This window comes from Pseudonocardia sp. NPDC049154 (genome assembly GCF_040648315.1).
Classification (GTDB): domain Bacteria; phylum Actinomycetota; class Actinomycetes; order Mycobacteriales; family Pseudonocardiaceae; genus Pseudonocardia.
Window position 1 is genome coordinate 1 of sequence record NZ_JBEZDN010000029.1, and the last position, 55,066, is coordinate 55,066.

At 72.4% G+C, this 55,066-nt stretch carries 56 protein-coding genes (1 of these 56 cut by a window edge); 22 read left to right on the plus strand and 34 right to left on the minus strand.

Annotated elements, in window-relative coordinates:
* Positions 1–33: 33 nt before the first annotated feature.
* On the plus strand, positions 34–234 hold the full coding sequence (locus AB0B41_RS16475) for a hypothetical protein (RefSeq protein WP_358203763.1): 201 nt from the start codon (positions 34–36) through the stop codon (positions 232–234).
* Here the strand turns inward: AB0B41_RS16475 and AB0B41_RS16480 are convergent.
* Positions 183–761 (minus strand): 2,4'-dihydroxyacetophenone dioxygenase family protein, encoded by a 579-nt coding sequence (locus AB0B41_RS16480; RefSeq protein WP_358203765.1) that lies wholly within the window; start codon positions 759–761, stop codon positions 183–185. The two genes, AB0B41_RS16475 and AB0B41_RS16480, sit on opposite strands and share 52 nt — an antisense overlap.
* 158 nt (positions 762–919) lie before the next feature.
* Here AB0B41_RS16480 and AB0B41_RS16485 point away from each other — a divergent pair, with 158 nt between their 5' ends.
* From AB0B41_RS16485 to AB0B41_RS16495, 3 genes are read left to right on the plus strand one after another with little or no spacing between them, the layout of a single operon-like run.
* Positions 920–2,194, plus strand: coding sequence for an MFS transporter (locus AB0B41_RS16485; protein WP_358203767.1), 1,275 nt, complete (start codon positions 920–922; stop codon positions 2,192–2,194).
* 35 nt (positions 2,195–2,229) lie between these two features.
* Positions 2,230–2,712 carry a pyridoxamine 5'-phosphate oxidase family protein gene (locus tag AB0B41_RS16490; protein WP_358203768.1) on the plus strand — a complete coding sequence of 161 codons (483 nt, stop codon included), beginning with the start codon at positions 2,230–2,232 and terminating at the stop codon, positions 2,710–2,712.
* Positions 2,709–3,575, plus strand: a complete 867-nt coding sequence (locus AB0B41_RS16495) for an acyl-CoA thioesterase domain-containing protein (protein WP_358203770.1) — start codon at positions 2,709–2,711, stop codon at positions 3,573–3,575. Before AB0B41_RS16490 ends, AB0B41_RS16495 begins: the two co-directional genes overlap by 4 nt.
* Before the next feature lie 40 nt (positions 3,576–3,615).
* Here AB0B41_RS16495 and AB0B41_RS16500 read toward each other — a convergent pair whose 3' ends face one another.
* The 3 genes from AB0B41_RS16500 to AB0B41_RS16510 all read right to left on the minus strand — a co-directional run bounded on the left by AB0B41_RS16500 (position 3,616) and on the right by AB0B41_RS16510 (position 6,705).
* On the minus strand, positions 3,616–5,196 hold the full coding sequence (locus tag AB0B41_RS16500) for an ABC transporter substrate-binding protein (protein ID WP_358203773.1): 1,581 nt from the start codon (positions 5,194–5,196) through the stop codon (positions 3,616–3,618).
* Positions 5,197–5,260: 64 nt separating this feature from the next.
* Positions 5,261–6,409, minus strand: coding sequence for a CaiB/BaiF CoA-transferase family protein (locus AB0B41_RS16505; RefSeq protein WP_358203775.1), 1,149 nt, complete (start codon positions 6,407–6,409; stop codon positions 5,261–5,263).
* Between the two features lie 11 nt (positions 6,410–6,420).
* Positions 6,421–6,705, minus strand: a complete 285-nt coding sequence (locus tag AB0B41_RS16510; protein WP_358203777.1) for an antibiotic biosynthesis monooxygenase — start codon at positions 6,703–6,705, stop codon at positions 6,421–6,423.
* 134 nt (positions 6,706–6,839) lie between these two features.
* Here AB0B41_RS16510 and AB0B41_RS16515 point away from each other — a divergent pair, with 134 nt between their 5' ends.
* The 5 genes from AB0B41_RS16515 to AB0B41_RS16535 all read left to right on the plus strand — a co-directional run bounded on the left by AB0B41_RS16515 (position 6,840) and on the right by AB0B41_RS16535 (position 12,201).
* Complete coding sequence (locus AB0B41_RS16515) at positions 6,840–7,892, plus strand: phosphotransferase family protein (RefSeq protein ID WP_358203780.1); 1,053 nt, start codon at positions 6,840–6,842, stop codon at positions 7,890–7,892.
* Complete coding sequence (locus AB0B41_RS16520; RefSeq protein WP_358203782.1) at positions 7,889–8,524, plus strand: TetR family transcriptional regulator; 636 nt, start codon at positions 7,889–7,891, stop codon at positions 8,522–8,524. The genes AB0B41_RS16515 and AB0B41_RS16520 overlap by 4 nt, the downstream gene beginning before the upstream one ends.
* Positions 8,524–9,285, plus strand: a complete 762-nt coding sequence (locus AB0B41_RS16525; RefSeq protein WP_358203784.1) for a glucose 1-dehydrogenase — start codon at positions 8,524–8,526, stop codon at positions 9,283–9,285. Before AB0B41_RS16520 ends, AB0B41_RS16525 begins: the two co-directional genes overlap by 1 nt.
* Positions 9,286–9,295: 10 nt before the next feature.
* The gene (locus AB0B41_RS16530; protein ID WP_358203786.1) at positions 9,296–10,534 is read left to right on the plus strand and encodes an acyl-CoA dehydrogenase family protein; all 1,239 of its coding nucleotides are present in this window, start codon (positions 9,296–9,298) and stop codon (positions 10,532–10,534) included.
* Between the two features lie 95 nt (positions 10,535–10,629).
* A complete protein-coding gene (locus AB0B41_RS16535; protein WP_358203789.1) occupies positions 10,630–12,201 on the plus strand; it encodes an AMP-binding protein in 1,572 nt (523 codons plus the stop codon).
* Positions 12,202–12,214: 13 nt separating this feature from the next.
* Here the strand turns inward: AB0B41_RS16535 and AB0B41_RS16540 are convergent, their stop codons facing one another.
* Positions 12,215–12,955: a GntR family transcriptional regulator gene (locus AB0B41_RS16540; protein ID WP_358203791.1), complete on the minus strand. Its 741-nt coding sequence runs from the start codon at positions 12,953–12,955 to the stop codon at positions 12,215–12,217.
* Between the two features lie 137 nt (positions 12,956–13,092).
* On the opposite strand from AB0B41_RS16540, the gene AB0B41_RS16545 reads away from it, so the two are divergent.
* From AB0B41_RS16545 to AB0B41_RS16575, 7 genes are all read left to right on the plus strand, one after another.
* A complete protein-coding gene (locus AB0B41_RS16545) occupies positions 13,093–14,727 on the plus strand; it encodes an AMP-binding protein (RefSeq protein ID WP_358203793.1) in 1,635 nt (544 codons plus the stop codon).
* A 90-nt stretch (positions 14,728–14,817) separates the two neighbouring features.
* A complete protein-coding gene (locus AB0B41_RS16550) occupies positions 14,818–15,615 on the plus strand; it encodes an SDR family NAD(P)-dependent oxidoreductase (protein WP_358203796.1) in 798 nt (265 codons plus the stop codon).
* A gap of 122 nt (positions 15,616–15,737) precedes the next feature.
* Positions 15,738–17,027: a MaoC family dehydratase N-terminal domain-containing protein gene (locus AB0B41_RS16555; protein ID WP_358203798.1), complete on the plus strand. Its 1,290-nt coding sequence runs from the start codon at positions 15,738–15,740 to the stop codon at positions 17,025–17,027.
* A complete protein-coding gene (locus AB0B41_RS16560; RefSeq protein WP_358203800.1) occupies positions 17,024–17,497 on the plus strand; it encodes a MaoC family dehydratase N-terminal domain-containing protein in 474 nt (157 codons plus the stop codon). The genes AB0B41_RS16555 and AB0B41_RS16560 overlap by 4 nt, the downstream gene beginning before the upstream one ends.
* The gene (locus tag AB0B41_RS16565; RefSeq protein WP_358203803.1) at positions 17,498–17,920 is read left to right on the plus strand and encodes a MaoC/PaaZ C-terminal domain-containing protein; all 423 of its coding nucleotides are present in this window, start codon (positions 17,498–17,500) and stop codon (positions 17,918–17,920) included. It abuts the gene before it with no gap.
* 21 nt (positions 17,921–17,941) lie between these two features.
* Positions 17,942–19,141 (plus strand): acyl-CoA dehydrogenase family protein, encoded by a 1,200-nt coding sequence (locus AB0B41_RS16570; protein WP_358203805.1) that lies wholly within the window; start codon positions 17,942–17,944, stop codon positions 19,139–19,141.
* A gap of 13 nt (positions 19,142–19,154) precedes the next feature.
* On the plus strand, positions 19,155–20,264 hold the full coding sequence (locus AB0B41_RS16575) for an acyl-CoA dehydrogenase family protein (RefSeq protein ID WP_358203808.1): 1,110 nt from the start codon (positions 19,155–19,157) through the stop codon (positions 20,262–20,264).
* On the opposite strand, the gene AB0B41_RS16580 is transcribed toward AB0B41_RS16575, so the two are convergent.
* From AB0B41_RS16580 to AB0B41_RS16615, 8 genes are read right to left on the minus strand one after another with little or no spacing between them, the layout of a single operon-like run.
* Positions 20,261–21,847, minus strand: a complete 1,587-nt coding sequence (locus tag AB0B41_RS16580) for an AMP-binding protein (protein WP_358203810.1) — start codon at positions 21,845–21,847, stop codon at positions 20,261–20,263. The genes AB0B41_RS16575 and AB0B41_RS16580 overlap by 4 nt on opposite strands.
* The gene (locus tag AB0B41_RS16585) at positions 21,847–22,869 is read right to left on the minus strand and encodes an aldo/keto reductase (RefSeq protein WP_358203812.1); all 1,023 of its coding nucleotides are present in this window, start codon (positions 22,867–22,869) and stop codon (positions 21,847–21,849) included. The genes AB0B41_RS16580 and AB0B41_RS16585 overlap by 1 nt, the downstream gene beginning before the upstream one ends.
* A gap of 34 nt (positions 22,870–22,903) precedes the next feature.
* Entirely contained in the window at positions 22,904–23,140 is a 237-nt protein-coding gene (locus AB0B41_RS16590) for a hypothetical protein (RefSeq protein WP_358203814.1), read from the minus strand.
* The gene (locus AB0B41_RS16595; protein ID WP_358203816.1) at positions 23,137–24,330 is read right to left on the minus strand and encodes an acyl-CoA dehydrogenase family protein; all 1,194 of its coding nucleotides are present in this window, start codon (positions 24,328–24,330) and stop codon (positions 23,137–23,139) included. Before AB0B41_RS16595 ends, AB0B41_RS16590 begins: the two co-directional genes overlap by 4 nt.
* Complete coding sequence (locus AB0B41_RS16600) at positions 24,327–25,451, minus strand: acyl-CoA dehydrogenase family protein (RefSeq protein WP_358203818.1); 1,125 nt, start codon at positions 25,449–25,451, stop codon at positions 24,327–24,329. The genes AB0B41_RS16595 and AB0B41_RS16600 overlap by 4 nt, the downstream gene beginning before the upstream one ends.
* 60 nt (positions 25,452–25,511) lie before the next feature.
* Complete coding sequence (locus AB0B41_RS16605; protein WP_358203820.1) at positions 25,512–26,402, minus strand: SDR family oxidoreductase; 891 nt, start codon at positions 26,400–26,402, stop codon at positions 25,512–25,514.
* A gap of 17 nt (positions 26,403–26,419) precedes the next feature.
* Entirely contained in the window at positions 26,420–27,532 is a 1,113-nt protein-coding gene (locus AB0B41_RS16610; protein ID WP_358203822.1) for an acyl-CoA dehydrogenase family protein, read from the minus strand.
* The gene (locus AB0B41_RS16615) at positions 27,529–28,752 is read right to left on the minus strand and encodes an acyl-CoA dehydrogenase family protein (protein WP_358203824.1); all 1,224 of its coding nucleotides are present in this window, start codon (positions 28,750–28,752) and stop codon (positions 27,529–27,531) included. The genes AB0B41_RS16610 and AB0B41_RS16615 overlap by 4 nt, the downstream gene beginning before the upstream one ends.
* Before the next feature lie 195 nt (positions 28,753–28,947).
* On the opposite strand from AB0B41_RS16615, the gene AB0B41_RS16620 reads away from it, so the two are divergent.
* Together AB0B41_RS16620 and AB0B41_RS16625 are read left to right on the plus strand one after the other, a co-directional pair.
* Positions 28,948–30,087 carry an acyl-CoA dehydrogenase family protein gene (locus AB0B41_RS16620; protein WP_358203826.1) on the plus strand — a complete coding sequence of 380 codons (1,140 nt, stop codon included), beginning with the start codon at positions 28,948–28,950 and terminating at the stop codon, positions 30,085–30,087.
* 13 nt (positions 30,088–30,100) lie between these two features.
* Complete coding sequence (locus tag AB0B41_RS16625) at positions 30,101–31,015, plus strand: acyl-CoA dehydrogenase (protein WP_358203827.1); 915 nt, start codon at positions 30,101–30,103, stop codon at positions 31,013–31,015.
* A 14-nt stretch (positions 31,016–31,029) separates the two neighbouring features.
* On the opposite strand, the gene AB0B41_RS16630 is transcribed toward AB0B41_RS16625, so the two are convergent.
* The 6 genes from AB0B41_RS16630 to AB0B41_RS16655 all read right to left on the minus strand — a co-directional run bounded on the left by AB0B41_RS16630 (position 31,030) and on the right by AB0B41_RS16655 (position 36,871).
* Complete coding sequence (locus AB0B41_RS16630; RefSeq protein ID WP_358203829.1) at positions 31,030–31,797, minus strand: enoyl-CoA hydratase-related protein; 768 nt, start codon at positions 31,795–31,797, stop codon at positions 31,030–31,032.
* 60 nt (positions 31,798–31,857) lie between these two features.
* Complete coding sequence (locus AB0B41_RS16635) at positions 31,858–32,661, minus strand: enoyl-CoA hydratase/isomerase family protein (RefSeq protein ID WP_358203831.1); 804 nt, start codon at positions 32,659–32,661, stop codon at positions 31,858–31,860.
* Positions 32,662–33,054: 393 nt separating this feature from the next.
* A complete protein-coding gene (locus tag AB0B41_RS16640) occupies positions 33,055–33,822 on the minus strand; it encodes an SDR family NAD(P)-dependent oxidoreductase (RefSeq protein WP_358203834.1) in 768 nt (255 codons plus the stop codon).
* The gene (locus AB0B41_RS16645) at positions 33,819–34,223 is read right to left on the minus strand and encodes a nuclear transport factor 2 family protein (protein WP_358203835.1); all 405 of its coding nucleotides are present in this window, start codon (positions 34,221–34,223) and stop codon (positions 33,819–33,821) included. The genes AB0B41_RS16640 and AB0B41_RS16645 overlap by 4 nt, the downstream gene beginning before the upstream one ends.
* A gap of 6 nt (positions 34,224–34,229) precedes the next feature.
* Complete coding sequence (locus AB0B41_RS16650; RefSeq protein WP_358203837.1) at positions 34,230–35,201, minus strand: LLM class flavin-dependent oxidoreductase; 972 nt, start codon at positions 35,199–35,201, stop codon at positions 34,230–34,232.
* A gap of 23 nt (positions 35,202–35,224) precedes the next feature.
* Positions 35,225–36,871, minus strand: coding sequence for a class I adenylate-forming enzyme family protein (locus AB0B41_RS16655; protein WP_358203839.1), 1,647 nt, complete (start codon positions 36,869–36,871; stop codon positions 35,225–35,227).
* Positions 36,872–36,964: 93 nt separating this feature from the next.
* Between AB0B41_RS16655 and AB0B41_RS16660 the strand changes: the two genes are divergently transcribed.
* Both AB0B41_RS16660 and AB0B41_RS16665 read left to right on the plus strand, forming a co-directional pair.
* On the plus strand, positions 36,965–37,546 hold the full coding sequence (locus AB0B41_RS16660; protein ID WP_358203841.1) for a nuclear transport factor 2 family protein: 582 nt from the start codon (positions 36,965–36,967) through the stop codon (positions 37,544–37,546).
* A complete protein-coding gene (locus tag AB0B41_RS16665) occupies positions 37,543–38,475 on the plus strand; it encodes an SDR family NAD(P)-dependent oxidoreductase (protein WP_358203843.1) in 933 nt (310 codons plus the stop codon). Before AB0B41_RS16660 ends, AB0B41_RS16665 begins: the two co-directional genes overlap by 4 nt.
* Before the next feature lie 311 nt (positions 38,476–38,786).
* Here AB0B41_RS16665 and AB0B41_RS16670 read toward each other — a convergent pair whose 3' ends face one another.
* From AB0B41_RS16670 to AB0B41_RS16700, 7 genes are all read right to left on the minus strand, one after another.
* Complete coding sequence (locus tag AB0B41_RS16670; protein ID WP_358203845.1) at positions 38,787–39,986, minus strand: thiolase family protein; 1,200 nt, start codon at positions 39,984–39,986, stop codon at positions 38,787–38,789.
* Between the two features lie 9 nt (positions 39,987–39,995).
* A complete protein-coding gene (locus AB0B41_RS16675; protein WP_358203847.1) occupies positions 39,996–40,391 on the minus strand; it encodes an OB-fold domain-containing protein in 396 nt (131 codons plus the stop codon).
* An 85-nt stretch (positions 40,392–40,476) separates the two neighbouring features.
* Positions 40,477–41,631, minus strand: coding sequence for an acyl-CoA dehydrogenase family protein (locus tag AB0B41_RS16680; protein ID WP_358203849.1), 1,155 nt, complete (start codon positions 41,629–41,631; stop codon positions 40,477–40,479).
* Positions 41,632–41,658: 27 nt separating this feature from the next.
* A complete protein-coding gene (locus AB0B41_RS16685) occupies positions 41,659–42,429 on the minus strand; it encodes an SDR family NAD(P)-dependent oxidoreductase (RefSeq protein ID WP_358203851.1) in 771 nt (256 codons plus the stop codon).
* Between the two features lie 10 nt (positions 42,430–42,439).
* The gene (locus AB0B41_RS16690; RefSeq protein ID WP_358203853.1) at positions 42,440–43,588 is read right to left on the minus strand and encodes an acyl-CoA dehydrogenase family protein; all 1,149 of its coding nucleotides are present in this window, start codon (positions 43,586–43,588) and stop codon (positions 42,440–42,442) included.
* Between the two features lie 36 nt (positions 43,589–43,624).
* Entirely contained in the window at positions 43,625–43,933 is a 309-nt protein-coding gene (locus AB0B41_RS16695; protein ID WP_358203855.1) for a hypothetical protein, read from the minus strand.
* 128 nt (positions 43,934–44,061) lie between these two features.
* Positions 44,062–45,507, minus strand: coding sequence for an FCD domain-containing protein (locus tag AB0B41_RS16700; protein ID WP_358203857.1), 1,446 nt, complete (start codon positions 45,505–45,507; stop codon positions 44,062–44,064).
* A gap of 166 nt (positions 45,508–45,673) precedes the next feature.
* On the opposite strand from AB0B41_RS16700, the gene AB0B41_RS16705 reads away from it, so the two are divergent.
* Positions 45,674–46,576 carry an alpha/beta fold hydrolase gene (locus tag AB0B41_RS16705; protein WP_358203859.1) on the plus strand — a complete coding sequence of 301 codons (903 nt, stop codon included), beginning with the start codon at positions 45,674–45,676 and terminating at the stop codon, positions 46,574–46,576.
* Between the two features lie 6 nt (positions 46,577–46,582).
* Here the strand turns inward: AB0B41_RS16705 and AB0B41_RS16710 are convergent, their stop codons facing one another.
* The 5 genes from AB0B41_RS16710 to AB0B41_RS16730 all read right to left on the minus strand — a co-directional run bounded on the left by AB0B41_RS16710 (position 46,583) and on the right by AB0B41_RS16730 (position 51,110).
* Positions 46,583–47,365, minus strand: a complete 783-nt coding sequence (locus AB0B41_RS16710) for an enoyl-CoA hydratase-related protein (RefSeq protein WP_358203862.1) — start codon at positions 47,363–47,365, stop codon at positions 46,583–46,585.
* A gap of 22 nt (positions 47,366–47,387) precedes the next feature.
* Positions 47,388–47,927 carry a VOC family protein gene (locus AB0B41_RS16715; protein ID WP_358203863.1) on the minus strand — a complete coding sequence of 180 codons (540 nt, stop codon included), beginning with the start codon at positions 47,925–47,927 and terminating at the stop codon, positions 47,388–47,390.
* Positions 47,924–49,048, minus strand: a complete 1,125-nt coding sequence (locus AB0B41_RS16720; protein ID WP_358203865.1) for an acyl-CoA dehydrogenase family protein — start codon at positions 49,046–49,048, stop codon at positions 47,924–47,926. Before AB0B41_RS16720 ends, AB0B41_RS16715 begins: the two co-directional genes overlap by 4 nt.
* Positions 49,045–50,271 carry an acyl-CoA dehydrogenase family protein gene (locus AB0B41_RS16725; RefSeq protein ID WP_358203867.1) on the minus strand — a complete coding sequence of 409 codons (1,227 nt, stop codon included), beginning with the start codon at positions 50,269–50,271 and terminating at the stop codon, positions 49,045–49,047. The genes AB0B41_RS16720 and AB0B41_RS16725 overlap by 4 nt, the downstream gene beginning before the upstream one ends.
* A gap of 95 nt (positions 50,272–50,366) precedes the next feature.
* Positions 50,367–51,110 (minus strand): hypothetical protein, encoded by a 744-nt coding sequence (locus AB0B41_RS16730; RefSeq protein WP_358203869.1) that lies wholly within the window; start codon positions 51,108–51,110, stop codon positions 50,367–50,369.
* A 220-nt stretch (positions 51,111–51,330) separates the two neighbouring features.
* On the opposite strand from AB0B41_RS16730, the gene AB0B41_RS16735 reads away from it, so the two are divergent.
* Positions 51,331–52,488, plus strand: a complete 1,158-nt coding sequence (locus tag AB0B41_RS16735; RefSeq protein WP_358203872.1) for an amidohydrolase family protein — start codon at positions 51,331–51,333, stop codon at positions 52,486–52,488.
* A 52-nt stretch (positions 52,489–52,540) separates the two neighbouring features.
* On the opposite strand, the gene AB0B41_RS16740 is transcribed toward AB0B41_RS16735, so the two are convergent.
* The 3 genes in view from AB0B41_RS16740 to AB0B41_RS16750 are tightly spaced (at most 41 nt apart) and all read right to left on the minus strand, a layout consistent with a single transcriptional unit that may run on beyond the window.
* Entirely contained in the window at positions 52,541–53,359 is an 819-nt protein-coding gene (locus tag AB0B41_RS16740; RefSeq protein ID WP_358203874.1) for an MBL fold metallo-hydrolase, read from the minus strand.
* On the minus strand, positions 53,356–54,690 hold the full coding sequence (locus AB0B41_RS16745) for an LLM class flavin-dependent oxidoreductase (protein ID WP_358203876.1): 1,335 nt from the start codon (positions 54,688–54,690) through the stop codon (positions 53,356–53,358). The genes AB0B41_RS16740 and AB0B41_RS16745 overlap by 4 nt, the downstream gene beginning before the upstream one ends.
* Positions 54,691–54,731: 41 nt before the next feature.
* Positions 54,732–55,066, minus strand: partial view of an SDR family oxidoreductase gene (locus AB0B41_RS16750; RefSeq protein ID WP_358203878.1) — the final stretch only. It continues 379 nt past the right edge of the window; only the last 335 of its 714 coding nucleotides appear in the window; its start codon lies off the right edge, out of view — the gene reads right to left on this strand; it ends in the stop codon at positions 54,732–54,734.

A 55,066-nucleotide genomic window follows, 5' to 3' on the forward strand; every position in this document is an offset into this window, starting at 1 on the left:
CCTCGAGTTCCTGGAGCGGCACCGGGGTGCGGCATGCCCGACGCCGAGAAGTCGCAGCTCGCCTGGCTGACCATCCGGATCACGCAGTTCCCCCGGCTGCGCTCGCTGGCCGCCGAGCTCGCCGCCTACGACGGCGCCGCCGAACTGGACGAGGGACTCGCCATCCTGCTCGCCGTGACGCGTCAGCGCAGGAAGGTGTCGGCGTACTCCGCCCCGAGCCCGACGGCGGCGTAGTGCCTGCGGGCCAGGTCCAGCTTGGTGAACACGTCCTCGTAGCCGGTGGCGTTACCGTCCGGGTCGACGTAGACGAGCGATCCGGTCACGTGGAAGAGCGTGACCATCTCCTCGACCCCGTCCGGCACGACGAGGGTGTGCACCTCGCCCGGCGGCTCGAACGCGTACCCGCCCTCCACCGCGACCCAGTCGTGCTCCAGGTAGTGCCAGCGGCCGCGCAGCACCGTGGCGTGCACGGGTCCCGCGTGCCGGTGCCGGGACAGCACCCCGGATCGCCGCACGCGCAGCAGGTTCACGTAGTAGCCCTGGCTGACCCCGAACAACAGCGGCCGGAAGGACACGTCCGAGGACTGCGGGACCCAGACGCGCTCGTCGGTCGGGAACAGCTCGGTGTGCACCAGGTCGGGCAACGAGCCGTACGGCTGGGCCAGCCGGTAGGGCGACTTGGCGACCTCCGGCGCCTCCGCAGCGGGCCTGCCCGGTTCTGGTGGCCCCGCGACACTCGTCGCGACGGTTGTAGTGGTCATGTGTCGCCTCCGTCTCACGCTTGAAGAGAGACACAGAGTATACTTTTGAAGCCGTGTGACTGAGGCTTCCCAAGGGAGGGGACCCGATGACCAACGACCCGACACCGACGCGAGACGCTCCCGATGCCGCCCGGCGCGCCGTGGGGAGGCGGGCCGCCATGGCGGGGTACTTCGGGACGCTCGTCGAGTACTACGACTTCACCGTCTACGCCTTCCTCGTCGTCATCATCGGTCCCCTGTTCTTCCCGTCGGACACCGCGGCGGGCTCCGTGCTCGCGACCCTGGCGGTGTTCGCGGTCGGCTACGTCGCCCGCCCCCTCGGCGGCATCCTGATCGGGCGGCTGGGCGACCGGCGCGGTCGGCGCAGCGCGCTGCTGCTCACCGTGCTGGGCATGGGCCTGGCCACCTTCCTGATGGGTCTGCTCCCCACCTACTCGCAGGTGGGGGTCCTGGCTCCGTTGCTGCTGATCCTCGTGCGCCTGCTGCAGGGCGTCTCGGCGGGCGGCGAGGCGATCGGGGCGGTCACGCTGGCCGCCGAGAGCGCATGGCCCGGGCGCCGGGGGCTGCTCAGCTCGCTCACCCCGTTCGGCGCGGGCACCGGCATCGCGCTCGCTCCGGCGATCGTCGGGCTGGTCACCGCCCTGACCAGCCCGGAGCAGCTCGCGTCGTGGGGCTGGCGGATCCCGCTGCTGCTGTCGCTGCCCATGACCCTGGTGTGCCTGTGGTTCCGCCTGCGGCTGGAGGACTCCCCGGAGTTCCGCTCGCTCGTCGAGCGCGCCGAGCGCGTCGCCTCCCCGGTGCGCGAGGTGCTGTCCAAGCACTGGCCGGCGATCATCCGGGTCACCCTGGTCGCGGTGGCCAGCAACTGCGTGGGCTACGTGCTGACCAGCTACGTCAACGTCTACCTGATCAACTGGGTCGGCATCGACAAGGGCGCGGTGTTCTGGCTCTCGGCCATCGCGCTGGCGCTCGCGCTGCCCACGTTCGTCGTCTCCGGCCTGCTGATCGACCGGCTCGGCACCCGCAGGGTGTTCCTGTCCGGCATGGCGGCCTGCTGCGTCCTGGCCGTGCCCGCGATGCTCGTCATGGGCTCAGCGGGCAGCCTCGTCGTGGTGACCCTCGCGTACTGGGTCGTCCTGATCGCCAACAACCTGGCCCTGCCGCCCGCCTACTCGATCTACGTCGAGTCCTTCCCGACCGCGGTGCGCTACACCGGAGCGGCGTTGTCGTTCAACATCGGCACGATCATCGGCGGCGGCCTGACCCCCTGGGGATCGGCCCAGCTCGCCACGGCGACGGGCAGCGGGCTGGCGCCCGCGGTCATCATCGTGGTCGCGGCGGCGATCGGTCTCGTCGTGACGCTGACGGCGCCGCGGTACGGCACGGATCACTTCGCGCAGGCACCGGCCGACCCGACGCCGTCCGCCACCTGACCGGGATCCGACCGGGACCCGAGGGAAGGAACCGCATGACCGAACCCACTACCCGCCCCAGCGTCCGGATGACCGAGGCGGAGATCTGGTCCTTCCTCACGGAGGGACACACCGGCATCCTCACCACGCTCCGGGCGGACGGCATGCCCGTCGCCATGCCGGTCTGGTACGCCGTGGTGGACCGGGCGGTGGTCGTGATGACCCGCGGTCGCAAGCTCGAGCGGTTGCGGCGCGACCCGCGAGCCTCGTTCCTGGTGGAGGCGGGGGAGCGCTGGGCCGAGCTGCGCGCGGTCCACTTGACCGGGCGCGCCGAGGTCCTCGACGCGGCGGCCGCCGCCGCGCTGGGCCCGGCCGTGGACGCCGAGCTGGACCGCAAGTACGCGGCGTTCCGCACGGACCGCGCAGCCATGCCGGACGCCACCCGCGGGGCCTACGAGCAGGCCGAACGGGGCATGGTGCGGCTGACCCCGGACCAGCGCGTCCTGCACTGGGACAACCGGAAGCTGGGCCTCGCGTGACCCGCGCGGAGGTCCCGGCCTGGGCGGCGGCGGATCCGGCCGACGAGGTGTTCGGCGTGCGACCGCTCGGCGACGACCTCTACTTCGCAGACCGATGGATCGACCCACGCCGGCCCGAGACGGGCAAGACGCAGGGCCGGCTGTTCGGTGGCGAGGTCGCGGCGCGCTGTCTGGCCGCGGCCCAGCACACCGTGCCCACCGGGCAGGCAGTCCACTCCCTGCACGGGTTCTTCCTGCGTGAGGGCACGATCGACCTCCCGGTGCGGATGCGGGTGGACCGGCCGCGGGAAGGACGCTCGTTCTCCACGCGCACCGTGGTGGCCGAGCAGGCGGGCAACACGATCTTCACCCTGACCGCGTCCTTCCACCGGGCGGAGGAAGGGCCGGACGACGGCGAGCCCTTCCCCGCCGGGATCGAGGCCCCGGAGACCGCCGTGCACCGACCGACCCCGTTCGACGGCTACCCGCCGCGGCGCGGGTTCGAGATCGTCGACCTGCTGCCCTTCACCCGACAGCCCGGGTGGGTGCAGCGGCGGACGTGGGTCCGCTCGCGCACCGTCCTGCCGGACGCCGCCACCGCCCACACCCGGGTCCTGACCCACGTCAGCGACCTGACCACGGCCTACGCTGCGGTCCTGCGCGCCGACCTGGACCCCTCCCCCGACATCACGATGGTCGCCTCCCTGGAGCACACGGTCTTCTTCCATCGCCCGTTCCGCGCGGACGACTGGCTGCTGATCCAGCTGGGCAGCCCGTCCACGCACGGCTCGCGCGGGCTGGTCTCGGGGACGGTGCACAGCCGGGACGGCAGGCACGTCGCCTCCGTCGTCCAGGAGGCCCTCCTCCGGCGTCGCCGGGCGTAGGTCCCCGAGGGTCGGGCGCGCCGGACCCTCGGGGAATCGGCTACTGCGCGGCGCCGACGCCGAGGTAGCGGGCGTCGAAGTTCCCCGCCCAGGTCCACGGCATCGCGTCCACCCCGGTGACCTTCTTCGACGACAGCCAGATCTGCTGGTCACCGGTCAGGTTGACCAGCGACGCCTGCTCGGCGACGGTCGTCCAGATCTGCCGATAGATGTCCCCGCGCTGCTCCTGGCTCAGCATCGGGTCGTCGGCCTTCGCCGCGAGCGGCGCGATCTGGTCCCGCACCGCCTCGCCGCCCTTCAACCCACCGAGATAGGTGATCGCGAGCTGCTGCTGCGGGTCGGCGACCGCGTTCAGCGAGTTCAGCGCGGTTTCGAAGCGGCCCTCCCGGAAGCCGGCGTCCGCCTCGCCGCCTGGCACCGGCTGCAGGGTGACCGTGATGCCCGCCTCGGCGAGCTGGCTCTGCAGCACCTGCGCGATGGGTTCGAAGGACGGCGAGCCCGCGGTGTAGGCGAGCTGGAAGCTCAGCCCGGTCGCACCCGCCTCGGCAAGCAGCCGCTTGGCGAGCTCGGGATCGTGGCCCATCCGGTCCTCCAGCCCGGGCGCGTTCGCCCAGTGCCCCGGCGGATAGGGCTGCACGAGCGGGGTCGCGTTGCCGGCCAGCAGCTGGGTGGAGATCGCCTGCCGGTCGACGGCATGGCTGATCGCCTGGCGAACCCGCACGTCTGCGAACTTGGGGTCACCGGGCCGGAAGTAGAGCGCCCGCCCGACCAGCGTCTGGACCTTCGTGGCCTGCGCCTGGCCCGCGTCGGCGATCTTCTGGGCGGCGGGCACGTCCGCCCCGGTCACGTGCGCGACGTCTATCTGACCCGAGCGCAGCGCGTTCATCCGGGTGGAGGCGGCGGCCACGTAGGAGATCTCGATCCGCTTCGGGGACGCGGCCCGTGGGTCCCAGTACGTCCCGGGGGCCCGCTCGAACGTCACCATCTCGTTCGGCCGGTACCCCGTGACCAGGTACGGACCGGAGCCGGCGTCCCCGGGCGCGCTGCCGAGGTCCCGTCCGTCCGCCAGCGCCTTCGGGCTGATCATCTCCCCCGCGTTCGACGCCAGCACCACCGGCAGGCTCGCTCCCGTCCCGGGGGCGAGCCGGAGCCGCACGGTCGCCGGGTCGACGACGTCCACGCCCTGCACCTGCGTGAGCACCGCCGCGACGGTGCTGCCCGGCAAGGTCTTGTAGCGCTCGAGGTTCGCCTTCACCGCGGCGGCGTCGAACGGGGTGCCGTCGTGGAAGGTCGCCCCCCGGCGGAGTTTCAGCTCCAGGTACGACCCGTCCGGTGCGGGCTGCCAGGACTCGGCCAACATCGGTTTGGGGACGAAGTCGTTGCCGAGCTCGGTCAGCCGGTCGTAGAGCAGGAACGTCGAGGGCTGCGAGCTGGTCAGCCCCTGCTTGGCGGGATCGAGCGACTGGGTCGGGCCCGCGTAGGCGATCCGCAGGGTCGCCTCGCGATCGGGTGTCGCCGTGTCCGCCGCGCCGCCGCCCGACCCCGACGAGCAGCCGGCGAGGAGGAGCACGGACGTGGTCAGGAGAGCGGCGACGGCGGACAGGGGGCGCAATCGGGACATCGTCGTCCTTCCGGGCCTGCGCGCACGCCGGGGCGGCGCACGCGAGCCCGCTCATTAAGTATGCTCAGATGCCCGCTGTCAACGGCGCCTCCGCTACCGCGCCCGCGGCCAGCAGTTCCTCGGCCTCCGCAGCGGAAAGCCCGAGTTCCGCCAGCACCGCTCGGGAGTCCGCCCCGACCGCGGGAGCGGGCGGCGGCAGCTCGGACGGCGTCCCGACGAAGCGCGGAGCCGGGGCCACCTCGATCCGCCCGTTCCGCTCGACGAACGTCCCCCGGGCGGCGTTATGCGGATGCTGCGGCGCCTCGCGCATCGAGAGCACCGGTGCGACGCAGGCGTCCGAACCCTCGAACACCCCCTCCCACTCCGCGCGGGTGCGGCCGGCGAACGTCTCGGCGAGCAGCGTGCCCAGGGCGGGCCAGTTCGCGGGGTCGTCCCGGTCCGGCACCGCGCCGGCGTCGAGCCCGAGCCGCTCGAGCAGCTCGGCGTAGAACTGCGGCTCCATCGCCCCCACCGCCATGTGCCGCCCGTCGGCGGTCCGGTAGGTCGCGTAGAAGGGGGCGCCGCCGTCCAGACGGTTGGTCGCCCGCTCGTCCGTCCACTGCCCGTGCGAGAGCATCGCGTACGCGCTCATCGCCAGCAGGGCGGAGCCGTCCGTCATCGCGACGTCCACCACCTGCCCCGGCCCACCGGCGCGGGCGGCGAGCAGGGCACTCACCACACCGAAGGCCAGCATCATGCCGCCCCCGCCGAAGTCCCCGACCAGGTTCAGCGGCGGCACCGGCGCCTCGGCCGGACCGATCGTGTGCAACACCCCGCTGACAGCGATGTAGTCGATGTCATGACCGGCCCGATCGGCGAGCGGGCCCTCGCCGCCCCAGCCGGTCATCCGGCCGTAGACCAGCGCGGGATTGCGCGCCAGGCACTCTTCCGGACCCAGCCCGAGCCGCTCCATCACCCCAGGGCGGAAGCCCTCGAGCAGGACGTCCGCTCCCGCCACGAGCCGCAGCGCGACCTCCTTAGCCGCATCCTGCTTGAGATCCAGCGCGAGCGACCGCCGCCCGCGGACCATCGCGTCCTCGAAGGGGTAGCGTGTGGCGCCCACCCGATCGATCCGCACGACCTCGGCCCCCGCGTCCGCGAGCATCATCGCGGCGAACGGGCCGGGGCCGATACCCCCGAACTCGACGACGCGGACTCCGTCCAGCACACCCATCGCCGCGCTCCTCAGACCGCGAGCCCGGTGCCCTGCACCGGCTCCCCGAACACGACCTCACTGGAGGCGAGCAGCGGGGCGAGCAGCTCGCCGATCGGTCCACCGGCCGCGGCGTGCTCCTTGAGCGCGGTCTTGTCCCGGAACAGCTCGAACAGGAACAAGGTGTCCGGGACCCGGGTCGCCCGGTTGACGACGTAGATCTCGGTGCCCGCCTCGCCCTGTGCCGCGGCCACCATCTTCTCGACCACGGCGAGCAGGTCGTCGAACCGCCCCTCCTTGGCCACCAACGTCGTCATCGCCGACACCTTCGTCACGACGGCCTCCCGCACTCGTCTCGTCTGTCGCGGTCACCGTGCCTCGCCGAACTCCACCGTGTCAACATTGGGGACACTCTTGACAGCCACTGTCAGCCCCTCGCACGCTGTGTGGCGTGACGACCTCGCAGACTGTCTCGGTCGACGCCGACCGCCTCACCGAGTGGATCGGTTCCGATTTGCCCGGCCGCGGACTCGTCCGCCTCGAGCGCATCGGGCAGGCCTTCGGCGTGGCCAATGCCCTCTACCTCGTCGAACGGGACGATCCCGCAGCTGCGGACGGAACCGCGCGGTGGGTGCTGCGCAGGCCACCGGCCGTGGTGAACGCTCCCGGCGCCTCCGACATCGGTCGCGAGTGGCGGTTGCTCACCGCCCTCGAGGGCACCTCGGTCCCCCACCCGACCCCGCTGCTGCACTGCGCGGACCCGGAGGTGATCGGCGCCCCCTTCCTGCTCATGTCGGTGGTGGACGGATTCACCCCGGTCGATGTGCTGCCCGCGCCCTACAACCGGCCGGAGAACCGGCGCGCGCTCGGCCTCGCGATGGTCGATGCGATCGCCGATCTCGGCAACGTCGATTGGCGGGCCCGCGGGCTCGAGGGCCTGGGCAGGCCCGAGGGCTTCCTCGAGCGCCAGGTCGGCCGGTGGCTGCGACAGCTCGACGGCTACCACACCCGCGACATCCCGCTGTTGGACACCATCGCGGACTGGCTCGAGCGCAACCGGCCCGCGGCGGGCGAGGCCGGCATCCTGCACGGGGACTACAGCCCCTTCAACGTCATGGCGTCCTGGACGGACCCGACGCGGCTGGCCGCCGTCGTGGACTGGGACACCGGCACCGTCGGGGACCCGTTGCTGGACATCGGGCACCTGCTCGCGCGGTGGGCCGAGCCCGGCGAGGAGGCGCCGATCGTCCGCGTCGACATCGCCCGGCGCGAGGGCCTGCCGACCCGCGCCGAGCTGGCCGACCGCTACGTCGAACGCAGCGGTCGGGACCTCTCGGCGATCCGCTACTACGAGGTGCTGTCGCTGTTCAAGCTGGCCATCATCCTGGAGGGCGGCGTCGCCCGGCTGCGGGCGGCGGGCGACCCGGCCGGAGACGAGCGGGCTGCGGGCGTCGACCGGCTGTTCCGCCACGCGGATGCCTTCGCACGCGGGGAACGCACATGACTGGGACGAGCCCGCTCGCCGAACGGCTCGACCGGCGACGGGACGCGGCCACCCGGGCGATCGAGCGGGCCGCGGTCGCGCTGTTCGCCGAGCGCGGCTTCGACCGGGTGTCCGTGGACGACGTCGCGGTCGCCGCCGGGATCTCGCAGCGCACGTTCTTCCGGTACTTCGCCAGTAAGGACGACATCCTGCTCGGCTACCGGCGCAGGCTCGACGTGCGGCTGCTCGCGGCGCTGGCCGACCGGCCCCCCGCGGAGGGCCCAGTCACAGCCCTGCGCAACGCCTTCCTGGCCACCTCCACGGTGCCCGCGGAGAACCGCGAGGACGTGCTGCTGCGGGCTCGGGCGACCGCAGCGGCCCCGGCGCTGCACGTCCGGTCCCGTGGGGAGCGCTCGGCGGGCACGGCGGCCATCGCGGCCGTGCTCGCCGAACGGATGCGGGCCGACCCGGACGACCGGCGGGCACGCGTGATCGCCACCGCGATGTCCGCCGTCGCGACCGCCGAGTGGGAGGCCTGGGTGGCGGGCGACGGCACCGGCGACCCCGCCACTCAGATCGCGGCGGCATTGCATCTCGTCGAGCAGGGACTCGGCGTACTGGACCGGCCGGACCCGGCCGGGGAGGGATCGTGATGAAGGACCTGTTCGACCTCACCGGCAAGGTGGCCGTGGTGACCGGCGGGAGTCGGGGCATCGGCCGTGCCATCGCGGGCGCCTACGCCGAGGCCGGCGCGGATGTCGTGATCGCCAGCCGCAAGTTGGACGTCTGTGAGACGGCGGCGAAGGAGATCAGCGCGGCCACCGGGCGTCGTGTGCTCCCGGTCGCCACCCACGTGGGCCGCTGGACGGACTGCGACCGGCTCGTCGACACGGTCTACGGCGAGTTCGGCCGCTGCGACGTGCTGGTGAACAACGCCGGGATGTCCCCGCTGTACCCGAGCCTGGACGCGGTCACCGAGGAGTACTTCGACAAGGTCCTCGCGGTGAACTTCAAGGGCCCCTTCCGGTTGAGCGCCGCGGTCGCCACTCGGATGGCCGCGGCCGAGGGCGGCAGCATCATCAACGTCTCGACCGTCGGCTCGCTCACGCCCGGTGCCACCGAGCTGGTGTACGCCGCGGCCAAGGCCGCCCTGAACGCACTGACCATCGGCCTGGCGGACGGGTTCGGGCCCACGGTCCGCGCCAACGGCATCCTGCCCGGCGCGGTCCTCACCGACATCGCCGAGCACTGGTCGCCCGAGGCGCTGGAACACACCAAGCAGGTCCCGATGGGCCGCCCGGGCACCCCGGAGGACTTCGTCGGCACGGCGCTGTGGCTCGCGAGCGCCGCATCCGGATGGATCACAGGCGAGCTGGTCCGCGTGGACGGTGGCGGCGCCCGCCGCATGAGCTGAGGAGTAGAACATGATCGATTTCGACCTGCCGGAAGACGTCCAGGCGGTCCGCGCCAAGACCGCGGCGTTCATCGACGAGGTGGTCCTGCCCGCGGAGTCCCAGGTCGGCACGCGGCCCTACTTCGACATCGTCGCGGAGCTGCAGGGCAAGGCCCGGGCCGAGGGGCTGTGGTGCCCCTTCGTGCCCAGGGAGTGGGGCGGCATGGGCCTGGGGCACCTCGCCAACGCCGTGGTCCAGATCGAGGTGGGGCGCTCGTTCTCGCACCTCGGCGCGTGGGCGCTGAACTGCATGGGTCCGCAGGACGCCACCATGGTCACCCTGATCGAGCACGGCACACAGGAGCAGAAGGAGCGCTACCTCCGCCCGCTGGTGGACGGGAAGATCCGGATCTGCTTCTCGATGACCGAGCGCGCCGCCGGTGCGGACGCCACCGGGATGCGCACCACCGCGGTCCGCGAGGGCGACGAGTGGGTACTCAACGGCGAGAAGTGGTTCTCCTCCAGCGCCAGCATCTCCCAGCTCGCCCTGGTGATGGCCCGCACGGATCCCGAGGCCCCGCGCCACCAGCAGTTCTCGACCTTTCTGGTGGAGCTGCCGAACCCGGGCTTCCTGATCGTCCGGGACATCCCGGTCATGGGCGAGAACGACACCCCCCGCTTCGAGAACGAGGTCGTCGGCGGACACGCCGAGGTGGCGATCGAGAACCTGCGGGTCTCGGCCAAGAACCTGCTGGGCGGGCTCGGCGAGGGCTTCTCCATGGGTCAGCACCGGCTCGGCTACGGTCGGCTGCGGCACGGCATGTGGGCCATCGCGAAGGCCCAGGCAGCCCTGGACCTCGCTGCGAAGCGCGCCCTCGAGCGCGAGACCTTCGGCAAGCCGGTCGCGGAGCGGCAGGGCGTCCAGTGGATGCTCGCCGACTGCGCCACCGAGCTCTACCTGACCCGGCTCATGGTCCTGCACATCGCCTACAAGATGGAGAAGGGCCTGGACCTGCGCCAGGAGAACTCGATCGCGAAGAACTACATCGCGAACATGATCCACAAGGTAGTCGACACCTCGCTGCAGATCCACGGCTCGCTGGGCTTCACCCACGACACCCCGCTCGCGCACTGGTACCAGGAGGTCCGGGCGCAGCGGCTGGTCGACGGCCCGGACGAGGTTCACCGCTGGAAGGTCGGCAAGAACGTGCTCGACGCCTACCGCAAGCACGGCAGCACCGCCCTCGCGGCGGGCGGCGACCTGGTCTGAGGTCCTGGTGCGGAGGGGCGCCCTGCCGAGAGGCACTAGCCCCCTCCGCGGAAGTTTAAGTATGCTCTATGCCGTGCCCAACGACGGGAGGATCGATGAGCGAGGACCGGCCGAACGTTCGCGCCGCGAGTTTCTACCGCTACGCCCAGGCTCTGCCGGACCGTGTCGCGCTCGTCGCCGTCGACGGCTCGACGACCACCTACGCCGCGCTCGCCGCGGCGGCGAACCGGGTCTCGCACGGGCTGCGCCGCGCCGGGCTCGGCGTGGGCGACCGGGTGGGCGTGCTGGTCGGCAACACCCCGCGGTTCCTCGAGCTCATGCTCGGCGCCGGGCAGGTCGGGGTGCAGATCGTGCCGGTCAACACCCATCTGACCGTGGCCGAGGTCGCTTACATCCTCGACAACAGCGACAGCCGCACGGTCTTCGCCGACGGCCCGTTGCTCGAGCTCGCCGCGGCGGCGGTCGCGGAGCTGGGCCGACCGGCCGAGAGCATCGTCGCGATCGACGCGCCGGACCCCGGGCCGCACCGGACCTTCACCGACTTCCTCGACCGGACCCCGGACACCGAGCCCGCGGAGCGGGTGCACGCCCAGGCCATGCTCTACACCTCCGGCACCACCGGCCGCCCCAAGGGCGTGACCTGGCCGATCAGCGCCGTGGTCGATCCCGAGACCCAGGCGCAGCGCACGGACCCGATCATGGCGCTGCGCGGGATGCGCCACGACAGCACCGCGGTGACGCTGGTCAGCGGCCCGCTCTACCACGGTGCGCCCGGGTCGTGGGCCCTGCAGGGCCTGCACCATGGGCACACCGTGCTGCTCACCGGCAAGTGGGAGGCCGAGGACTTCCTGCGCCGTGTCCAGGAGCACGGGGTCACCACCTGCCAGGTCGCCCCGATCCACTTCCATCGGCTGCTGCAGCTGCCCGCGGCGGTCCGCCAGGCCTACGACGTGAGCTCGCTGCAGGTCGTCAGCCACGCCGGCGCGGCCACGCCGGTGGACGTGAAGCAGAGGATGATGGACTGGTGGGGCCCGGTGCTCTGGGAGTACTACGCCTCGTCGGAGGGGTGGGGCACGTCCATCACACCCGAGGAGTGGCTGGCCCACCCCGGCAGCGTCGGCCGCCACGACGGCAACGGCGCCACGATGAAGATCCTCGACGAGGAGGGTACCGAGCTGCCCGCGGGCGAGCCCGGAATGCTCTGGATCCGCAACCCCAACGGGGTCAACACCAGCTACCTGCACGATCCCGAGAAGACCGCCGCCAATCGGCGCGGCGACTACTACACCGCGGGCGACATGGGCTACATCGACTCGGACGGCTGGCTCTACATCGTGGACCGGCGCACAGACCTGATCCTCTCCGGTGCGGTCAACATCTACCCGGCGGAGATCGAGGACGCGCTGCGCAGGCACTCGCGGGTGTCGGACGTGGCGGTGGTCGGCGTCCCGGACCCGGAGTGGGGCCAGCGGGTGCGCGCGATCGTCGTGCCCGCCGAGGGCGGAACCGCGGGCCCGGAGCTCGCCGAAGAGATCCGTGCGTTCGCCACGCGCGCGCTCGCCCGCTTCAAGGTGCCGCGCGAGATCGAGTTCCGCGACTCGCTGCCCTACTCCCCCACCGGGAAGCTGCTGCGCCGCGAGCTGCGAGCCGCGCCCGCGGACGCCTGAGGTGCGGGCCCGGTCAGTCCGGCGCCTCGGCGGCGGGCCGCACGGCGAGCACCCGGCTGTCGTTGACCGCGCCGATCCGGGCGATCCGGTCGATGTAGCGGCGGGCGAGGTACTGCGCCCGCGAGCCGTCGCCGCCCACGACGGCCTCGACCAGATCGCTCATCGAGCGGTGCAGCCACTGGGCCGCCCCGGCGTCGACCTCGTCGTACCCGTGCTGGCGACACAGCGCCACGACGACCCGCAGGAAGATCCCGATGGCGGGGTTCGAGCAGAGGTCGGCGAAGTCCGTGTGCACGTCGTTCAGGTCCGCGATCCGCACGACGGGTCCGGGCGGCGGCGGATCCGCCACAGCCGCCCGCAGCCGGGCCACGCCCGCCTCGTCCAGCGTCCGGACCAGGTCGTCCACCGCGAGCATCTCCAAGGAGCGCCAGATCTCGATGAGCTGGGACGACGACACGCCCCGGTAGTCGATGAAGACCTCGAAGGCCTGGGCGAGCCGCACCGGATCGGGCTCGTCCACGACCAGCCCGCCGCCCGGACCGCGCCTGCGGTGGGCGATCCCGCGGACCTCCAGGATTCGGGAGGCCTCCCGTACGACCCCCTTGCCGACGGCGAAGCGGCGGCACAGGTCCGCCTCCGAGCCGAGCAGCCCGCCGACCGGCCAGCCCCGCTCAGCGACCTCGCGGGCGAGCTCCTCGGCCATCCGGGCCGCCGCCGTCCGGCTGCCGGAGTCCGGCTCGGTCCGTCCGGCCACGGCTCACCTCGCTGTCCACCGCGGATGACCCGACGGATCACCGCTCCGAAAAACGTCTACGTATTTTAGGTCCTCGTCAGCTTGCAGTATCCCGCGGGTCCCGCGGACGTGATCCCGGGGCCCTCTCACGGAGGTCGATGATGATCGAAGTGCCCGCGCTCGACGATCCCCGGATCCCGGACCGTGCGAACTGCGTACTTGTGGACCTGCTCGTCGAGCGGGTCCGCGAGGATCCGGACCGCGTGCTCGTGCGTTTCGCGGACGGCAGTGAGTGGACCCGGGCGCAGACGCTCGCGAACGCGCGGGCGACCGCGGCAGCCCTGCACGCAGCGGGGGCGCGGTCCGGCGACCGGATCCTGCTCTGGATGCCCAACGGCCCGGAGGCCGTCCGCTCCGTGGTGGCCGCGAGCCTGCTGGGCGCCACCGTGGTGCCCGTCAGCACCGCCTACCGGGGCTCCCTGCTGGCCCAAACGCTGCACATCGCCGGGGTGCGCACCGGGGTGGTGCACGCGGAGCTGGTGGACCGGCTCGCCGAGCTGGGCCCGGAGGGACGCGCGGACCTCGCGTCCGTGCTCGTCGCCCGCGGCGCCGTCCCGGTCGCGCCCACCGGCCTCGAGCTCGTCGAGTGGGACACCGCGCACGCACAGGCCTCGGACCTCCTGGTCGCCGAGCGGCCGCACGAGCCCTGGGACACCCTCGCCGTGCTGTTCACCTCGGGCACCACCGGGCCGTCGAAGGCCGTCCCGACGACCTACGTCCAGCACCACTCGTTCCAGACCTCCGTGCACGAGGGCCGCCTCGGCCCGGAGGACCGCGTCCTGGTCCAGTCACCGATGTCGCACATGATGGGCGTGAACTCGCTCTACGGCGCGGTGCTCTTCGGCAGCTCGATCGCCCTCACCGACGGCTTCGACACCGCCCGGTTCTGGGCGACGATCGCCGAGACGGGCGCGACCTGCTGCAGCCTGGTCGGGTCCCAGCTGAACTTCATGGTCAAGTCAGGCCGGGAGGCCCCCGCAGGGCACCGGCTCCGCCGCGTCACGGCCTCGCCGGTGGACGAGGCGTTCGCCGAGTTCGGCAGGCGGTACGGGGTGCGGATGGAGACCGGCTTCGCGATGACCGAGGTCCCGTCGGCGCTGCGCAGCGACCCGGCGACCACGCCACCCGGGAGTTGCGGCCGGGTGCGCCCCGGCATGCAGGTGCGCCTCGTCGACGAGTTCGACCGCGAGGTCCCCGACGGGACGCCGGGCGAGCTCATCGTGCGCGCCGACCGGCCGTGGACGATCGCGGCAGGCTACCTCGGGATGCCGGAGGCCACCGCCAGGGCCTGGCGCAACGGGTGGTTCCATACCGGCGACGCGCTACGCCGGGACGCCGAGGGCAACTACTACTTCGTCGACCGGCTCAAGGACGCGATCCGCCGTCGCGGCGAGAACATCTCCTCCGCCGAGGTGGAGGCCGAGGTGCTGCGCCACCCCGCGGTGCGGATGGCCGCAGTGGTCGGCGTGGCCAGCGAGTTCGGCGAGCAGGAGGTGCTGGCGGCCGTGGTACCGGCGGACGGGACCGCACTGGATCCGGTCGATCTGCTGGAGCTGCTGCGCGGGCGACTCCCCTACTTCATGGTGCCCCGCTACGTCCGGGTGCTCGCGGACCTGCCGCTCACCGCGACCGGGCGGGTGCAGAAGTCCGAGCTGCGCTCCGCCGGCGTCACCGAGGACACCTGGGACCGCGACGCCGCAGGCATCGGTGTGCATCGCGAGCGCCTGACATGAGCGGTCGGCGCCGGTGCACATAGAGTGCACCTTGACGAGGCACCAGCCGGCACTGAGTAACGGTCCGCACCGGGCCGGGACGGAGGGACTATGGACCTGGGCATCGCCGAGCGCGTCGCGGTGGTCACCGGCGCCAGTCGCGGCATCGGCCGGGCCACGGCCGAGGCGCTCGCCACCGAGGGGGTCCGGCTCGTGCTCGGCGCCCGCCGCGCGCAGGGTCTCGACCTCGCCGCCTTGGCCGTGCGCGCGCGCGGCGCCGAGGTCGCGACGGTCGCGGGGGACGTCACCGACCCGGCCACGGCGGCCGCGCTGGTCGCGGCCGCCGAACGGGAGTTCGGGGGCGTGGACATCCTGGTCAACAACGCGGGCGGGGACAGCGGCCGACTCCCGTTCGACGAGCTGGACGACGCGGCCTGGGAGCATGCCTACCGGCTCAACGTCGTCAGCGCCGTCAGACTGACCCGCGCGGTGCTCCCGCACATGCGTGACCAGCACTGGGGCCGCGTAGTGACCGTCTCCTCCTACACCGGCCGGGTCCCGGAGCCGTTCTGCGGGCCCTACGCCGCGGCCAAGGCCGCCCAGATCAACCTGACCCGGACGCTGTCGCGCAGCTACGGCTCCGAGGGGGTCGTGGCGAACTGTGTACTCCCGGGCCTGACCGAGAGCGACGGCGTGGTCGAGGGCTTCGCCGCCGCATCGGCGGCGAGCGGGCGTGACCACGCCGACCTGCTGGCCGCGATGCTGCGCCGCGCCCCGATCGACGTCGGCCGGATGGGTACGCCCGCCGAGGTGGCGGCGACGATCGCGTTTCTCTGCTCGGAGCAGGCCGCGTGGATCAGCGGCACCTCGGTGTCGGTCGACGGAGGGACCGTACGCAGCGCCCCGTGAGCGGTGGCGACCGTCGCAGCGGCGGATCCCTTTCGGACCCGGAGCCTTTAGAGTATCCTCATAGCAGGATCGGGCCGGCGCGCGAGGCGGCGGCCACCACGACGAACGACGAGGTGGACAGCGTGGTTGACGTCAAAGAGGAGTTCGACAAGAACACGGGGGCCGAACTCACGGACTCCGACATCGAGCGCGCCCGACAGTTGATCGGGGTCGACACCGCGAGCAAGTACCACGAGCACATCTCCACAGCGTCGTACGACGCGATCCGCAACTTCGCCTTCGGCGTCGGGGACGACAACCCGCTCTACACGACCGAGGAGTACGGGCAGAACACCCGCTGGGGCGGTCAGATCGCCCCGAACAGCATGTCGCAGATCATCGGCTACCCGATGCAGGGCGACCCGATGCCCGAGCACGCGAAGAAGGCCGCGAAGAGCCTCTTCAAGGGCATCCACGTGTTCGTGTCCGGCGGCACCACCGACTGGTACCGACCGATCTACCCCGGTGACCGCCTGTTCTCGTACAACGGCGAGGAGTCCCTCGACGTCAAGAACTCCGAGTTCGCGGGCCGCTCGGTGGTGAAGGTCCGCCGGGACGTCAAGGTCAACCAGCGCGGCGAGGTCGTGAGCGTCCACCGCATCCTGTCGGTGCTCACCGAGCGCAAGACCGCGAAGGACCGCGGCAAGTACTCGGCGATCGAGCCGGCCTCCTACACCGACGCCGACATCGAGAAGATCGACGCCGTCTACGCGGCGGAGAAGCGCCGTGGCGCCGAGACCCGGTTCTTCGAGGACGTCGCCGTCGGTGAGCAGCTGCCCGCCATGGCCAAGGGCCCGCTGACGGTCACCGAGGTGATCGGCTTCCACTCCGGCGGCTACGGCCACGTGCCTTACGGCCTCAAGGCCTCACGCCTGGCCTACCAGAACCGCAAGCGCATCCCCGCCTTCTACATCAAGAACGAGCTGGGCGTACCGGATGTGGCGCAGCGCCTGCACTGGGACTCGGAGTGGGCCAAGGCCATCGGCAACCCCATGGCCTACGACTACGGCGTGATGCGCGAGACCTGGTTCCACCACTACCTCACCGACTGGGGCGGCGACGACGCGTTCGTGGTGCGCCAGCAGGACTCGATGCGCAAGTTCAACTACCAGGGCGACGTGCAGTTCCTCTCCGGTGAGGTCGTCGGCAAGCGCGAGGAGAACGGCCTGTTCCTGGTCGACCTCACGATGAAGATGACGAACCAGCGGGACGTCGAGACGTCCTTCGGCGAGGCCACCATCGCGCTCCCCAGCCGCGAGCACGGCGCCACCCTGCTCCCGGAGGTTCCGGCCGACATCGCGCGCACCGCGACCCAGATGTGGCAGCGCCACCTGGAGATCACGGACGAGAAGCGCCGGGCGCCCAAGGCATGAGCGGCTTCCGGTTCCCGGTCGAGGCCGGGCACGTGATGCTCTTCGCCCGGGCGGTCGGGGACGACAACCCCGTCTACCGGGATCCGGAGACCGCCGCCGCGTCGGAGGTCGGGGGGCTCATCGCGCCCCCGACCTTCACCGCCGCGGCCATGCAGTTCGACCCGGACGCCCCGCTGCGGCCGCGGCCGGGCGAGAAGTGGTTCGGCTCCGCCTCCGGCCCGGGCACGATGCCCGAGGGCGGCGGCGGGCTGCACGCCGAGCAGCACTACACCTACCACCGCACCGTGCGGGTCGGGGACGTCCTGACCTCGACCTCACACCCGGGCGAGACGTGGGAGAAGCGCGGCCGCTCCGGTCGGCTGGTCTTCACGGAGAACGTCACCGAGTTCCGGGACGAGGCGGGCGAGCTGGTCGTCACCGCCCGCTCGGTCGGGGTGAAGCAGCTGCCGCTCGAGGAGGAGGGGTCGTAGATGGCGCTCAGCGCGAGCGGGCTCGAGGTCGGTGACCGGCACAGCCAGGTGGTGGCCGGCGACCTCCCCCGCACCCAGCTGGTGCAGTACTCGGGTGCCTCCGGCGACTACAACCCGCTGCACAGCGACGAGCCCTTCGCTCGCGAGGTGGCGGGCTACCCGGGCGTGTTCGGCCACGGCATGCTGACCATGGCGATGACGGGCCGGATGCTCACCGACTGGGTCGGCGACGGGCGGCTGCTGGACTACGGCGTGCGGTTCGTCGCCCAGGTCTGGCCGGGCGACACCCTGACGGCCACGGCCACGGTCCGCGAGCTCGGCGAGCGGGACGGGAACCCGATCGCCGTGCTGGACGTCGCGACCACCAACCAGGCGGGCAAGGACGTGGTCACGGGGACCGCGACCGTGCGTCTGGACCCCTGAACGAGTCCCTCGGAGGCTGAGGTGCTGGAGCTCGACGAGCTGGCGGGGTTCCGCCGGACCGTGCGCGAGTGGGCGGAGGCCCACGTCCCGACCGGGTGGGAGGCCAAGTACGAGAACGCGAGCGAGGCCGAGTTCCTCGAGTTCCAGCGCTGGTGGCTCCGCGAGCTGCGCGAGGGCGGATACGCCGTCCCGCACTGGGCGGCCGAGGACGGCGGCGGCGGGTACACGCTCGCCGAGCAGGTGGTGATCTTCGAGGAGCTGGCCCGCGCGAAGGCCCCGGGCATGCGTGCCTTCTTCGTGGCCTTCAACCACACGTACGGCACCCTGCGCGAGGGCGGCACACCGGAGCAGCAGGCCCGGTTCCTGCCCGCCATCCTCGACGGGCAGACCTGGTGCCAGGGCTTCTCCGAGCCCGGCGCCGGCTCCGACCTGGCGAGCCTGCGTACCCGCGCGGTGCTCGACGGCGACCACTACGTTGTCAACGGGCAGAAGATCTGGTCCTCAGGCGCCACCCGCGCCGACATGTGCCTGCTGCTCACCCGCACCGACCCCGCGGCGCCCAAGCGCAAGGGCATCACGTTCCTGTTGCTGGACATGAAGACCCCGGGCGTCGAGGTGCGGCCGATCAAGCAGGCCACGGGCAACTCCGAGTTCTGCGAGCTCTTCCTCACCGACGTCCGGATCCCCGTGGAGAACCGGGTCGGCGAGGAGAACCAGGGCTGGCGGATCGCCCAGGCCACGCTCTCCTCCGAGCGCGGGCCGACCATCCTGGAGCTGGCCGAGCGGCTGCGCAAGGCCGTGGACCTGCTCGTGGACCTCGCGACCGAGACCCCGCTGGGCTCGGGCCGGGCGATCGACGATCCCGTCGTCCGCGAGGCGATCGCGGAGTACGACACCAAGGTCCACATCTTGCGGCTGTTGTGCCGCAAGGTCGTGACCGACCTGATCGCGAAGGGCGGCGCCGGGCCGGAGGCGTCGATCGTCAAGCTCTACTACAGCGAGCTGCTGCAGTCGATCATGCGCTTCGGTGTGGAGATCGCGGGACCCGGCACCCACCGCTTCGCCACGAAGTCGCAGGTCGTCGGCTGGGAGTCAGGCGCCTGGATGCTGGACTACCTCGACTCTTGGGGCTGGACCATCGGCGGCGGCACCAACGAGATCCAGCGCACGGTCGTGGGCGAGCGGGTCCTGGGCCTGCCCCGCGAGCCCAGCGCCACCTGAGCGGGAGTACGAGATGAGTGGATCCGACACCGGGGTCGACCGCGCCGAGCTGCGCGCGGCGGCCCGCGACATGCTGGACGACCTGTCCGGCTCCGAGCAGGTCCGGGCCCGGCTGGCAGAACCGGCCACCGACCCGCTCTGGTCCCATCTGGTCGAGGTCGGCTGGACCGGGATCGACGTGCCGGAGGACTCCGGCGGCGCGGGCGCGGACTTCGGCGACCTCGCCGTCGTCCTCGTCGAGGGCGGGCGGCACCTGGCCCCCGGCACGTTGTTCGCCTCCGCCGTGCTGGCGGGCGGTGCGCTGCAGGCGAACCCGTCGCCCGCGAGCGGGCGGTGGCTGCCCGCGCTCGCCGAGGGCACCGCGCGCGGCACCGCCGCGCTGGCGGACGCGACCGGTCGGGTCGACGCCGCCGGGATCACCGCGCGCGCCGAGGGGTCCGGTTGGGTGCTCGACGGCACGTCCGCGCTGGTCCCGTCCGCGGAGGGGGCGGACATCCTCATCCTGCGCGCGAGGACCCCGGACGACGAGCTGCTGGTGGCCGTCCCCGGCGACACCGCGGGCCTGACGATCACGCCCGCCCCGATGCTGGACCTGACCCGCTCGTTCGCCGACGTCACCGTGACCGGGCTGGCCGTCGGCCCCGAGGCGGTCCTCGCCTCGGGAGCCGAGGGCGCGGCGGCCGTCGCCGCCCTGCTGGACCGCGCCGCGGTGGCGATCGCGGCGGACAGCCTCGGGATCGCCGACGTCGTGCTGTCCGGGACCGTCGAGTACGTCGGCCAGCGCGAGCAGTTCGACCGCCCCGTCGGCTCGTTCCAGGCGGTCAAACACCGCTGCACGGACATGCTGGTCGCCACCGAGACAGCTCGGTTGATCGTGGAGGAGGCCGCGGACCAGCCCGGAGACCCGATCTCCGCCTCACGGGCGAAGTCCTACGCCACGGACGCGGCCGCGAGCGTGGCGGCGGAAGCGGTGCAGCTGCACGGCGGCATCGGCGTCACCTGGGAGCAGGACTCGCACCTGTACCTGAAGCGGGCCACGCTGAACCAGGCGCTCTACGGGGATCCGCGCAGCCATCGGCGGCGGCTGGCGGATCTGACGCTCACCCCCGCGGCGGTCCACTAGTCGGGCCGTCTCCAGGCGCCCTCGGCGAGGTTCGCGAGCTCGGTCTTGCGGACCTTGCCGTTGGCGGTCTTGGGCAGGGTCTCGACGCTGCGGACATAGAGCGGAACCGCGTGCTTGGGCAGCTCCTTGCTCAACCGGGAGACCAGTCCGGCCTCGTCGACCGGCCCCCCTTCGGGCACGAGGACCAGCAGCACCTCCTGGCCCGCCGCCCGCGACTCCACCCCGACGACGGCGCACTCGGCGACCTCGTCGAGCCCGAGCACGACGTGCTCCACCGCTGTCGATGAGATGTTCTCGCCGAAGCGGCGGATCGTGTCCCGCATCCGGTCCACGAACCGGAACCCGCCGTCGGCGAACAGCTCCACCCGGTCCCCAGTGTGGTACCAGCCGTCCGCGGTCGCGCGGGCGGTCAGGTCGGGGCGGCCGAGGTACTCGCGCAGCATGAGCTCCCGCGCGGGCGGTCGGATGTGCAGCTCCCCGACGCCGCCCGGTCCGAGCTCGCGGCCCTGTTCGTCCACGACCCGCAGGGTGTACCCGCGACGCGGCCAGCCCGCCACCGCGCGAATCTCGGCGCCGAAGCGACGGTTCGTCACCGGGAAGCCGATCTCCGTACTGCCGTAGTTGTTCACGGTGGTCACGCCGAAGCGCTCGGTGAAGCGCAGAATGCCGGGGTCGCTGCCGCCCAGCACGATCCGCAGCGGGTGCTCCCCCGGCTCGGGCCCCGGGTCGTCGGCGAGCAGCCCGGCGATGGCGGCGAGCGACGCGTGGGTGATCCCGTAGGCCTGCACGTCCGGCCAGAAGTCGGTGCGCGAGAAGCGCTCCCGCAGGACGATCCGACCGACGGTGTCCAGCATCGTGATCACCGGAGACCGCCCGGTGACGTGGAACATCGGCCACATCGCGTAGGTCACCTCGTCGGGCCCGAACCACGAGCGCGGCACCCGGCCGAGCAGCGCGGTCATGTGCCCCCACGTGATCACGACGCCCTTGGCCGGCCCGGTGGTGCCGCTCGTGTAGATCACGCAGCACACGTCGCCGGGCCCTACGCAGACGTCCCGCGGTGTCGGCTCGATTCCGGCGAGCGCGTCGTGCGTCGGGTCGACCTCGAGCAGCGTCATTCCGAAGGCGCCCACCAGCTCGGTGTGCTGCGGGCGCACCACGGCGAGGGCCGCGCCGGAGTCGGTCAGCACGTGGCGCAGGAACTCCCCGCGCAGCGCGGGATCGACGGCCACCTCGTAGGCGCGGAGCAGGCTCACCGCGAACCACACGCAGATCGCGTCGACGCTCGCGGGCAGAGTGCTGACGACCCGGTCCGCCGGTCCGACGCCCGCCCGCTCCAGCCGCACGGCCCAGCGCAGCACCCGCTCGTAGGTCTCGCGGAAGGTCAGCGTGCGCCCGCTGGCGGTCTCGGTGAGGAACGGCTGGTCCGGCACGGTCGCGGCGAGGTGGGCCAGCCGGTTGGGGCCCAGGTTGGCCGGGTCCATGGCGGTGGCGAGGGCGTCGTCGTCCGCGGGCGGGACGTCGTCGGGTGGGACCCCGTCGGGGACGACACCGCCGGGTCGGATGCGGAACGCCTGCGCCATCAGCCGGTCCGGCGACGTTCCGCCGGGAACCGGATCGAGCGGGGCTCGAACGCGACGTCCCGCCGGGTGATGGTCTCGCCGGGCCGCACGACCTCGTCGATCCGGTCGAGGGTCTCGGCTGTCAGCGTGACGCTCGCGGCGGGCACTTGGCTCTCCAGCTGCTCCATAGTGCGCGGCCCGATGATCGACGACGTGACGGCGGGGTGGGCCAGGGTGAACGCCAGCGCGAGGGTGATCAGGTCCAGGCCGGCGTCCGCGGCGATGGCCTCCAGCTGCTCGACGGCCTCGGTCTTGCGCCGCCCCGTCGGCCCGTCCACGTTGCGACCGAGCTTACCCAGCCGCGACGCGGCCTCCGGGGTCTGGCCCGAACGGTACTTGCCGGTCAGCCAGCCGGAGTTGAGCGGGCTCCACACCAGCACGCCCATGCCGTAGCGGGCGCAGGTGGGTAGCACGTCCCGCTCGATGCCCCGCACGAGGATCGAGTACGGCGGCTGCTCGGTGCGCAGCGGCACGTGCCCGCGGCGCTCGGAGGTCCAGTGCGCCTCGACGATCGCCTCGGCCGGGAAGGTCGAGGAGCCGACCATGCGCACCTTGCCCTGGCGCACCAGGTCCGAGAGTGCGCCGAGCAGCTCGTCGAGGTCGGTCTCCTCGTCGAGCCGGTGCACCTGGTAGAGGTCGATGTGGTCGGTGTCCAGCCGGCGCAGGCTCTCCTCGCACGCCTTGACGATCCAGCGCCGGGACATGCCGCGGCGGTTCGGGTCCTCCCCCATCGGGTTGAAGAACTTGGTGGCCAGCACGACGTCGTCGCGGCGGCCCTTCAGCGCCCGCCCGACGATCTCCTCGGACTCCCCCTGGGAGTACACGTCCGCGGTGTCGACGAAGTTGATCCCCGCGTCCAGCGCCCGGTGGATGATCCGGACGGAGTCATCGTGGTCGGTGTTGCCCCTGGCCCCGAACGCCATCGCGCCGAGGCACAGGCTCGACACCCGCACCCCGGACCGGCCCAGTGCCCGCATCTCCATCTCGATCCATCCTCTCTCGAAGTCCGCCGCCGGGTCAGCCGGCCTGCCCGCCCTGCAGCCACGCCTTGCCTGCCTCGGCGCTCGGTCGGCCCGCGAAGGCCGGCTCCAGGGCGCCGGTGGTGCAGATCCCGTCGACCACGGCGATCGACGGGGTGAGCAGGTCGTCGATCAGCCCGTGGTGCAGCGCGTTGGCCACCTCGGGCCGGTTCAGTACGACCCGGACGACGTGCGGCGCAGGCGTCTCGTAACGCAGGAACCGGTAGTCGGTCATCGGGCAGGCATCCCGACATCGTGCGGCAGGCCGAGGACCTGCTCGGCGAGCGTGTTCCGCTGGATCTCCGCGGTGCCGGCGCCAATGGTCGACGCTCGCGTGCGCAGGAAGCCGTAGAGCCAGCGACCGTTCTCCACGGCCTCCGGGTCGCCGCGCTCGACGAGCCCCGCGGGACCCAGCAGGTCGAGGGCGACCTCGTGGATCTCCTGCTCGAAGCGGGTGATGATCAGCCTCGACACCGACGCGGCAGCCCCGGGCTCGCCGGTGGTCATGATCGTGTCGACGGTCCGTATGGCGTTGTAGCGCATCAACCGCACGCGGATCTCGAGCAAGGTGAACCGGTCCTGCACGAGGGGATCGGCGAGCAGCCCGAGCGAGCGGGCCAGCCGGGTCAGGTCGTCCAGCACGCGGCGGTAGAACGCTGCCTGGTTGAGCGCCAGGGCCGCGCGTTCGTGGCCGAGGCTGGTACGCACCAGCCGCCAGCCGCCGTTCTCTTCGCCGATCCGCTGGTCGACCGGTACCCGCACCTCGTCGAAGAACACCTCGGCGAAGGAGGCCCCGCCGGTCAGGTCTCGCAGCGGGCGCACCGTGATCCCCGGCGCGTGGATGTCCGTGAGCAGGTAGCTGATCCCCCGCTGCCGGGACTCCAGAGTTCCGGTGCGGACGAGGACGTAGATCATGTCCGCCTGGGTGGCGTGGGTGGTCCAGACCTTCTGCCCGCTCACGACGTACTCGCCGGCCGCCTCGTCGAGGCGGGCCGACGTGCGCAGGGACGGCAGGTCCGATCCGGCGCCCGGCTCGGAGAATCCCTGTGCCCAGATCTGCTCGCCGCGCAGCATCGGGCGCAGCCAGCGCTGCTTCTGCTCCGGCGTGCCGTAGCGGATCAGCGTGGGGCCCACGATGTTCAGGCCCGAGCCGAGCGGACCCGGCACCCGGGCCGCGGCGATCTCCTCGTGGTAGATCACCTGCAGTCCGAAGGGCAGGTCCATGCCGCCGAACTCGCGCGGCCACCCCGGACCGGCGAACCCGGCGTCGAACAGGGTCGCAAGCCAGGCCTTCTGCCAGGCCAGGCGAGCGCCGGGCTCCTTCGGACCCCGGCCGGGATGGTGCTCGACCAGGAAAGCCCGCAACCGGGTGCGGAACTCGGTGGCGGGCAGCTCGGCGAGGACGGGCGTGATCTCCCTGGTCACGACGCCTCCGTGGTGAGGGTCAGCAGGGAGGCGAGCCGGGCCCGGTGCGCGGCCGGGATGCCGAGCAGCCGCTCCGTGGTCTTGGCGCGCTTGAGGTGGAGGTGGGCGTCGTGCTCCCACGTGTACCCGATCCCGCCGTGCACCTGGATGTTCTCCTTGGCCGCCAGGGTGAACGCCGCCGAGCAGTGCACCGCGGCCAGCGCCGCGGCGACGGTGGACTCGATGTCCCCCGTGGGCACGACGGAGCCCGCGATGCGCACCGCGGAAACGGCCGACTCCACCTCGATGAGCACGTCGGCGAGCTTGTGCTTGATCGCCTGGAACGAGCCGATCGGCCTGCCGAACTGCTCCCGGACCTTCGCGTACTCGACGGCGGTCTCCAGACAATGCTGTGCGCCGCCGGTCTGCTCGGCGGCCAGCGCCGCGAGCCCGAGGTCGCGGGTCCGGGCCAGGAGCGCGCCGCCGTCCCCGGCGATCCGGGTGGCCGGGACGGCGTCGAGGTCGACGCGGGCGAGCGGCCGGGTGGCGTCCGTGGTGGCGAGCCGGCGCCGCACGGGCCCGACGCCCTGCACGCCGAAGAAGGCGAGCCCGTCCGGCGCGTGGGCCGCGATGATCAGCAGGTCCGCGGTGTCACCGTCGAGCACGAAGCCGGCCGTGCCGGAGATGGTCCAACCCGTCGGTCCCGCGGTCGCCGTGACCGCGACGTCCTGCGCCGACCAGCCCGCGGACTCCCCTACGGCGACGGTCGCGGTCAGGTCCCCCGCCGCGATCGGCGGCAGCCACCGCTCACGTGCCGCGGGGTCCTCGCACGTGGTGAGCAGCTGCGCCGCCAGTCCGACGGTGGCGAGGAACGGCGCGACCAGCAGGACCCGCCCCGCCTCCTCGAGCACCACCTGCAGCTCGGCGAGCCCCACCCCGGACCCGCCGTACTCGACCGGCACGGCAAGCCCGTGCAGGCCGAGCTCAGCCGCCATCCGGGTCCAGACCGCGGGGTCGACCGTCTCGCCCGCCGAGGCCATCGCGCGGGCCCGCGCGATGGGGGCGTGCTGCTCCAGGAACCCGCGGACCGCCGCCCGCAGCTCCTCCTGCTCGCCGGTGAGCGCGGTCCCCGCCGCGCTCACCGCCGATGTCCTGTCGCGAACATCGTCGTCCGCCTCCCCGGGTCGGCTGAGTGGGGATCGTCAGTAGGGGATGTTGAGCGAGAACGGCACCTCGGCGAGCCGCGGCGCCTCCTTGGCCAGCTCGTCGAGCGTCCAGCGGTGGTCGATCTCGATCTTGTCGATGATCGCCCAGGGCTGGAACAGGTGCACCGTGCCGCCGTGCACGAAGAAGGACCGGCCGGTGATCGGGCAGTCCTCGGTCGCCAGGTACGCGACGAACGGCGAGATGTTGCCCGGGTCGTTCGGGTCGAACTCGCCCTCGGCAAGCTCCGGCTCGGCGGAGAGGCCCTGGGTGAGTCGGGTGCGCGCGGCCGGGCAGATGGCATTGAGTCGCACGCCGTAGCGGTTGAGCTCGAGCTCGGCGATATGGGTCAGGGTGGCGATGCCGGACTTCGCGGCCCCGTAGTTGGTCTGCCCCACGTTGCCGAACAGGCCGGAGGTCGACGCGGTGTTGACCACCGCCGGGTAGAGCGCCTTGCCCGCCTTGTGCGCGTCCCGCCAGTAGCGGGCCGCGGCGCGCAGCGGCATGAAGTGCCCGCGGAGGTGGACGCGAATGACGTCGTCCCACTCGTCGTCGGTCATGTTCACCAGCATCCGGTCCCGCAGGATGCCGGCGTTGTTGACGAGCACGTGCAGCTCGCCGAAGGCGTCGAGCGCGGACTGCACCAGGTTCTGCGCGCCCTCGGCGGTGGTGACGTCGTCCCCGTTCGCGACGGCCTCGCCGCCCGCGGCGACGATCTCGTCGACGACCTGCTGGGCAGGCGTTGCGTCCGAACCGGAGCCGTCCGCGGCGCCGCCCAGGTCATTCACGACGACCCGGGCCCCCTCACTCGCGAACAGCAGCGCGTGCTCACGCCCGATCCCTCGGCCGGCGCCGGTGATGATCGCAACCCGACCGTCCAGTGCTCCCATGTCCGTGGTCCTCTCGTTCAGATGCCGAGCAGCACGGCCAGCCGCTCGCGCTGCCGGGTCGCGTCGCCGAACAACAGCGCGTCCGCGTGGGCGCGCCGGTAGTACAGGTGGGCGTCGTGCTCCCAGGTGAAGCCGATGCCGCCGTGCAGCTGGATGGTCTCCGTGGCGGCGAACGTCGCGGCATCCGAGGCGACTGCCTTGGCCGCGGCCGCGGCGACTGGCAGCGCCGCCGGGTCCTCGACGGCCACCCGCGCCGCCTCGTACACGGCCGCTCGCGCCGACTCCAGGCCGAGCAGCATGTCCGCCAGCCGGTGTTTGACGGCCTGGAAGCTGCCGATCCGGCGGCCGAACTGGGTGCGCATCTTCGCGTACTCGACCGTGGTGTCCAGGCACCACTGCGCGGTGCCGACCAACTCGGCGGACAGCAGCGTGAGCGCCAGGTCCCGGGTGCCGGCGAGCACCGCCTCGGCGGCGCCGTCCTCGCCGATGAGCCGCGCCTCGACGCCGGCCAGCTCCAGCCGGGCCTGCTTGCGGGTGCGGTCCAGCGTCTCGAGCGCCGTGCGGGTCAGCCCCGCGGCGTCGGCCCTGACCGCGAACAGCGCGAGCCCGGCCTCGGTGCGGGCGCTGACCACGAACAGGTCGGCGGCCATCCCGTCGAGCACGAAGTTCTTGTGCCCGGTGAGGGCGAACCCGCGGGCGGTGCGCTCGGCCCGCACGGTCGCCGCGCCGGGCTCCCAGGACCCGTCGTCCTCGGTGACCGCGAGGGCCGCGATCACCGACCCGTCGCCGATGCCCGGCAGCAGGTCCTTGGCCGCGGCCCCGTCGTCCGCGCGCAGGATCGCGTCCGCGGCCAGGGTGGTGCCCAGATATGGGGCGGCGTAGACCGCGCGGCCCGCCTCCTCGGACACCAGCACCTGCTCGACGATCCCGGCGTCGCCCCCGCCGTACTCCTCCGGTAGGGCGAGACCCTGCAGGCCCAGCTCCCCCGCGGCGATGGCCCAGACCGCGCGGTCCAGCCCGTCGGTGGTCTCCATCAGCCGTCGAACCTCGGTCGACGGCGAGCGGTCGGCCAGGAAGCCGCGGACGATGCCGCGCAGGTCCTCCTGCTCCGGGGTGAGAACGAGGCTCATCGTCCGGCCTTCCCTGTGAGCTCGCGGAACGGGACGTCGCGGTCGACCTGCGGCTCCTTCGGCAGGCCGAGCACGCGCTCGCCGATGATGTTGCGGAGGACCTCGTCGGTGCCGCCCGCGATGGACAGCGACGGCACGAAAAGCAGTGTCGCCGCCCACTGGCCGTCGTCGGAGCCCCGGCCCCACGCGGTCGCCGCCGGCCCCGCCAGCTCGGCGCCGAGCCGGGCGGAGAGCCGGGCGTGGTCGGTGCGGACCAGCTTGGCGACCGAGCCCTCGGGGCCGGGCGTCTGTCCACGCAGGATCGCCGAGGTGATCCGGTCGCCGAGCAGGCCGACGGTGCGCTCCTGCAACCAGAGGTCCACGAGCTTCTGGCGCAGCACGGGATCATCGGACCGCCCCATCTCCCGGGCGCGGCCGATCAGGTCTTCGGCGGACGGGGTGTCGTTCATGGCCCGGACCGCGCCGAGCGAGACGCGCTCGTTGGCCAGTGTCGTCGTGGCCGCCAGCCAGCCGTTCCCGACACCGCCGAGCACGTTCTCGGCCGGGATCCGCACGTCGTCGAAGAAGACCTCGTTGAAGTGCGCGCCGCCGTCGATCTGGGTGATCCGGCGCAGGGTCACGCCGGGCGCGTGCAGGTCGAGGATGAACATCGTGATGCCCTTGTGCTTGGGCACATCCGGGTCCGTTCGTGCGATCACGATGCCGTAGTCGCAGTACTGCGCACCGGAGGTCCAGATCTTCTGGCCGTTGAGCACCCACTCGTCGCCGTCGAGTACCGCGCGGGAGCTCAGGCCTGCGACGTCCGAGCCTGCACCGGGCTCGGAGAACAGCTGGCACCACACCTCCTCGCCGCGCAGCATCGGCCGGATGTAGCGCTGCTTCTGCTCCTCGGTGCCCACGGCCAGCACCGTCGGACCGCACATGCCGAGCCCGATGATGTAGGGCCCGAGCGGCAGGTCGTAGTCCAGCGAGGCGACGTTGAACAGGATCTGCTCGCGGATGCCGAGGCCCTGGCCGCCGTACTCGGTGGGCCAGGAGATGCCCGCGAACCCGTTGTCGAACAACAGGGCCTGGCACTCCTTGGCCCGCTTCAGGTACTCGGCCTCGTCCCGGACCCCGCGGTCGCGGCCGCCCTGGGCGGCCCAGCCGTGTCGCGGGGCCTGCTCGGCGAGCCACGCCCTGGCCCGCTCCTCGAAGCCCGTCTCGGTGTGCTCCGGCACGGCGTCTCCCTCACGTCCTCGTGGATCCCGTCGCAAATTACAGCATACTCAATGGCTTGCCTTCGACTGCGGCGCACGTCACACCGGACTTCCCGCAGCCGCTCGGCAGCAGGTGGCATTGGGTGTACTTTGACTCAGATGCGTCAGGGTGGGCGCCACCGTCTCCGCCCGCTGGACGCGCGGAGAGGGGTACCCATGGACTTCACCTGGACCGACGACCAGCAGGCCTTCCGGGCCGAGCTCGCCGGCCTGCTCGACGAGATCGTCCCCGCGGGCTACCAGAACTTCGATCTCGCCGAGGAGGAGTGGGCGGAGCGCTCGAAGGACTACTGCGGGCGCCTGGCCGACGCGGGGTGGCTGACTCCCGCGTGGCCCGTCGAGTACGGCGGCCGAGGGGCCGACGGCTGGCAGCAGCTGGCCGTGGCGGAGGAGATGATCCTGCACGGCGAGCCCCGCGGCGGGCAGTACATGAACGTCAACTTCATCGGGCCGTCGATCATGATGTTCGGCACCGAGGAGCAGAAGGCCTACCACCTGAAACGGATCAGCCGCGGAGACGTGATCTGGTGCCAGGGCTTCTCCGAGCCCGACGCCGGCTCCGACCTGGCCTCGCTACGCACCCGCGCGGTGCCGGACGGCGACCACTTCGTGATCGACGGCGAGAAGATCTGGACGTCCAACGCCCTCATCGCCGAGTACTGCATGCTGCTGGCCCGCACGGACCCGCAGGCGGCCAAGCATGCGGGGATCACCGTGTTCCTGCTGCCCATGGACACCCCGGGCGTCGAGGTCCGCAAGATCCCCGGCGTCGTCGGCGAGGGCGCGTTCCACGAGGTGGTGCTGACCGACGCGCGGGTGCCGGACTCGATCGTGCTGGGAGAGGTGAACCAGGGCTGGCCGCTGATCCGCCGGGCGCTCGCCTTCGAGCGGGTCGGCGTCGCGCGCTACGCCAGGGCCGAGCAGTACCTCGACGAGATCGTCGGCGCCGCGCGCGAGCGCGGGTTGCTGGACCAGACCCGCATCCGCGCCGAGATCGCCCGCGCCCAGGCCGCCTGTGACATGGCGCGGGTGCTCGTCTGGAAGGTGATCGACGACCGGGAGCGCGGCAGGCCGGACAGCCCCACCGCGTACGTCTACCGTTCCGCCGCCGTCCGGGCCGAGCGGGCCGTCATGGAGGTGGCGTTCCAGGTGCTCGGCACCGACGGGTTGGAGGACCACACCGTCGCACACCGCCAGTTCAAGTGGGGCATGACGGCCGGGGTCGCCTCGGGGACCGCGGAGGTCCAGCTCAACCTCATCGCCCGCCTCGCCCTCGGGCTGCCGAAGCCCGTCTGACCGGGAGACAACCATGGACTTCACCCTCGATCCCGTCCAGACCGACCTGCGGGAGGCGTGTACGACCCTGCTGGCCCGGCACGCGGGCACCGACCGCGCTCGCGAGCTGCGCGCCCGTGGCGGCGTGGACGCCGAGCTGTTCGCCGCGCTCGACGACGCCGGGTTCCTCGACCTCGCACCCGATCCCGACGCGGGTCCGCTCGCCGCCACCCTGGTGACCGAGTGGACGGCCGCGGCGGGCGGCGTCGGCCCGGTTGGAGCGCGGACGCTGGTGGCGCCCGCCGTGCTCGACGCACCGCCGCGCACGGTCACCGTCGCCGACCGCCGCTCCTCCGGGCCCGTGCGGTTCGGCACCGACGTGGAGGCCGTGGTCCTCGTCGACGGTGCCGACGCCGTGCTGGCCCGCCGCGGCGGGTTCACCGCGGTCCCGGTGCCCAGCAGCTTCGGCCATCCGCTGGCCCGCATCGAGACGACCGACGTGGAGCCGCTCGCGCCCGGCGCGGGTGACACGGTGCGTCGCTGGTGGCAGGTCGCACTGGCCGCCGAGATCGCGGGCTGCGCCAGGGGCGCACTGGAGCGCACCACCCGTTACCTGACCGAGCGCGAGCAGTTCGGCAGGCCGTTGGCCACCTTCCAGGCCCTGCAGCACCGGCTGGCGGACTGCCACGTCCGGGTCGAGGGGACCTCCTGGCTCACCCGGCTCGCCGCCGAGCGGGGGGCACCCGCGGACCTGGCCGCGTCGGCCGCGACCGCCGCGGTGGAGACCGCCGGAGTGGTCCTGCAGGAGACCCACCAGCTGACTGGTGCGATGGGCTTCACGCTGGAGTACGACCTTCACGTCTGGACGCTGCGGTTGCAAGATCTCCGGCTGGAGGCGGGTGGCGTCGACGCGCACGCCGACGCGCTCGTCGCCGCCCGCTGGGGCTGACCCGCCGCGCGGGGTCAGCGGCGGAAGCGGGCGGCGCACTCGGCGAACTCGGGACCGGTGAGCAGGCTGCCCTGGACTGCGCCCAGGGCGGCCAGCTCGGCGTCGGCGCCCTCGGTGAGCGTCCGACGCAGGGCCGCCTTGCTGCGGGCCAGAGCCACTGGCGGCAGCGCGGCGAGGTCGGCGCAGAGCTTCAGCGCCCGGTCGAGCACGGCGTCGGGCTCCACGACCTCGTGCACGAGATTCCAGCGCTCGGCCGTGGCTGCGTCGATCCGCTTGCCGGTCAGCACCAGCTCCGCGGCCCGGGCCCCGCCGAGGAGCCGGGTCAGCCAGGTCGCGCCGCCCATCCCGGGCACGAGGCCGACGCCGATCCAGGAGCTTGCGAACACCGCCTCGCTCGAGGCCACGCGCAAGTCGCAGACTGCGGCGAGGTCCAGGCCGGCGCCGAGCGCGGCACCGTTGACCGCCGCCACGACGGGCACGGGAACCTCGCCGAGCGTGCGCACGAGCCGATGGAACTGGCCGTAGATCGTCTCGCTGACGGCCAGCGCCCCGCGGTCCGCGACCGCGGAGAGATCCGTGAGGTCCCCGCCGGCACAGAACACCGGCGGGGCACCGGTCAGCAGGACCGTGCGGGCCCCCGCAGCCGGCGCTGCGGCCACGGCGTCGGCCAGCGCGGACACCAACGCCACGGTGAGTGCGTTGCGCCTGTCCGGGCGGTCGAGCGTGAGGACGAGGGTGTCGCCCTCGCGTCGTGTGCTCAGCCCGTCTCGCTCATGCGTCACGGAGTACCTCCAGCGATCGTTCCAACCGATTCACAGGACACTCTATGCGAGTCACGCTCATCAGGCCTCATCGTCACCGGGCTCACCCCGGCCGAACGACCCACGCGTGAAGCGAGCGGCGACCTCGGCCCGCGGCCGCCCCCGAAACGCCGGGAACCGGGCCGCGAGGCGGGACCACCGCACCGCCTCCTGCTTGCCGAGATCACCCTCGACGGCGAAGTAGCCCATCATCGTGCGGACCCCCTCGGGATGAAGACCCGCGATGTGCCGCGCCATCCCGACAGCGGTGTCCGCCAGCTCCGCGCCGGGCACGCACCGGTTGACCAGCCCGATTCGCTCGGCTCGCGCACCGGACAGGGCGGGGCTGAGCAGGAACACCTCCTTCGCCAGGTCCTGGCCCACCAGCCTGGTCAAGCGGGCAGGCCCGCCCCACCCACCGAGCGCAAGCCCGAAGTGCGGCATGTGTCGGTCCGAGAACTCAGCCGTGTCTGCTGCGATCCGCAGGTCGCAGGCCAGCACCAGCTCGAGTGCCCCGGTGGTGCACACTCCGTCGACCACCGCGATCGACGGGGTCAGCAGCTCGTCGATCAGGTCGGTCACGATGTCACCGCGGGGCCTGCCCGTAGTCGCCGCGGCCGCCTTGAGGTCCAGACCGCTGCTGAAGCAGGGCCGCCCGTCGGGTCGGGGGCTCCCGGTGAGCAGCCATACGTGTACGTCTGGATCCCGCTCGATGCGCCGCACAGCGTGCTCCAGCTCCTCCATCAGCTCGCGGTGCAGCGCGTTCGCCACCTCGGGCCGGTCGAGCACCACCCGCGCCACGTGCGGGGCCGGGGTCTCGTAACGGATGTGCGTGTAGTCCCCCATCGAAGTCCTCCGATCGGTTGTGGGGTCATAGGTGAGGCAATACCTCGCGGCCGAGCAGCTCGACCGCGGGGCGGCCCGCGCGGCGTCGGGAAGGTGGCCGAAGGTGACCAGCAGGTCCTCGCACCCGGGCGGCGCCCAGCGGCGGACGCAACGGGGCGAGGTCGACCGAGGTGGAGAGGCGCAGGCAGGTGGTGCGCGCGGCGACGGCCGCAGGTACCAGCAGCGGCGCGGGCGCCTCTGAGAGCTCCGGTGTGAACCGGTGGTCGCAGTATCGCGACGACGTCGTAGTCGAGCTCCTCGGCGAGCGTGCAGACCTCGTGCACAGGCTCCCACCCCGAGGCAGGGCGGGGTCCGGTGCGACGGCCGGGGTCAGGCCCACCCGCGGCCGCTCGCTCACCCCGGCAGCACCCCGGCGGCCCGCAGGTCGTCCATGGCCAGCACCTCGCCCGTCCGCTCGGCGGGCAGCGCGAGCACGGCCACCGCGCCCTCCGCGAACTGCTCGGGTGTGCAACGGGCGGTGTCCCGCAGGTGCGGTGCCGCTAACGTGACGGCCTCGGTGGGCACGACCTCGTCGATCCGGATGCAGTTCACCGCCACCCCGGTCCCGACGAGCTGCCCGGCCAGCCCGGTGGTCAGGCGCTCCAGGCCGAGCTTGCTCACCGAGTACGGCAGCTGGACCACACCGTCGTCGAGCGCGGCGATCGAGCTGAGGTTCAGCACGCGGCCGTTGCCGCGCTCCAGCATGCCGGGAAGGAAGGCGTGCAGGAGCATCACCGGCCCGAACAGGTTGACCCCGACCGCTGCGCGCCACTTCGACGGCCGCACGGCGAGGAAGTCGCCCAGGAAGCTCACCGCCGCGTTGTTGACGAGCAGGTCGCACCCGCCGAACCGGGCCTCCGTCTCGGCCAGGACCCGGGCGACGTCCTCCTCGGAGGACACGTCTGCCGCCACGACGAGGTGATCGGCGCCCAGAGCGACCAACTCCATGGCGACCTCCTCCAGCGTGCCGGGCAGCGCCTTGTTGGGACGCTCCCGCGTGCTGCGTCCGACGAGGACGACCTTCACCCCGGCCCGCCCGAGCGCCAACGCCGTGGTCCTCCCGAGGCCCCGCGCAGCACCCGTGACGACCGCGACCCGGCCGGCGAGGTCCGCCGCGCTCATGCCCGTGGCACCCGCAGCATCGTGAAACGGCGGTGCCGGATCCGCCAGCCGGCCGGCGTGCGCACCACTTCGTCCACATAGGAACCCGAGCCCACCAGCCTGCCCGGCAGAATGCCGAGCACCCGGCTGTGCAGCCGGACCGGGTCGCCGCCCGCCACCCGGATGTTGACCATGAGGTGGGCAAGCGGGTGCGCGTCGGTGGAGTCCATGTGCGCGCGGATCGCGTCGAGCCCACGCAGCACGAGCGTGCCCTTGACAGTGATCTCGAAGACGGCGTCGTCGGTGAACACGGCCGCCAGCCCCGGCCAGTCCCGCGCGTCGATGAGGTCGCCGTAGAGCGCGGGGATCTCGTGCAGCTCGAGCCGGTCGGCGACGTCGAGCGCGCCCTCGGTGGTGGTCACGGCTTCTCACAGGTCCTTGAGCAGCGGGGCGAGGTGGTCGCCGAGGGAGCGCAGGTGGGCGAGCGCCAGGTCTTCGGGAAGGGCGCCTGGTGAGACCCAGACGAACACGGTTTCGACCGGGATGTCCCGGGTGCGCTCGGCGAGCTGCGCGGCCGCGTCCTCGGGCGTGGTGACCAGGATGTTCCCGAGGCCGGGGGTCAGGCCGCGGGCCCGCGAGACCTCGGCGTCGAACGGCCGCGGCGCGGGACGACCGGTGCCCTCGACCGACGCCTGCCGGTAGCTCTCCCACTGGTGGGTGTGATGTGGCTTCACCCGGGCCCAGTCGCGCTCCGGGTCCTCGGAGACGAAGAGGTTGACGGTGCCGCTCATCCGCGCGGCCGCGGGGTCGTGACCGCCCTCGGCAAGGCCCTCGCGATAGGGCTCGAGCAGCGCGGGGTTCAGCGAGAGCAACCCCTCTCCCAGCCTGCCCGCCCGGCGGGCGCCCTGGGGACCGTTGTAGCCCAACCAGATCGGCAGCGCGGACTGCACCGGCGGCGGGGTGACACCGCCGTCGCCCCACAGTCTGCGCAGCTCCCGCACGGTGCCGTCGGTGGCCTTGTAGCGGGACGTGAAGTCCGCGCCGTACAGGGCGAACTCCGGCGGCCGATAGCCCGCGCCGAGGCCGAGGTCCAGCCGTCCGCCCGAGAGGACGTCGACGACGGCCGCCTCCTCGGCGATCTGCGCGGGCGGCCGCAGCGGCGCCAGCATGACCGCCGTGCCGAGCCGGATCCGGCTGGTCCGCGCCGCGACCGCGGCGGCGAAGGTCAGCGGCTGGGGCAGGTAGCCGTCGGCGAACAGGTGGTGCTCGGAGAACCACGCCGAGCCGAGCCCGAGCCGCTCCGCCTCCTCGCAGAGCTCGAGCGAGAAGCCGTAGAGCCGCGACCAGTCCTGCCGCCACTGTGGCGGGTTGCGCAGGTCCAGGTAGACGCCGAGCTGCATGCACACTCCTTCGTGGGCGCCCGTCAGACGGGGACGGGGCGGTCCTCTCCGTCGATCCTGTTCTTCAGCTCGGCCTTGCGGACCTTGCCGGTCGCCGTGACCGGCAGCTCCGCGCACCAGCGCCAGTGGACCGGTGTCTTCTGCCGGGCGACGCCGCGCTCGGCCAGGTGTCGCGCCAGCTCCTGCTCGCCGGGGCGAGGCACGGCCGGGTCCGCCACGAGGAACGCGGCGGGGACCTCGCCGTACCGGGCGTCCCGGGCCGCGACAACCGCGACCCCGGCGACCGCCGGATGCTCGCCGAGGACGTCCTCGATGTCGCGGGTGCTGAACTTCTCCCCGGCCCGGTTGATCGTGTCCTTGATCCGCCCGGTCACGGTGACCGTCCGGTCCGGCCCGACGACGCCGAGGTCGCCGGTGGTGAACCAGCCCTCGGCGTCGACCTGGGCGTCGGTCTCGGCGGCGACGAGATAGCCGAGCATCCGCTCGGGTCCCCGGACCCGCAGTTCGCCCTCGACGCCCGGCGGCAGCGCCCGCCGGGTCTCCGGGTCGACCGCCTGCGCCTCGACGCCCTCGGCGAGCCTGCCGTCGGTGTCCAGCCGGACGTGGTCGTCGTCCGCCGGGGTGCTCGCGGTGACCGACGGCAGCTCGGTCATCCCGTAGACGCGGGCGGCCCGGATGCCGACCTGCTCGCCGACGGCGAGGCCCGCCCGGCCCACGGTCTGTCCGCCGCTGACCCAGACCCGGATCGAGGGCCGCACCCCCGCCTCGAGACACCGCCTGGTCACCTCGGCCAGCAGCACCGGCGCTCCCGCACAGAAGGTCACGCCGTGCTCGAGGAGCTCCGACGCGGCCCGTGCCGTGGACGTCAACCGCGACAGGACGAGCGAGCACCCGGTCAGCCCCGGCACGAGCACGCTGTGGATCAACCCGCTGACGTGCGCGATCGGCAGCGCGATATAGGACCGGTCCTGGACCCCGACGCCCCAGATCCGCTGGGACTGCAGCGCCTCGGCGATCAGCGTCCGCGAGGAGTGCACCACGCCCTTCGGCGCCGACGTGGTGCCGGAAGTGAACAGCACCAGCACGGGATCGTCGGGCGAGACCGGCTGCGGGCCCGGGTCGGGACCCGCGGCGGGGTCCGCGAACGGCGTCCAGCCCGGCTCCTCGCCGTCGAGCACCAGCCGGACGCGCGGGTGGAGGCCGAGGTCGCCCAGCACCCCGTCGAGCATCACGGCGATCCGCTCACCGCGGTGCTCCGCCGCCGCGACCACCGCCGCGGGCTCGACGAGCCCGAGGATGTGCCGCATCTCGTGGCTGCGGTAGATGTCGACGACCGGGACCACGACCGCGCCGACGTGCCAGGCCGCCCACACCGCGACGACGACCTCGCCGAGGTTCGGCGACTGGACCAGGACCACGTCCCCGCGGCCGATCCCACCCGCGCGCAGGAACCCCGCGACCCGGCTCACCTCCGCGGCGAGCTCGGCGTGGCTGCGCCGCACGGGCTCGTGCCCCTCCCGGGTCACGTCGACCAGGGCGGGAAGACCGGCGAAGGTCTCCGCGTTGCGGCGGGGCAGCTCGTTGAGGACCGCGTCGGAGACCAGCCCGGCCGCCGCGTGCCGGGCGGTCAGCCGGTCCGGGAGCGGCCGCGTCGCCTGATACCGGAGCACGTGGCCATCAGAACACAGCGACACGAGAAAAGGAACACTCAATGCTGTTCGGCGTCTTGCCCGCACGGGCCCGGAGAGGCGAGAGTGCACTCCATGACCCGAGTCACGCCCCCGACGGAGACCGACATCGCCCAGCGCCTGGACCGCGTCGAGTCCCAGCTCGCCATCCGCGACCTCGCCGCCCGCTATGCCCTGGCCGTGGACTCGCGAGACCTCGACTCGCTCGCCGAGCTGTTCGTCGCCGACGTCGACAACGGCCGCGCCGGGAAGGGCCGCGGGGCTCTGAGGACATGGTTCGGCGAGGTCCTGACCGGCTTCTACCGATCGATGCACTTCGTCAGTGGACACGTCGTCGACCTCGTCGATTCCGACTACGCCACCGGGAGCGTGTACTGCCGCGCCGAGCACGAGGACGGCGACGCCTGGGTGGTCATGGCGATCCGCTACCTCGACACCTACCGCCGCGACGACGGCGTCTGGTACTTCGAGCGTCGCAGGCTGCAGCCCTGGTACGTGGCGGACGCCTTGGAGCATCCCCAGGACGCCGCCTTCTCCCGCTGGCCGGGGCGCGAGCAGTCGCAGCCCGCCCGACTGCCGAAGGGCTTCCCCACGTGGGAGCCCTTCTGGGAGGGCGCCGGGAGTGCGGTCCGCGTGTCACGGACCGCCCAGCCGTGACCACTCCGCAGCTCCTGCCCACCGCCGCCGAGGTCACGGCCGGGGTGGACCTGACCGGGAGCCGGGCGCTGGTCACCGGCACCACCGCCGGCATCGGCGCGGAGACCGCCCGGGTGCTCGCCGCTGCGGGCGCCGAGGTGCTCATGACCGGCCGCACCGAGGAGGGTGCCCGGGCGGCCTGCGCCCGGGTCGCGGCCGACGTGCCCGGCGCCCGGCTCGTCCCGCTCGCACTCGACCTGGGGTCGCTGGCGAGCGTGCGGGCCTGCGCCGCCGCGCTGCTGGCCGACGGCGCTCCGCTGCACCGGATCATCGCCAACGCCGGCGTCATGGCCGCGCCCGAGGGCCGGACCGAGGACGGCTTCGAGACGCACATCGGCGTCAACCACCTCGGCCACTTCGCGCTGCTCACAGCCCTGCAACCAGCCCTGCTCGCGGCGGGTTCGGCCCGCGTCGTGATCCTGAGCTCCGCCGGGCACCGCTGGTCCGACGTGGACCTGGACCGGCTCGCCGAGGGCCCCGCTCCCTATGACCCCTACCTCGCCTACGGCGCCTCCAAGACCGCCAACGCCCTGTGCGCGGTCGAGCTGGACCGCCGCTGGCGAGACGACGGGGTGCGCGCCTTCGCCGTGCACCCGGGCGCGATCCACACCGATCTCGGACGGCACTTCAGCACCGCGGACCGGGAGCAGATCGAGGCCACCGCCGCCACCAACGGCATCGCCTTCCGCACGGTGCCGCAGGGCGCGGCGACGAGCGTCTGGGCCGCCGTCGCCCCAGAGCTCGCGGACCGGGGCGGGCTCTACCTCACCGACTGCGCGGTTGCCGAAGTCACCGGCCCCGAGTCCCCGCGGGGCGTGCGCGACTATGCGCTGGACGGCGAGCACGCGGCCCGGCTGTGGACCGTCTCCGAACGACTCGTCGGCTGCTGAGGACCCCGGAGACGCCGCACGTCTCCTGCGATCTCACCGGAGAGGTCCCCATGCCCAGGTTGGCGCGCACACCCCTGTGGGCTGACGGCTGCGGTCACCCCGATCGCGGCGCTCACCGGCAGGGCCTCGAGCGGCTGATCAACTGCACGACGCCGACCTCCGCGGTCCGCGGCGGTTCCACGACGTTGGCGTCACCGGACTGGCACGACGTGGGCCCGATGCCCTCCCGCCCGTCCTGAACAGCCCGACCCGCCGGCGGGGCCTTCGCAGAGACCGACGGGTCGGTCTCCGCGTCGGCCTCCGCCGCGCCGTCAGAGAGCGGACTTCTCGAGCACGTGCACGCCGCAGGCCGAGCCGAGGCCGATGACGTGCGCCAGCCCGACCTTCGCCCCGGGGATCTGCCGCGGTCCGGCCTCGCCGCGCAGGTGGGTGGCGATCTCCCAGACGTTGGCGATCCCCGTCGCCGAGACGGGGTGGCCCTTCGACTGCAGCCCGCCGGACACGTTGACCGGGGTCTTCCCGTCCCGCCACGGCGCGCCGGACTTGAAGAAGTCCACCGCCCCGCCCGGCTCGCACAGCTGCAGGTTGTCGTAGTGCACCAGCTCGGCGGTGGCGAAGCAGTCGTGCAGCTCGACGAGGTCCAGATCCTCAGGGCCGATGCCCGCCTGCTCGTACGCAGTCGTGGCCGCCTGCCGGGTCAGTGTGTTGACGTCCGGCAGGATCTGGCAGGCCTCCTGGTACGGGTCGCTGGTCAGCACCGAGGCGCTGATCTTGACCGCGCGGCGCTGCTGCTCGCGGGAGAGCGTGCGGAGCTTGGCCTCGCTCACCACGACCGCCGCCGCGGCCCCGTCGCAGTTGGCCGAGCACATCGGCCGCGTGTTCGGGTACGCGATCATCATGTCGTTCATGATCTCGTCGAGCGTGAACCGCTTGCGGTAGGCGGCCTTCGGGTTCAGCGTCGAGTGCGCGTGGTTCTTCTCCGAGATGCCCGCGAACAGCGCGAAGTCCGCCCCGCCGTAGCGGTGCCCGTATTCCATGCCGATCTGTGCGAACACGCCCGGCATCGTCTCGGTACCGATCCGCCCGTCGAGCGGGGCGACCGCGCCGAACCGGCCTTCACGGGTCCACTCGTTCCCCTGGGCCGCACGTTGGTTGCCCGTCAGCAGCCCGGCGCCCGCCAACTTCTCGACGCCAACGGCGAGGCCCATGTCCGCCTCGCCCGCCTTGATCGCCATGATCGCGACGCGCAGCGCGGTCGCACCGGTGGCACAGGCGTTGGCCACGTTGAACACCGGGACGCCGGTCTGACCGATCTGCTTCTGCAGGGCCTGGCCGAATCCGGAGGGTCCCATCAGGTTCCCGGCGCCGATCACGCCGATGTCCCGGATGGTGACCCCGGCGTCCTTCAACGCGCCGATGGCCGCCTCGGCCCCCAGATCGAGGACGTCCTTGTCCTTGTGCTTGCCGAAGTTGGTCATGTGGATCCCGAGGATCCAGACGTTCTCCGCCATGGTCGCCTCCTACTCGGCCGGTTCGAAGCCGTACCCGACGGCCTCGACCCCGGAGTCGTCCTTCCCGACCGGCACGGTGGTCAGCCGCACCTTCATGCCGAGGGTCACGTGCTCCGGGTCCGCCGGCACGTTCACGATGTTGGACCGGACGCTGGTGCCGTCGCAGTCAACGACCCCGGCCACGAACGGAACCTCGACGCCTTCGGCGGCGAAGTGCACGATCGTGAAGCTGTGCAGCGTCCCGGTGGTGGGAACCCGCACGCGGCGGAACTCCTCCTGGAGCCCACAGTTCGCGCATGCGCTGCGCCGGTCGAAGTAGCGCGCCGCGCAGTTCGGGCACTCCTGCGCCACGAGGTGCGGCTCCTCGTCGAGGACGAGGTAGTCCACGAGGGAAATGCGGTCCACGACGCTCCTTTGCGGTCGTCAATGAGTATGCTGAAGAGACTACGGCGCCCGCGGCGCCGACGATACGAACCGTGTCGGAGGTCGCTCAGAGGCCGAGGCCGAGGTCGCGGCCGACGACCTCCTTCATGATCTCGGTGGTCCCACCGTAGATCCGGGTGATCCGGGCGTCGGCGAACGCGCGGGCGATCGGGTACTCGTTCATGTAGCCATAGCCGCCGAACAGCTGCAGGCACCGGTCCACGACCCGACCCTGCAGCTCCGTGCACCACCACTTCGCCTTGGCGGCGTCGACGGCGGTGAGCTCACCCTGTTGGTGCGCGCGGACGCAGTCGTCCACGAAGTGCTCGGCGAGATCCACCTCGGTGGCGATCTCCGCGAGGACGAAGCGGGAGTTCTGGAACGAACCGATCGGCTGTCCGAAGGCAGTGCGCTCCCGGACGTACTCCAGCGTCTGGTCGAGGGCCGTGCGGGCCCCCGCGGTCCCGGCGACCGCGATCCCGAGCCGCTCCTGGGGCAGCCGGTCGACCAGGTGCGCGAACGCCCGGCCCTCCTCCCCCAGCAGGTTGGACACGGGGACCCGGACGTCGGTGAACGAGAGCTCCGCGGTGTCCTGCGCGTGCTGCCCCAGCTTGTCGAGGTTGCGCCCGCGCTCGAAGCCCGCCATCCCCCGCTCGAGCACCACCAGGGACATGCCCTTGTGCCGCTGGGTCGGCTCCGTCTTGACGGCGGTGATCACCAAGTCGGCATTGTGCCCGTTGGTGATGAAGGTCTTCGCCCCGTTGACGACGTAGTGCTCGCCGTCCCGGATCGCCGTGGTCCGGATCGCCCCGAGGTCCGAGCCCGTGCCGGGTTCGGTCATGGCGATCGCCGTGACCAGCTCGCCGGACACGATGCCTGGCAGCCAGCGCGCCTTCTGCTCGTCCGTGGCGAGATCCAGGAAGTAGGGGAGGCAAACGTCGTTCTGCAGCGTGATGCCGTTGCCGGACCCGGGGACCCCTGCGCGGACGATCTCCTCGGTGATTACGGCGTTGAACCGGAAGTCCGGCGTGCCCCCTCCGCCGAACGACGCGGGGACGGCCATGCCGAGCAGTCCCTGGGCACCGGCGGCGGTGAACAGCTCGCGCGGGACCACGCCCGCCCTCTCCCACTCCTCGTGGTTCGGTACGACCTCCTTCGCCAGGAAGGTCCGTACGACCTCGCGGAAGGCCTCGTGGTCCGGGCCGTACAGGGTGCGCCTCACCGGGTGGTCCTCCTCGTGGGTCGTCGGTCAGCGGGGCGCCATGCGGATGGCGCCGTCGAGCCGGACGGTGTGCCCGTTGACGTAGGCGTTCTCCAGCAGGCTCACCGCCATGTGCGCGTAGTCGTCCGCGTGGCCGAGCCGCTTGGGGTGCGGCACCGACGCGGCCAGGCCCTCCCGGATGTCGTCGCGCAGCCGAGCGAGCATCGGGGTGTCGAAGGTGCCGGGGGCGATGGTGTTGACCCGGATCGCCCAGCTCGCCAGGTCCCGCGCGGCAACCAGCGTGATGCCGTGCACCCCCGCCTTGGACGCCGTGTAGGACGTCTGCCCGATCTGCCCGTCGAACGCGGCGACGGACGCGGTGAGCACGATCGCGCCCCGGTCGCCGTCGACGATCTCGTTGCCGCTCATCCGCTGGGCCGCGAGCCGGAGCACGTTGTAGGTGCCGACGAGGTTGATCCGTAGCACCTGCTCGAAGGTGTCCAGGGCCCCGGGGGTGCCGTCCCGGTTCAGGATCCGCTGCCGGTCCCCGCCGCGGCCGGCGCAGTGCACGACCGCGCGCACCGGGCCGGTCTCCTCCGCCGCGTCGAGGGCGGCTGCCACCGAGTCCTCATCGGTGATGTCCCCGGCGACGAACCGGGCGTTCTTCCCCAGCTCGGCCGCGACCTGGGCCCCGGGCGACGTCGGCAGGTCGAGCAGGACCACACCTGCCGCCCCCGTGTCGAGCAGCTGCCGGACCGTGGCCAGCCCGAGCCCGGACCCGCCGCCGGTGACCAGGGCCGAGATGCCGTCGATCTTCATGCGTTCCCCTCTACAGACCGAGGTCCTTGCCGATGATGAGCTTCATGACCTCGCTGGTCCCGCCGTAGATGCGGGCGACCCGGGCGTCCGCGTACAGCCGCGCGAGCGGGTACTCGAGGATGTAGCCGTACCCGCCGAACAGCTGCAGGCACCGGTCCACCGCGCGCGCCTGCATCTCCGTGCAGAACAGCTTCGTGCGGGCGGCGTCGGCCACCGACAGCTCACCGCGGACGTGCTCGGACACGGCCCGGTCCAGGAGCGCCTGCGCCGCCTCGATCTCCGCGGACACTGCGGCGAGCTCGAACCGAGTGTTCTGGAACGAGGCCACCGGAGTGCCGAAGGCTTTGCGCTCCTTGACATACGCGATGGTCTGCTCCAGCGCGGCGGCGGCCTGGGCCACCGACCCGACGGCGATGGCCAGCCGCTCCTGCGCCAGATTGGCGCCGAGGTAGCCGAAGGCCTGGCCCTCCTCCCCGAGCAGGTTCGCCACCGGCACCCGCACGCCCGCGAAGGACAGCTCGACGGTGTCCTGGGCCTTGAGGCCCATCTTGTCCAGCCGCCTGCCCTTGGTGAACCCGGGCATGCCGTCCTCCACCACCAGCAGGGACAGGCCCGCGCGGCGGTTCTCCGGGTCCGTCGAGGTGCGGGCGACCACGATGACCAGGTCCGCGAGCAGGCCGCCGGTGATGAAGGTCTTCGCGCCGTCGAGGATGTACTCGTTCCCGTCCCGCACTGCCCGGGTGGTGATCCCCGCCAGGTCGGAGCCGGTACCGGGCTCTGTCATGGCGATCGCGGTGAGCAGCTCGCCCGCCGCGATCCCCGGCAGCCAGCGCCGCTTCTGCTCCTCGTCGGCGTAGGCCAGGAAGTACGAGAGGATGACGTCGAGCTGCGTGCGTAGCGTGCCGAGCGTGACCAGGGCCCGCGCGGCCTCCTCCTGGAGGACGACGTTGTAGCGGTAGTCCTCCTGGCCGCCTCCGCCGTACTCCTCGGGGATCGCGGTGCCGATCAGGCCGAGGCCGCCGAGCCGGGTGAACAGGTCGCGCGGCACCTGCCCGTCGTGCTCCCAGTCGGGGAAGCGGGTGACGACCTCCTTCTCCAGCAGCTCCCGCACGACCTCGCGGAACGCCTCGTGATCAGCGGTGAACAGGTTGCGGCGCATCAAGCTATCTCTCGCATTGAGTAACCTTTGAAGAGATCAGTCCGATGCCGGCAGCGGCTTGCTGCCCTTGATCGGGAGCGCCGCGCCCGCTACTGCCAACGTGCCGGCGCCCGCCTTGGTGCAGAGCAGCTCGATGCCGCGTCCCTCGTCCACGTAGCGCTTGCCCATCTGGGTACCGTCCTGCTGGGCGGGATCGGCCCCGACCGGCTCCACCGTGCCGCTGCGCGCGTCCACCATGGGCGCGCCGCCGCAGGTGATCTCCACATCGTCCGCACCCCAGCGGACCACGACGACCGTGGTCCCGTCCGTGGCGCTCCTCAGCGTCGTCCCGACACGCGGCTTCATCTCACATCCTCCCTCGATCAGGGTGCGCACAGCACGCCGGCGAACCCGTTTCGACGGATTCCGGAGCGCACCGACGCTATCCCGGTTGTCGATAAAGAGTATCCCATAGTCGACGCAGCGGGACAGTCTCAGTGATACCAGGTGGTGAGGGCCTCCAGGTGCCGGCGCATGCGATGGCGCGCCACGCCGTCGTCCCCGGCGACCATGGCCTCCAGGATCCGCCGGTGTACCGCGACCACGGTCGCCTGGCTCTCCTCACCCGGCGGCGGGAGCGGGGCGCTCGCGGCGTGTCGTGCCCACAGCTCGGTGAGGATCCGCAGGAACAGCACCAGCAGCGGATTGCCGGACAGCTCGGCCAGCTCGGCGTGAAAGCGGTCGGCGCCCGTGCGCCCGGGCCCGCGCGGCTCGGCGGTGCGGGCGATCGCCGCCTCGAGCCGGCCTGCCACCTCCGCAGTGTCCGTCCGGGCGACGACCCGGCCCAGGGCCCCCAGCTCGATCGCCTCGCGCACCACCCGCAGGTCCTCCGGTGTGACCCCGCGATAGTCCAGGTAGAGGGCCATCGTGTCGATGCAGGCCTCGGGATCGGGTTCGGCGACGACCAGACCACCGCCTGGCCCCCGGCGCATCCGCGCCACCCCGTGGTACTCGACCAGCCGGACCGCCTCCCGGAGCACGGCACGGCTGATCCCATAGCGCGCGAGCAGGTCCGTCTCGGAGCCGAGCACCAGCCCCACCGGCCAGCCCCGGCGGACGATGTCGTCTCGGATCCGGGTCGCCACGACCTCGGCGAGCTTGCGGCCCGGCACATCGTCCCCGGAGGTCGTCCGTCGTGGCCCGTGGCGCGCCAGCAGCCAGGCCGTGGTCTCGGCCAGGTCGGCCTCGACCGCTGCGGCCGCGCGTCCCGCCGCCCCGGCGATCACCGCATCGACGATCTCGGTGTGCCGCTCGTGCGACTCGGTCTTGCCCCGCACCACGTCCTCGCGCGACATCCCGCCGCGGATCACGGCGTAGCGCGTGGTCAGGCGGGTGAGCACGTCCGCGAACAGCTCCAGGGCAGGATTGCCGGACAGCTTCCCGAGGACCATGTGCAGTGCGTCCTGGGAGGCGGCCCGCGGATCCGCCCGCTTCTCGGCCTCCTCGGCGAGCACCCCCCGGAGCCGCTCGATGCCCGACTCGCCGATGGTCACCGCGGCTCGTGAGGCCACGAGGGGCTCGATCAGCCGCCGCGCCTCCATCAGGTCCTCGACCGACAGGTCGATGTACTCCAGGTACATCACCAGCGCCCGGGCCGCCGGCCCCGCGTCCGGCGCCACGACGAACAGCCCGCCATGGGGACCGCGGCGCATCCGCGCGACCTGGTGGTGCTCCACCAGCCGCACGGCCTCGCGCAGCACGGCGCGGCTGACGCGGAAGCGCTCGCGCAGTTCCTGCTCGGAGCCGAGCACGTCACCCACGGGCCAACCCCGGGAGATGATCTCCGCCTCGATGCGCTGGGCGAGCTGCGCCGCGAGCTTGCGGCTCACGCCGGCGCCGTCCTCTCGCACGACCTGCTGTCCGACGTCGAGCAGGGACACGACGACTCCTCGCTGTCCGGACCACGAGCGTCGACGGTCCTGAGGGCTCACTCTAGCCACTTGTCGACAATCAGGTCACCCTGTGCTGCCACGGAGGTCCAAATCCGGAGTCCACGTCTAAATTAAGTTCTTGCCAGACGCCGATTCTCCACGCAGAGTGCACTATATGAGCGTCTCTGAGTCGATGGACACGGCGTCCCGAGTCCGCGAGGCCCTCCTCGACGTCGGGGACGGGCTCAGGCTGTCCGTTCTGCTGGCCGAGCCCGACGGTCCCCCGCGTGGCACGCTCCTGGCCCTGCACGGCGGCGGAGCGCGCGCCGCCTACTGGCATTCTCCCGTCGCCCCGGACGCCGGCCTGCTGGAGCTCGGGGCCTGCCTCGGCTGGCGGGTCCTCGCGCCGGACCGCCCCGGCTACGGCGCGTCCGCGGACCGGACGACCCAGGGCTGGTCGGCGGCGGATCAGGGACGGCTGCTCGAGCGGGCCCTGGCGGCCGTCGGCGCGGGCACGGGCCCGGTCGTCCTCGTCGGACACTCCCTCGGCGCGATCGTTGCGGCCCACCTCGCCGCACGGGGTCGTCCGGCGGGCCTCGTAGCAGTCGCCGTCGGCGGCGTCCCGCTCGTGTTCACCCCCGAGCAGACACAGGGGATGGCGGGTGCGGACCTGTCCGGCCCGGTGATGACGCGCAGGTCGGACGGTCCGCGCCCGGACCCGACGATGTGGTACGGGCCCGCCGGCAGCTGGGACCCGCGCCTGCTCGAGCACCGCCGCGCCCTGGTCACCGGGACCCCCACCCTCGAGTTCCTGGACGCGCGGGACGCCCCTTCAGGTCTCCCCCCGCTGTTCGCCCGGATCTCCGTGCCGGTCCAGTTCGCCGTAGCCGCGCACGAGCGCACCACGGCGCCGCCGGAGGCGCTCCTGGCGGCGGCGGACGCGGCCCTGACGGCGGCACCTGCCCGGGACCTCCTGCTCGTGTCGGGCTCGGGGCACAACCTGTCCCTCGGCGGCATGGCCCGCGCCTACCACCTGCGCGTCCTCGCCTTTGCCGAGGCCGCGCTGGCCCGCGTCTGACCCGGTCTAGCTCCAGGTCCACTCCGGGTCACGGCGCTCCAGGAACGCGCGCCGCGCCTCGGCCGAGTCCCGCAGGCCGAGCAGGCGGTTCGTGTAGTCCTGCTCGACCCGGTACCCCTCGTGCACCGGGAGGAACTCGGTGCGGTCCAGGGCCTGTTTGGCCAACCGCAGCGCCAGCGGGCTCTTCGCAGCGAGCCCGTGGACCACCGTCGTCACCGTGGCCTCCAGCTCGGCCGCGGGCACCGCGTGCGCGATCGCGCCCCAGGCCGCCAGCTCCCGTGCCTCGACCAGCCGGCCGGTCAGGTACATCTCGCGGGCCCGGACCCCGCCCACCAGGCGACGCAGGTGGGCGCTCGCGCCGAGCAGGCCGACGTTGATCTCCGTGGTGCCGAACCGGGCCGTCTCGTCGGCGACGACGATGTCGGCCAGCGCGGCGAACGACAGGCCGCCGCCGATGGCGGCCCCGTCCACCACGGCCACCACGGGGACCGCGCAGCCGGCGACCGCCTCGAGGGCGCGCCGCGCGAGGGCGCCACGGTCCACCGCCTCGCCCGGCCCGACCTCGCGCTCCTCGTCGATCTCCTTGAGGTCGGCCCCGGCGATGAACGCCCGGGTACCCCCGGTGCGCAGCACCGCGACCGACACCCTCAGGTCCGCGAGCGCCTCGAACTCCTCGGCGAGCTCGCGCAGGGCCTGCCGGTTCAGCGCGTTGACCGGGGGCCGGTCGAAGGTCACGGTGGCGACGGTGCCCGCCAGCGTGGTGCGCACGACCCGGGTCGTGTCCGTCATGGTTCCCCCCGCCGCCGGCCGCTCACGGGCTCGGCGTCCCGGTGCCCCAGGTCCCCCGGCCCGCGAGGATCTCCTCCACCGTCGCACCCGGCCCGTCGCGCTTCTCGGCCTGCACGATCTGCACGAGGGTCCCGCCGGTCTCCTTGGGGTGCAGGAACACCTCCTGCCAGACAGGATTCTCCAGGAAGATCGACGTGGGCGTCCAGCCGGCCGCCTCGACCTCACGGATCGCTTCGCGGACATCCGGCACCAGGAACGTCATGTGGTGCATGCCCCCGCCGCCGGTGCGGGCGAAGAAGCGGTCGAAGAACGTGCTGCCGGGCAGCGGCTCCATCAGCTCCACCCGGCGGTCGTCCGGGTAGCCCAGCTGCAGCGCCCGGTAGCCGACGCGCGGATTGTCACCGCCGCCCGCCGACCGCCCGCCGAGCAGGTCACGGTAGATCGGGAGGAGATCCCGGATCCGCGGCCCGGCGACGGCCACGTGGTCGAACCGGGCCTGCAGGGAGGCGGGCAGGGACGCGGACGGGGCCCCGGATGCCGGACGTTGATCGGCGGCGGTCATCCGGCGACCCCCGCCGGCACGGGCAGCACCGCGTCGGCCACCCGGCGCCGGTGCCACGCCGAGGAGCCGAAGAGCGCACGGTCCAGCAGCGCGCGCTTGAGCCAGATGTGGGCGTCGTGCTCCCAGGTGAAGCCGATGCCGCCGTGCACCTGGACCGCGCTGCCGCACACCTCGACGGCGCCGTCCCCGGCGAACTGCTTCGCGGTCGACGTGGCGACGTCCGCCTCCCGGGTGACCGCGGCGGTGAGCAGACGGGTGGCGGTGTCCACCGCGGCCCGCCCGCACTCGACGGTGACCGACATGGTCGCGCAGGCGTGCTTGACAGCCTGGAACGACCCGATCGGCCTGCCGAACTGGTGGCGGTCCCGGGCGTACGCCGCGGTCTGCTCCATTGTCCGCTCGGCGAGCCCGACCGCGTCGCACGCCAGCCCCCAGGCCGCCGCCCGCAGCACCACGGCCACGAGCTGCTCCGCCTGCGGCCCGCGGGCCAGCACCCGGTCCGCGGGGACCTCGGCGCCGTCGAAGGTGGCCGTGCCGAGCCTACGGGTCAGGTCCAGGGCCGTCACGGACTCCACGCGCACCGCGGAGAACGGCAGAACCGCCACCACCGGACCGTCCGCCGAGCGCGCGACGACGATCAGCTCGTCCGCCGACGGCAGGTCCATGACCTCGCCGACGACACCGTCGATCCGCCCGCCGCCCGCGCCGTTGTCCGTCCAGTCGACCGCCCAAGTCTGCGGGCCGACCGCGCCCTGCGGACCGCCGAGGACGACGGCCACCCGGACCTGCCCCTCGACGATCGCGGGCAGCAGCTCGTCCGCGACCGATCCCGGCGCAGCGAGCAACGCGGTGGGCGCGAGGACGGCGCTCTGCAGGAACGGAAGCGGTGTGGCCCGCCTGCCCAGCTCGTGCAGCACGACCGCCATGTCCGCGGGCTCGCCACCGGAGCCGCCGCGCTCCTCCGGCACCAGCAGCCCGGTCAGCCCGAGCTCGGCGACGGTGGCGAAGAGCGCGGGATCGAATCCCGCCGGGGTGGCGACCGCCGCCCGCAGCGCCTCCGACGAGGCCCGCTCGTCGAGCAGGCCGCGCACCATGTCCCGCAGGTCGTCCCGCTCGCTCATCGCTCCCCCACCGCCCGTGGCTCGCGGGGCAGACCGAGGCCCTGCTCGCCGATGATGTTCCGCTGGATCTCGTTGGAGCCGCCCGCGATGGTCCACGACCACGAGTTGAGGAAGTCGTGGGCCCAGTTGCCGGTCTCCCAGCCGCCGGACAGCAGCAGCGGCTGGGCGATCTGGGCGGGAAGGCCCCGCACCTGGACCGCGAAGTCCATGAACCGCTGCAGCAGCTCGCTGTAGTAGAGCTTGATCACCGACGCCTCGGTGCCCACGCCGCCGTGGGCCGTCATGGACTCGATCAACCGCTGGCACATGGCCCGCAGGATCTGCACCTCGCCGTAGAAGCCGCCGAGGCGCTCGCGCGTCGACGGGTCGTCCAGCACCGGCCGCCCGTCCTCGCCGGTCCAGCCCGCCATCGCGTCGATCAGGCCCTCCAGCCCGTTGCGGTGCAGGCGCTCGGCGAGCTCGAGGATCGTGACGCCGCGCTCGGAGGCCAGCGTGGTCTGGCTGACCCGCCAGCCCTCGTTCACCGGGCCGAGGACGTTCTCCACCGGGACCTCGACGTCGGTGAGGAACAGCTCGCAGAACTCTGCGGCGCCCGTGGCCTGGGTGATCGGCCGCGCCTCGATACCGGGCGTGGTCATGTCCACCAGCAGGAAGGTGATGCCGTGCCGCTTGGGGGCGGCAGGGTCGGTGCGGACCAGCATGAAGCACCAGTCGGCGCGCATCGCCCAGCTGGTCCACACCTTCTGCCCGTTGACGACGAAGACGTCGCCGCGGCGCTCGGCACGCGTCGAGAGCGACGCCAGGTCAGACCCCGCGCCCGGCTCCGAGAAGCCCTGGCACCACACGTCCCCGTTCTGGATGCCGAGCAGGTGGCGCTGTTTCTGCTCCGGGGTACCGAAGTGCATGATCGCCGGCGCCGCGTTGTAGATGGCCACCTGGTAGAGCGCCAGCCGCGGGGCGTCCGCCCGGGCCAGCTCCTCGGCGAGCACGGCCTGGTGGGGCAGCGGGAGGTCCGAGCCACCCCACTCCCGGGGCCAGTGGGCGGCGAGGTAGCCACCGGACTGCAGCGTCGCGCGCCAGTTCCGCTGGAAGGACACCAGCTCGTCCTCGACGGCCCCGAGCTGCTGCTCGCGCCAGCCCTTCGGCACGTTCTCCTCGCACCAGGCCCGGGCCCGGACCCGGAACTCCTCGAGGCTCTCCGCCCGGTTCACCGCAGCCGTCATGCCCCACCCTCCGTTCCTCATCGAACCGCCGCGCCGCCGAGCGGACGGCGAGTTCTAAAGTATCCTTATAGACTTTGCGAGTCCAGGCGCGAGGGTCAGTGCGTGAGGTCGAAGTCGGCGAGGTGCGCCGGCACACGCGGATCCCGTTCGCGGATCTCCTTCTCGGGTAGCTCACCGAAGCTGGACAGCAGGTCGTAGTAGGCCTCCGGCTCGCGGCTCCAGCTCCACCGCGCCACCTGGCCGCGCGAGCGGCGCCCGGTCATCGCCCGCACGAACTCGAAGCGGTCCCCCACCAGGCAGTCGTGCGGGTTTCCGGAGCCGACGATCGCGCCCCACTGCTCCACGGTCACCCGCAGCGGAGGCGCCCCCGCGGCCGAGAGCCGCTCCGACAGCTGCGCGGCGAGCGCGTCCAAGCTGATCCGGATGCCGTCGTCGTCCCGGAAGCCGGGCCGGTCGAGCGCGGTGCGTAGGTCGTGCTCGCGGGCCGTTGCCTCCACGACCAGAGCGGTGAGCTGGGCCTGGTCGAGGGCGTGCAGCAGCACGGCCTCTGCCTTGGCCCACTCCTGGGCGAGCTCGGTGACCGAGCGGCCGCGGGCCGCCTCCACGTGGCCGCGCACGACGTCCTCCCGGCCGAGCTCGGGATAATCCGGGACGTCCCCCGCGGCGGCGTCGACGGCCGTGCCGACGAGGTGCGCGTACAGCTCGCCGACGGTGAACGGCCGGGCCGTGGGCACGGGCACGGCCAGGTCCTCAGCCTCGACGACCAGGGCGGTGCACCGCTCGCGGATCGCTGCGAGCACGGCGGCCGGATCGCGGGGACGGTCGGGCGCGATGGGCATTCGGACGCTCCTCCTCGAGTGGGCGCGGGCACGACGAGAGGGTGCCCGCCCTGCGGGGCGGGCACCGTTCTCCGCCTTGCCGTGACGCAGAATAAGTATACTCTGACGCTGCGTTCACGCGACGCGGCAGAGGGCGGGAACGTCTCACCGCGCCCGGCGAGCCTCCGGCCGACCGGAAGGCCCGGAGTGCCCGCGGCCCGACAGCAGAGAGGATCCGACGATGTACACCTTCTTCAGTGTCGACGACCACATCATCGAACCGGCCAACGTCTGGGTGAACCGGGTCCCGGAGAAGTACAAGGACGTCGTTCCACACGTGGTCGAGGTGGACGGCCGTCAGCTCTGGGAGTGGGAGGGCCACCGCGAGCTGACCATGGGGCTCAACGCGGTCGCGGGCAAGCCGCGCGAGGAGTGGGGCATGGAGCCCGCGCGGTTCGAGGACATGATTCCCGGCTGCTACCAGCCGGAAGAACGGCGCCGGGACCTGCTGTCCAACGGGATCTTCGCCAGCATCGCGTTCCCGACCCTGCTCGGCTTCGGCGGGCGCAAGGTCGCGGACTTCCAGGACAAGGACGCGGCGCTGCTCACCGTGCAGGCATGGAACGACTACATGCTCGACGAGTGGTGCGCCGCCGCGCCCGAGATGTTCGTGCCGATGCACATCCTGCCCGTGTGGGACGTGGACCTCTGCGTCGCCGAGCACGAGCGGATGATGAACAAGGGCAGCAAAGCGATCTGCTTCATCGAGGACCCACAGTTGGCGGGCCTGCCGAGCTACCACGAGGAGTACTGGCACCCGCTGATGGCGTCGGCGCAGGCCACGGACGCCCCGATCTGCATGCACATCGGGTCCGGTGGGTCGAACAACTCGCTGTCCGGGATCACGAACCCGATCACCGAGATCGCGGCGGTGTTCACCCGGGCGGCCAGGGCCTCGATCAACATGATGATGAGCGACATCCCGCGGAAGTTCCCGGACATCAAGCTCGTGTGGTCCGAGGGCGGCATCGGGTGGATCCCGGCCGCGCTCGAGCGGGCGGACGACCAGTACAAGAAGCACTCCTACTGGTCCCACAAGGCGTCCTCGCCAGTCCTGCCCTCGGAGATCGCGCAGAAGAACATGTGGTTCTGCATGATCGAGGAGCCGAAGGGCCTGCAGTGGGCCCTGCAGGAGTTCCACGCGGAGAACATCCTCTTCGAGTCCGACTACCCGCACGCCGACACCCCGTTCCCGCGCACCCAGGCCTCGGCCAAGGTCGTGTTCGAGGGCGTCGCGCAGGAGACCGTCGACCTGATCGCGCACAAGAACGCGGAGAAGCTGTTCAACTTCCCGCTGTCGCAGGAGCTGATCGAGCAGTACGGCACGCCGAACGCATGAGCGAACGGGCCCGGCACCCCGCCCCCCAAGGGTGCCGGGTCCGTCACCACCGTCAGCGGCCGAGGACGACCAGGGATCGCCTCCCCTGCTCCTCGACCAGCCTGGTCCAGGTGAGCCCCGGCGCGTGGGCCAGGGCGAACGGCACCCCGGTCTCCACCAGCTCGGCGGCGACCTCCGCGGCCGTGCGCCGGGCCTGGACCGCGTCGACGTCCGCGATCCCCGGCCACCCGTCGAGCAGCAACTCCACCGCGCTGTGCGCGACGTCGCCGAGCAGCAGCCCGCGCTCCCCTCCGGACTCGAGCTCGACGATCGTGGTCCCCGGTGTGTGCCCGGGCGCCGGCCGCAGCCGCACCCCCGGCACGACGTCGACGCGGCCGGTGAAGCGCGTGACATGGTCCTTCAGCGGCGCCAACCGGTTCGCGGGCAGGTCCTGCGCGCGCTCCATCGGCATCGGCACGTAGGCCGAGTCGACGAAGAACTCCCAGTCGCGCAGGTGCAGGTGGTGCTCCGCGTTAGGGAAGACCACCCTGCCGTCCCGACTGGCCCATCCGATGTGGTCGAAATGCAGGTGCGTGATGATGACGTGGTCGACGTCCTCCGGCGCCGTCCCCACCTCGGCGAGCCGGTCCAGCAGCGTCCCACCGGTGAAGGGGACGGGCGGGTCGAAGCCCGCGCCCAGGTCCACCAGCACGGTGTGCTCCCCGGTCCTGACCAGGTAGCCGCCGGTGGTGAACTCGACGTGCCCCTGCGCGTCGAGACGATCCGGGTGCTCCGCCCACCGCTCGGGCGCCACGTCGGCGTAAGTGTCAGCGGGCGGGACCCGGATCTCGCCGTCGACCAGGCTCGTGATCTCGATGGACCCGATCTTCATGCCGACCGGCCGGGGGCGTCCTCGGGGCGCAGGTCCGCGCGCTCGCCGGCCTCGATCTGCCACTGGATCTCCAGCGACTCGCGCATCCCGCCCACGGCTCGGCCGTCCTCCCACGCCTCCAGGATCGAGCCGTGCGAGTAGTCCTCGGGTGCCGAGGGCGGAGCGGGCCTGCGGGCCGCGGCCGCGTCGAGGGCACCGGCTATCCGGCGCTGCTTCTCGCGCTGCAGCACCTCGTCGCGCTCGACGAACTGCGGGACGACGTCGCGTCCCAGCCGCTCGATCGTCTCCATGATGTGCTCGTGGGCGATGGTCCCCGACTGCACGCCGAGCAGCACCTCGTCGACGCCCGCCTCCTCGTAGCGACGCAGGTACTCGATCACGTCCTCGCTGGTGCCGACGGTGCCCGGGGGCGCGTCGTCCGGCGCCTCGATGACGGCGCGCGCCCGCTGCCGCGCCACCTCCGCCTCCCCCGAGCGCTCGAACTCCTCCCACAGGTCCGTGACGCCGGGCTGGTGCGTGCCCTGGGTGTAGTAGTGCTTGGTGGCGTAGAAGAAGAACGCCACCTGCTCCCCCACCCGGCGGGCCGCCTCGGCGCGGTTCTCGGCACACAACGTCCAGGACGTCATCGCGATGTTCGGGTTCGCGTGGTACCCGACCGGCACGCACTCGGACTCGAAGTAGTTGTAGTACTCGTCGACCCACGCCTTCGACGCGTCGGGGTCGACGAAGGCGAAGGCGAGGGCGCCCAAGCCCTTGATCGCCGCCTCCCGGATCCGCTCGCGGCGGGTCGCGGCCATCCACAACGGCGGGTGCGGGCGCTGCAGCGGCTTCGGGACCACGTTGCGCGGCGGGATCGTCAGGAACTCCCCGGCGATCCCCGGGAACGGGGTCTGGGCCATGGCCTCGACCGCGACCTGCAGCGACTCCTCCCACATCCGCTTCTTGATGCCCGGGTCGATCCCGTAGGCGCCGAGCTCGGCCACCGACGATCCTTCGCCGCTGCCGAACTCCACCCGGCCGCCGGACATGGCGTCCAGGGTGCCGATCCGCTCCGCGACGCGCAGCGGGTGGTTGATCGGCGGCAGCAGGTTCACGATGCCGTGGCCCAGCCGGATGTTCCGGGTCCGCTGGCTCACTCCTGAGAGCAGGATCTCCGGCGCGCTGGAGTGCGCGTACTCCTCGAGGAAGTGGTGCTCGACGAACCACACGGCATGGAACCCGAACTGGTCGGCGAACTCGATCTGGTCCAACGTCTCGGCGATCTTGCGCTGGTTCGAGCCCTCGTCCCAGGGTCGGGGCGTGGTGAGCTCGTAGAACAGCGACAGTCGCATCAGGCACTCCTCGTGGGTCGGCGAGCGGGTTCGGTGATCGGTCAGATGCGGCGGGTGGCGGTGAAGCGGGACAGGCCGCGTGCCGTCATCAGGGCAGAGCCGCCGTCGGCCCGGACGACCACGCCGGTCATCCAGTCGGCGGCCAGCACGTGCAGCACGGTGTCGGCGACCAGGTCGGGCGTGCCGATCCGGCCGAGCGGGGTGGCGCGGTTGACGTCGTCGAGGTAGCCGGGCGTGTCGAGCGCAGGCGCCAGCATCGGCGTCTCGGTCGGCCCGGGGGCGATCGAGTTGACCCGGATCCCGTGCGGGCCGAGCTCGGTCGCGGTGACCCGGACCAGGTGGTCCACCGCGGCCTTCGACGCCGAGTAGGCCGCGA

Coding starts and splice junctions, on each gene's coding strand:
- AB0B41_RS16520 (WP_358203782.1), top strand. CDS start 7,889: ATGACTGGGACGAGCCCGCTCGCCGAACGGCTCGACCGGCGACGGGAC.
- AB0B41_RS16745 (WP_358203876.1), bottom strand. CDS start 54,690: ATGCGACTGTCGCTGTTCTACGAGCTCACCACGCCCCGACCCTGGGAC.
- AB0B41_RS16545 (WP_358203793.1), top strand. CDS start 13,093: ATGATGATCGAAGTGCCCGCGCTCGACGATCCCCGGATCCCGGACCGT.
- AB0B41_RS16730 (WP_358203869.1), bottom strand. CDS start 51,110: ATGCCCATCGCGCCCGACCGTCCCCGCGATCCGGCCGCCGTGCTCGCA.
- AB0B41_RS16710 (WP_358203862.1), bottom strand. CDS start 47,365: ATGACGGACACGACCCGGGTCGTGCGCACCACGCTGGCGGGCACCGTC.
- AB0B41_RS16640 (WP_358203834.1), bottom strand. CDS start 33,822: ATGAGCGCGGCGGACCTCGCCGGCCGGGTCGCGGTCGTCACGGGTGCT.
- AB0B41_RS16740 (WP_358203874.1), bottom strand. CDS start 53,359: ATGAAGATCGGGTCCATCGAGATCACGAGCCTGGTCGACGGCGAGATC.
- AB0B41_RS16510 (WP_358203777.1), bottom strand. CDS start 6,705: ATGACGACGTTGGTGGCCAAGGAGGGGCGGTTCGACGACCTGCTCGCC.
- AB0B41_RS16720 (WP_358203865.1), bottom strand. CDS start 49,048: ATGAGCGAGCGGGACGACCTGCGGGACATGGTGCGCGGCCTGCTCGAC.
- AB0B41_RS16550 (WP_358203796.1), top strand. CDS start 14,818: ATGGACCTGGGCATCGCCGAGCGCGTCGCGGTGGTCACCGGCGCCAGT.
- AB0B41_RS16685 (WP_358203851.1), bottom strand. CDS start 42,429: ATGAAGATCGACGGCATCTCGGCCCTGGTCACCGGCGGCGGGTCCGGG.
- AB0B41_RS16565 (WP_358203803.1), top strand. CDS start 17,498: ATGGCGCTCAGCGCGAGCGGGCTCGAGGTCGGTGACCGGCACAGCCAG.
- AB0B41_RS16735 (WP_358203872.1), top strand. CDS start 51,331: ATGTACACCTTCTTCAGTGTCGACGACCACATCATCGAACCGGCCAAC.
- AB0B41_RS16575 (WP_358203808.1), top strand. CDS start 19,155: ATGAGTGGATCCGACACCGGGGTCGACCGCGCCGAGCTGCGCGCGGCG.
- AB0B41_RS16625 (WP_358203827.1), top strand. CDS start 30,101: ATGGACTTCACCCTCGATCCCGTCCAGACCGACCTGCGGGAGGCGTGT.
- AB0B41_RS16610 (WP_358203822.1), bottom strand. CDS start 27,532: ATGAGCCTCGTTCTCACCCCGGAGCAGGAGGACCTGCGCGGCATCGTC.
- AB0B41_RS16650 (WP_358203837.1), bottom strand. CDS start 35,201: ATGCAGCTCGGCGTCTACCTGGACCTGCGCAACCCGCCACAGTGGCGG.
- AB0B41_RS16695 (WP_358203855.1), bottom strand. CDS start 43,933: ATGAAGCCGCGTGTCGGGACGACGCTGAGGAGCGCCACGGACGGGACC.
- AB0B41_RS16585 (WP_358203812.1), bottom strand. CDS start 22,869: ATGGAGATGCGGGCACTGGGCCGGTCCGGGGTGCGGGTGTCGAGCCTG.
- AB0B41_RS16560 (WP_358203800.1), top strand. CDS start 17,024: ATGAGCGGCTTCCGGTTCCCGGTCGAGGCCGGGCACGTGATGCTCTTC.
- AB0B41_RS16725 (WP_358203867.1), bottom strand. CDS start 50,271: ATGACGGCTGCGGTGAACCGGGCGGAGAGCCTCGAGGAGTTCCGGGTC.
- AB0B41_RS16475 (WP_358203763.1), top strand. CDS start 34: ATGCCCGACGCCGAGAAGTCGCAGCTCGCCTGGCTGACCATCCGGATC.
- AB0B41_RS16485 (WP_358203767.1), top strand. CDS start 920: ATGGCGGGGTACTTCGGGACGCTCGTCGAGTACTACGACTTCACCGTC.
- AB0B41_RS16535 (WP_358203789.1), top strand. CDS start 10,630: ATGAGCGAGGACCGGCCGAACGTTCGCGCCGCGAGTTTCTACCGCTAC.
- AB0B41_RS16660 (WP_358203841.1), top strand. CDS start 36,965: ATGACCCGAGTCACGCCCCCGACGGAGACCGACATCGCCCAGCGCCTG.
- AB0B41_RS16705 (WP_358203859.1), top strand. CDS start 45,674: ATGAGCGTCTCTGAGTCGATGGACACGGCGTCCCGAGTCCGCGAGGCC.
- AB0B41_RS16715 (WP_358203863.1), bottom strand. CDS start 47,927: ATGACCGCCGCCGATCAACGTCCGGCATCCGGGGCCCCGTCCGCGTCC.
- AB0B41_RS16480 (WP_358203765.1), bottom strand. CDS start 761: ATGACCACTACAACCGTCGCGACGAGTGTCGCGGGGCCACCAGAACCG.
- AB0B41_RS16505 (WP_358203775.1), bottom strand. CDS start 6,409: ATGGGTGTGCTGGACGGAGTCCGCGTCGTCGAGTTCGGGGGTATCGGC.
- AB0B41_RS16605 (WP_358203820.1), bottom strand. CDS start 26,402: ATGGGAGCACTGGACGGTCGGGTTGCGATCATCACCGGCGCCGGCCGA.
- AB0B41_RS16620 (WP_358203826.1), top strand. CDS start 28,948: ATGGACTTCACCTGGACCGACGACCAGCAGGCCTTCCGGGCCGAGCTC.
- AB0B41_RS16690 (WP_358203853.1), bottom strand. CDS start 43,588: ATGCGCCGCAACCTGTTCACCGCTGATCACGAGGCGTTCCGCGAGGTC.
- AB0B41_RS16490 (WP_358203768.1), top strand. CDS start 2,230: ATGACCGAACCCACTACCCGCCCCAGCGTCCGGATGACCGAGGCGGAG.
- AB0B41_RS16590 (WP_358203814.1), bottom strand. CDS start 23,140: ATGACCGACTACCGGTTCCTGCGTTACGAGACGCCTGCGCCGCACGTC.
- AB0B41_RS16635 (WP_358203831.1), bottom strand. CDS start 32,661: ATGGGGGACTACACGCACATCCGTTACGAGACCCCGGCCCCGCACGTG.
- AB0B41_RS16525 (WP_358203784.1), top strand. CDS start 8,524: ATGAAGGACCTGTTCGACCTCACCGGCAAGGTGGCCGTGGTGACCGGC.
- AB0B41_RS16670 (WP_358203845.1), bottom strand. CDS start 39,986: ATGGCGGAGAACGTCTGGATCCTCGGGATCCACATGACCAACTTCGGC.
- AB0B41_RS16500 (WP_358203773.1), bottom strand. CDS start 5,196: ATGTCCCGATTGCGCCCCCTGTCCGCCGTCGCCGCTCTCCTGACCACG.
- AB0B41_RS16530 (WP_358203786.1), top strand. CDS start 9,296: ATGATCGATTTCGACCTGCCGGAAGACGTCCAGGCGGTCCGCGCCAAG.
- AB0B41_RS16580 (WP_358203810.1), bottom strand. CDS start 21,847: ATGGCGCAGGCGTTCCGCATCCGACCCGGCGGTGTCGTCCCCGACGGG.